Here is a 57,671-nt window from a genome sequence, read left to right on the forward strand (position 1 = left end):
AAGCCGAGATTGAATTTCAATCTCGGCTTTTTAATACATAAAACTTATCGTTTTATATATTAGTTATTTGCGTTACGTTGGCGCAATACTTCAAACAAACAAATACCCGTGGCTACCGATACGTTTAAGCTTGAAACAGTACCCGCCATTGGGATTTTAACGAGCATATCGCAATGCTCACGCGTTAAGCGTCGCATGCCCTCGCCTTCTGCGCCCATAACAATCGCCATTGGCCCCGTTAAGCTTGCATCAAATACGTGGTTATCAGTTTCGCCAGCAGTGCCTACAACCCATACGCCTGCATCTTTAATTTCGCGAAGCGTGCGTGCAAGGTTAGTCACTTGAATAAGCGGTACTGTTTCGGCTGCGCCACAAGCAACTTTACGTGCTGTGCCGTTAAGCTTGGCAGAGCGATCTTTAGGTACAATTATAGCGTGAACACCAGCAGCGTCTGCACTACGTAGGCATGCGCCTAAGTTATGCGGATCGGTAATACCATCAAGCACAAGTAAAAACGGTGTGTCTTCACGAGCGATTATTGCATCAAGATCTTTTTCGTTAAACGTTGGCGCTGCTTTTACGTTGGCAATAATACCTTGATGCTGCTCACCCTTTGATTTGCTATCAAGGGCTTTACGCTGCATAAACTGTACTGAAATACCAAACTTACGTGCTTCATCAATAATCGGAGTTGAGCGTTTGTCGTCACGACCTTTAAGGGCGTAAATTTCTACAAAGCGCTCTGGTTCGCTTTCTAAAATTGCTTCAACAGAGTGAAAGCCAAAAATTAATTCATTACTCACGTATTATCTGCTCCTGGGCTAGTACTTTTACGGGCATTTTTGCCAGCTCTTTTAGGCTTTTTAACTGCCTTCTTCTTCGGCTTTTTCTTTACGGCAGTGTCTGCTGCTTTTTTATCTGCGGGTTTAGTTGCAGACTTATTTGCAGGCTTGCCTTTATCTTTATTTGCTGGCTTTTTTTTACCTTTTGGTTTGTCATCGCTGTGCGACTTTTTACCCGGTACTTTGCCTGCTTTTAATTGCGAACGCACACTTGCTGGCGCATGCTCAGATTTACCTGAACCTTTTTTTGGCGCACGACGACGTGAGTATCTGTCTTGTGCAACATCGCCTTTAAGCGTTAAGTTGATACGGCGATCGTCTAAACTAACCGACGCAACTTTTACTGTTACTTTATCGCCAAGGCGATAAACTTTGTGAGAGTGCTCACCTATTAGGGTGTGTTTTGCAGCGTCATGTGCAAAAAATTCGTCGCCTAAATTAGTAACATGAATAAGCCCATCAATTTGTAAATCGTCTAAACGAATAAACAAACCAAAGTTAGTGACCGATGAAATAACACCGTCAAACTCGTCACCTACATGATCTTGCATAAACTCACATTTAAGCCAGTCGGCTACTTCGCGAGTTGCATCATCGGCGCGGCGCTCTGTGGTAGAACACTGCTCACCAAGTTGATCAACTTCGTCGTCGGTATAAGCGTATTCGCCAGACGTTTGCTGACCTTGTGCTTTTATAACTGCTTTAATAGCACGATGTACTACTAAATCTGGGTAACGACGTATTGGCGATGTAAAGTGCGCATAAGCCGATAACGCTAAACCAAAGTGACCAATGTTATCTGGCTGATATACAGCTTGTTTCATTGAACGCAGTAGCATAGTTTGAATAAGTTCGGCTTCTGGGCGGTCACCTAGTCGCGCTAATACTTGAGTTATTTCTTTTGGCGTTGGCTCGTCGCTTAATGTGCTTTCGATACCTAACTCGCCTAAAAACTTAGTAAAGTTACCTAGCTTTTCGCTGTCTGGTTCGTCATGCACACGATAAAGAGCGCTTGCTTCGTGCTTTTCAAGAATTTTAGCCGCCGATACGTTGGCTAAAATCATACATTCTTCAATTAGTTTGTGCGCATCGTTACGAATAACAGGCACTATTGATTCTATTTTACGCTGAGCGTTAAATACAAAACGTGTTTCTAGGGTTTCAAACTCAATGGCACCACGGTCTTGGCGTGCTGCTTTAAGTGCCATATACATTTGCTGTAAGTCAGTTAAATGTGGCACTACGGCTGAGTATTCTTCGCGTAGTTTTTCGTCGTTTTGTAAAATGGCATTTACTTTGGTGTAAGTTAAACGTGCATGCGAGTTCATTATCGCTTCGTAAAACTTATAGCCCGAAAGTTTACCCGAGCTCGATACGGTCATTTCGGCAACCATACATAAGCGATCTACTTTTGGATTAAGCGAACATAATCCGTTAGAAAGCACTTTTGGTAGCATCGGAATTACTTGCTCAGGAAAATACACTGAGTTACCACGCAAAATTGCTTCTTTGTTAAGCGGCGTGTTCATTCCTACGTAATGCGATACATCGGCAATGGCAACCCATAAGCGCCAGCCACCCGATTTTTTAGGTTCACAGTATACGGCGTCATCAAAGTCGCGAGCGTCTTCGCCATCAATAGTTACAAGTGGTAAGTCACGTAAATCTACGCGGCCTTGTTTGTCAGCGTCTTCAACAAACTCACCTAGGTGAGCAACTTGTGCTTCAACTTCTTCTGGCCATACATGTGGAATATCGTGATTGCGCAGTGCGACTTCGATTTCCATACCTGGGGCTAAATGCTCACCAAGTACATCAATAATTTTACCTACCGCGTTCATGTTACGGCTTGGATTTTGAGTAATTTTAACCTGCACCATTTGGTTATGGCGGGCACCGTTTTCGTTGCCTGGTAAAATCATTATATCTTGCGTTATGCGCGGGTCTTCAGCTACCACAACGGCAACACCATGCTCTACAAAGTAACGGCCAACAATTGGCGCGCGCTCGTTAGTAAGCACTTTTATAATACGTGCATCGCATTTTGAGCCAGAGCCACGTTTAGTGCCTTTAGCTAGTACAATGTCGCCATGTAACACCATATTCATTTGGTGCTTAGCAATAAACCAATCTTTACTCTCGCCTTCAACTTCTAAAAAGCCAAAACCGTCTCTGTGGCCTATTACTTTGCCTTTGGTTAAACCGGCTTCGTCAATTAGGGCATAGCATTTAAATTTATTAAAATACAGCTGTCCGTCACGCTCCATAGCGCGAAGGCGGCGTTTAAATGCTATTTGGCGTTCGTCATCGTTTACTGCTAGTTCTTCACATAATTGCGCGTAGTTAGCAGGTTTTGAACGCTCTTGAAGGTGAGTAAGTATAAACTCACGACTAGGGACTGGGTTTTCGTACTTTTCTTGTTCTCGACTGAGATTTGGATCTTGGTTTGACATTCACTATCTTGTTAGTTGGTTATGTAGGTATTTTAACCCATATAGTTATAATGAGACAGGTAAAAGCGATTAAACTTTTAAGAAAGCACTTTTACCTTGCTGTTTATCTTGCTGTATAGTTTAAAAATCTAGCGCAATGGGGCTTAACGACCCCTTAACTGCAAAGTGTTTAGCCATGTCGTAGTAATGCTAAAACCCTTTCGCGCTAAATACTTATTTATACTATTTTTTTTGTAGGTTTTTCCAGAGCAGTTTGCTTATATTATCAATAAAGCTTGGGTCTTCTTCTTTCATTGTAAGTAAAATTTGCTTATTCATTTGTGATTTGTTTTGAGCGTAAATCCAGCGGTTTTTATTAAACTGCTGGGCAAACTCAAGTGCACCCGCTTGTAGTTCATCGTTATTTGCAAACACAGCTTCAACCACTTTATTGTCTAGCAACTGCTGTGCACCAACACGCTCTCCTGACATAGCTAAACGATTAAAGAAGGTTTGCGAAATAGCTTTATTAATTATAGGAAACATCGACGGTACAAACGGCACCATTACGTCCACTTCAGGAAAACAAAAGAAGCCTTTATCTGACTTCATAAATCTAAAATCGCACGCACACGCAAGCACCGAACCATTGCCATAGGTATGCCCGTTTAACGCAGCAATAATAGGCATAGGAAAAGTAACTATGCGCTTAAACAAGTCACTTATTTGAATCATAAAGTCAGAAATTGCAGCAGGTAAAATACTTGGATTAGACATCCATTGAAGGTCGATGCCTAATGACCAGTTTTTGTCACTCGAGGACGTTAGAATAACTGACTTAATATTTTGATCTGCTTCAATGTGGTCAAGGTGTAAATTAAACTCAACCAAAAACGCTGGATTGTGGCGGTTTTCAGCGGTATTCATGGTGAGTATAGCGGTGTTATTTTTAGTTGTTAGTTCTATTAGATTTGCCATTAAACCCTCTTTTAACGCTTTTTAAGCTAATTTTAAGCTAATTTTAAGCTAATTTTAAGCGCTGTTCGTTACTTTTATAAGTAATACTTTGCTTATAATTTATAAACCCACTATTTAAAGCCATCCTTTTTGTTTAGCTATACGCGCAGCATCTATACGGTTAGTGGCGTTTAGCTTAACAATAGCGTCTGATAAATAATTACGTGTAGTACCTTCGCTTATAAATAACTGCTTGGCTATGTCGCTTGTTTTAAGGCCGTCGCTTGCAAGTTTAAGTGCTTTGCGTTCTTTATCGGTAAGCGGATCTGCGTCGTCTAATGCATTAATAGCAAGCTCTGGGTCTATCACTTTTTGCCCCTGCATTACTTTTTTAAGCGCATTTATTAGCTCTTCACTGGGTGCTTCTTTTAAAATAAAACCTTTAACGCCTGCCGTAAGCGCTCGCCTAATATAACCCGCACGAGAGAATGTGGTCATAATAACCATTTTTATAGCGGGGAACTTAGCGGCTATTTTTTCACTCAGCTCTATACCATTCATGGTTGGCATTTCTATATCGGTTAAAATTATATCGGGATGTAAATCACTATCAAGCGCTTCAATTGCATTAAGTGCATCTTGCCCGTTACTTGCTTGCCCAATAATCTCAATATTAAAATCGAGTCCTAACAATGCTGCTACTGCGTCGCGCACAAGCGCTTGATCTTCCACTAAATACACTCTGATCATTATAAATCCTTAGCTGAAATTGGTAGCATTACATTTAAAGTAAAAATATCGCCACAGGTAAATGTTGCACTACCATTGAGTTGCTCTGCTCGCTCTTTAATACCATTTAGGCCATTGCCCGAATTTAATGTGGAGCACGGTGCACGATCAATAACGGTAATGAGTAGCTGCTGCGCTGTTTGTTCTATATTTATTTCGCAATTTTTTGTGCTGCTATGACGTAGCAAATTGGTAACGGCTTCTTTAATTATAAGGCCTGCGATGCCCTCTACTTTAGCGGGTAGAGTATTTAAAACTACATTAAATGAAACGTTAAAGTCTTGTTCTATTAATCTTTGTTTTAACTGTGCTACTTGGCTAACAAGGTTAAGCTGTTTTAAATCACTAACGGCGCTTCTTACATCACTGAGTAACTGCCTTGCCAGATCGGCCACTTGTGCAATTTCGCTATTTGCTTGAGCGTAACGCTCACCTTGGTTTAATTTATTTGCAAGCTCAGCTTTTAAAGCAATAGATGACAGTGAATGGCCTAAAATATCATGCAAGTCGCGGGCTATCCGTTCACGCTCAGCAATTGCTGCTAATTGCTCTAATTGGTTAGCGTTTTCTTGCTCACGTTTTTTGTACAGGCTCTCTCTTTTAGCTGCAATACCGTAACTAAATAAGGCTGCACATAAAATCAAAGCAACGGCTAAAAAGTATTGCACCTTCCCTATATCACCAATATATGCGCTTAATAAAACCATAGATATAATCGCGAGTGCAGCATAAATTCTTTGATGGTAACTGTATGCATAGCCTGCTACGTACGCTGCAAAGCCAAATAAAGTAGGAGTACCTGTGGTGTAAAACGTGGCGCAAAAACAAATTAATAGCATGGCTACAAACAACTTGGTCACCCCTGCACTTTTACAGTTTATTGCTTTTACATATAGAAGAATAAAAGCAACATAAAAGGCTAAAGACATCGTTATTTGGTTAGCAGTAAAGCTCGCAAAATTAATTATTAGTGGGAGTAAATAAAAGCCTGTAAAAATTAAATGCCCATATTTCCAAAAACCTTTATCACTTTGTTGAGAAAAGGAGTTAAGCGAGCTCATACTAATACCTCTGGCATATTATTTTTACTTATAGCACTATTTTTATTAATAAATATAAATAACATAAAAATGCACGCCAGCATAAAGCAATCTGCGTACGTAATCGTAAAACTTAACGCCTCTAGCACTTCATTAATAGTTAAGCTGATTAAAATTAAAGAATTCATAATTATCCCCTGTTGAGTAAGGTAACTATGCCAGCGTATAAAAATAATAAGAGTGTGAAGTGTCATCAACTTTTATGACATTTGTCATGCGATAAAAAATTCATCTTAAGAATTTTTAAGCAATGTTAATATGTTCAAAAAGTACAACAAGGAAACTAAATGCAATCTCAGCAGCAAAGTTTAATTTATTTGCACATAGCGGTATTACTTTTTGGCGGAACCGCTCTATTTGCCAAGCTTATTGGTTTAAATGCTTTAGATATTACCGTTTACAGAACTGCAATTGCAGGAATGGCTATTTTAGCCATGCTGTATTTTCAAAAAAAACAAATTAAACTCAACAAGCCTAAAGACTACCTTATTGCGTTATTTTTAGGTGTTGCAGTGGGTATTCACTGGGTTACCTATTTTGCTGGTATGCAAATGGCCGGTATAACTATTGGAATGCTGGCATTTTTTAGCTATCCCGTAATGACGGTGTTTTTAGAACCCTTATTTAATAAAAGCAGGCCAAAAGCAAAAGATATAATAAGTGCGGCGGTGGTTGTTTTAGGTATTTACCTGTTAGTACCAAGTGCAAATTTAGGCGACGATGTAACCTTAGGTGTAATAACAGGTGTTATATCGGCATTGTTTTTTTCAATCAGAAACATTACCCATAAGCGCTACTTTAGCCAATATGGTGGCCCGCAAACTATGTTTTATCAAACCTTAGTGGCAAGCATTATGCTGTGCGCATTTATAGAAGTGCCGGTATATGAGGTTAGTCATCACGACCTAATTTTAATTGCCATAGCGGGTGTTATTTTTACAGCTACACCGCACTCGTTATTTGCAGCAAGTTTAAAGCATTTATCAGCGGCAACTGCGGGGTTAATTTCTTGCTTACAACCACTTTATGGCACCATACTGGCTATAGTAATTATTCATGAACGTCCTACTGTTATGACGTTAGTTGGTGGAGCACTTATTGTTAGTGCCGCTTGTTTTGAAACGTGGTCAATCACTAAAAAGGCTCGACAATGAAAGTATTTGCACACCGTGGTGCCAGTGGGGATTTTCCTGAAAACACCAAAAGCGCTATTTTAGAAGCGTTAAAAGTAGGTGTTGATGGTATTGAAATAGATATTCAAAGTTCCATCGATGATTACATGTTAATACACGACTCATGGCTCGATAGAACCACCAGCGGTAAAGGTAGGGTGAGTAACTTTACGGCACATGAACTCTCTAAACTTGATGCTGGAAATGGTGAAAAAATTCCCACTCTTCAGCAGCTGTTTGATTGGAATAATAATAAATCTTTATTAAATATTGAGCTTAAACATACGTTTGAACTAGAAAGGTTTGTGTCTCAACTAGAACAAAACATTGAAGCTAACAAAATATCGAAAGCGAATATTTTAGTATCATCGTTTGATCATCATCAACTACAGTGGCTTAAAAGCAAGCTACCATGGCTTAAAATAGGCGCCCTTACTTCTTCTATTCCAATTAACTATGCAAAGTTTGCAAGTGATTTAAATGCTTATAGCGTACATGCAGATAAAACCTTTATAAATAAGGCTTTTGCCGATGATGCAAAAAAAAGAGGCTTAAAGATTTATGCTTATACGGTCGATAGAGAACAAGATATAGCGCTAATGCTTGAGTATGGCATAGACGGAATTTTTACAAATTACCCAGCGCGAACCAAAGCTTACTTGTTATCGTTACAAAAAAGCTAACTTACACCTCCCTAACTAAAATAAGAATCGTAGGGCTTAAGCATAATGAGTAGTTTTATGAAAATTTATAACTATATAGAGCAAACATTCTTTTTTACGTTAACGCGTAAAATAGTCGGTAATTTGAGTTTTGTATTATTGTTCCAAGCAATTACGTTATTTTGGCTGCATCAGAGCTTAAGCGAACAACAGCAAAGTACAGGGCTATTTTGGCTACTTACGCTTGTTATTATATCTGGTTTTATTTTTACTCTTTTTTATATGCGTTTTTTAATTGTTCGCCCTGTTACTGCTATGCGCGATACTTTGATAAAAATAAACCAACAAGATGCAAATTTAGCAGCAAAACTTCCTCACTTTTCGTATGACGAATTTAAAGATTTAAGTACACAATATAATATATTTACTGCCCATTTAAGTGAGTTACTCAGCACAACATATAACAGTGCTCAAGCTAGTGCACACAGTAATATACAAGTCACTGAATCGATGAAAAATACTGAGCAATCAAGCGAGCAACAAATACAGTTAAGCCACAGTATTATTAATGCCAGTATGCAAATAACCCAAAGCTTACAAAACATAGTAAATAATACAGATAGCGTGCATAACGTTAATAATGAACACCTTAACTTTGTAAAACTATCTGCATCAGAGCTCGCTGCTTTAGTAAAGCAGGTTAAACTTATTACTAATATGCTAGGTAGCTTTTCAAATACAATTGCGGGACTGAAAGAGAACAGTGAAAACATTCGTAGTATTTTAAAAATGGTTGAAGAGTTTTCCGATCAAACTAATTTGTTAGCCCTTAACGCCGCAATAGAAGCAGCTAGAGCGGGTGAAGCTGGCAGAGGGTTTGCCGTAGTTGCAGACGAAGTACGCACACTTTCAATAAAGGTAAGTGGCGCAACTAGGCAAATAAGCGACTTTATTACTCAAATGAATGAGCTAGTAAATGAAACAAATAAAGAGTCAGAGCAATTAATGACTCACTCCAATAATGCACAAAGCTCAATTAGTGCAACCTCCGAGGGTTTTACAAAAATGCTTAGTGAGTTTGAGCACAACCAACAGCAACTACAACAAATAGCCAGTGCTGTACATATGCTTGAGGGCACTCAAACTAATACTCACCAATCGGTAGAGCAAATAGTAGCTTTAGGTGAGCAAGCTAAACAGCAAATAGATACGGCATTAGCCGATAGCGAGCAATCTCAACAGTTAAGCTTACAGACCCAACAACAGTTAAAGCGCTTCGTGCGCTAAGAAGCGTTTTCGGGCTCAGAGAAATATGGTAAATTACGCAGCTATTAATTTAAGTGTGTGAAGTGTGTGAGCAACCCTACCCCAGACTATGAAAAATTAGCCCTACAAATAAAAACCTGGGGGCAAGAGCTTGGTTTTAGCGAAGTAGGTATTACTGATATTGACCTATCTAAGCACGAAGCCCAATTGCAACGCTGGCTTGATGCTGGCTACCACGGCTCGATGGATTATATGGCTGCTCACGGCATGAAACGCGCTCGCCCTGCTGAATTAGTACCTGGTACACAGCGTGTTATATCCGTAAAAATGAATTATCTCCCTCCCGATGCTGGCTTTGCAAAAACCTTAAAAAATAAAGAAAAAGCATACATAAGTCGTTATGCACTGGGTCGTGATTACCATAAATTAATGCGTAATCGTTTAAAAAAACTTGGCCAAAAAATAGAGCAAGAAATTGGCGAATATGGCTTTAGACCCTTTGTAGATTCAGCCCCAGTTCTTGAGCGTCAACTTGCCGAAAAAGCCGGTTTAGGGTGGCGTGGTAAGCATTCTTTATTAATTAACCAAGAAGCAGGATCGTGGTTTTTTTTAGGCGAGCTATTTATTGATTTACCTCTACCAATAGATGCAGAGAATACGTTTGAAGGCTGCGGTAAATGTGTTGCTTGTATTACTCTTTGCCCAACAGGTGCAATTGTAGAGCCTTACGTTGTTGATGCACGTAAATGCATATCGTACTTAACGATAGAACACCAAGGCCCTATACCCGAACAATACCGAACTTTATTAGGCAACCGTATCTATGGTTGTGATGATTGCCAGTTGGTATGCCCTTGGAATCGTTATGGACAAATAACGGATGAAAATGACTTTCATCCCCGTACTCAATTAAAAAATAAAGATTTACTTGAGCTATTTGCTTGGGATGAGCCTACATTTTTAAAAAATACCGAAGGCAGCCCTATTCGCCGCATAGGTCACGAACGTTGGTTACGTAATATAGCGGTCGGTTTAGGTAATGCAGAGTTTAGCCCGGCTATTATTCATGCTTTACAAGATAAAAGCCAAATATCCAGCGAGCTTGTTTTAGAACATATTGAATGGGCGCTTGCTCAACAAAACGATAAACAACGATTACAAATTCGTAAAACGGCTAGGTTAATCAGAATCGTAGAAAAAGGCTTACCCAGAGATGCATAATGCAGTTGGAGTAAGCCTTAAAGTAACATTATTTAATTAAATATATTTAGCTCTTTAAAAGCAATGACAGGTCTTGCTCAATTTCAGCAAAAGCTGCTTTTACCTGTTTAACAGACTCCTCTCTGGCCACTGAGTTTTGGATAGTTTCATCTACTTTTTTATAAATAAACACCTCCTGATCTTCATCTAATCCCATTGATGGGATACGTTCTTCGAGCTCTTCTTGTAACTGTTTAAACACTTTTTCGTTGTTTTGACGGTTGTCATTCAATAAGCTAATTAAGCCATGAAACTTACTGTGAACTGTACTTGCTACGGCATTAAGTTTTGCTTGTTGTGATTCAAGCATTTTCTTAGTCATGATGGCGCGTAGCTGCTGCTCGGTAACACTGACAATAAAACATACGTGGTCGCGTATACGCCCGTGCTTATCTGGATCGTGATCAGGCATATTTAAAATAAGTAAGCTAATCAATTCATAGTTAACTAAAATTCGATGCGAAAATTCATGTAAACGCCCTTTGTTTTTAAGCATTTCAAATAGCTCCACCACAATAGGTGAACACACGCCACTTAATGCAAAGTGACTAATTTCATCGTTCTCTCTAAACTCAATATTACTTTGCAAATCAAAAGATTGTAGGCAATCTATAAGCGCTTTACCTAGCTCTTGAGGGTCATTAATAAAGCCTATGTTTTCAACGTAGTTAACTATCTGCCCCATTTCACTGCTGTTAGCCATGGCATTAAATGCAGTTGATGTAGCATCTTCAACTTGCTTTTCAAGGCTTTGTTTTTCAACAAGTACTTGGTTTAAATTTTTAAGCTTTGACTTAAGTTCATCATGGCCAAAGGGTTTTACAATATAGTCTTCTGCACCAACTGAGTAGCCTTCCATGCGCTCTTCAACTGTGCCACGAGCAGACACAAACATAACAATAATGTGTGCTGTATTTGGGTTTGCTTTAAGTGCCTTACATACTTCATAGCCGTTCATTTGCGGCATACTTACGTCGAGCAATATAACCTGAGGCATATAGCCTTCAACCATGTTTAAACACTCAGGACCACTTGTTGCTACTTGTAATTCAAAATCAAGATCCTCTAAAATCTCCTCAATAATTTCAAGGTTAAAGGGTTCGTCATCAACGGCAAGTATTTTAGTTAAGGCCATAATTTATCATCCATTCAAATTCTCAAAAAAGTTACTTGGTATGCTAACTAGCAATTAATTACTGTGTTGTATTAATTGATCTTCAGCCAAATGATCATCTAGATTTATTTCTAATGGCACCTGTATAGATATAGTTGCACCACCATTTTCGTTGTTACGTGCAGTGATCTCACCTTGATGTAAAGACACAAACTCTCTACACAATGCAAGGCCCAATCCGGTACCACCGGCACCGCTATTTGTTTTGCTGCTTTGTACAAACTTAGTAAAAATATGTTCTAGCTCATCTTCTGGTATACCGACCCCATTATCGGTAACCTCTATAGTAGCAAGCTTATTATCTGACTCTAAATTTACCCGTATTTTACTTTTGGGTTCGCTAAATTTAAGTGCATTACCTAATACGTTTCGAAGTAACTGATTTATTTGCTCTTCATCACATTGCGCAATTACAGGTAATGGCTGCGCGGTAAATACAACCTCAATTTCTTTTTCCATTGCCGTACCAGATACATCATCAATACTTGTTTTTATAATGTTCGCTAAATTATATGGACGAGGATTAAATGGAAACTTACCCACATCTAGCTTAGATAGATCGAGTAAATTATTTAGTAACGACAGTAAACGCTCACCACTACTCTCTATTCGCGATAAGTATTTAATGAGTTTCTCTTTTGCAAAATCTCCAGTTTCTAGCTTGCTTAAACCAAAACGTGAAAAGCTTAAAATAGAGTGCATAGGTGTTCGAAGTTCATGCGACATGTTTGCTAAAAACTCTGATTTACTTAAGTTTGCAGCCTCAGCGACGTTTTTAGCGTGCTCGAGTTGTGAGGTACGCGCTCTTACTTGCTCTTCAAGGATATCTTTTGCTTCAAGTAGTAAATCTTCTTTTTGCTTGAGGTGAGTTACATTTTTAAATATTACGGCAAGTGCTATTTCACCATGGTGATCTATCTCATTAAAAGATCCCACTAACGGTATATAGCCCCCTGCAGTTTTAGATAAACGTAAGTCGCAGCTAAATTGGCGATTACTGTTTAGTGTCGAAATTTTATTTTTAATACCTAACGTTGAATCATCATCTAAAAAGCTAAATACTGATTTACCTTCGAGTTCGTTAAACGGTAAGTTAAATAGTTTTAAACAAGCATCATTAGCTTCTATCACTCTACCGCACTTCTCAAACAACATAATTGCATCAGGCGTATGCTTATAAATAACCTGAAGTAGGCTGTCTTTTTCAATCAGGGCATCAACCGTATCTTGTAGCCTTTCGACAAGTTCTGCGTTATGGCGTTTTAATAACTCTGTTTGCCACAGTTTATGTATTGATTGTAATAATGAGCTGTCGTTCAATGGCTTAATAAGTACGTCTTCTACACCTTGACGAATAGCTTCAATCATTGAAACTTGATCTGGACGTGAGGTAAATAATAAGCAACGGCAATGTGGTTGCATTATTTTTAAGTTTGAAAAAATTTCTAAACCGGTTCCGTCATCTAAAACAAAATCACTTATTAGTATATCGATTTGCTTTTCTTTCGTAATTTCTAAAGCTTCTGCAGAGGTGGTTGCTGTATGGGTCTCGATATGAGCACCAATCAAGCTGTTTTTCATTTTTTCGAGGCGCTCAGGAACATGATCGACGAGTAAAATAGTAGGTAACTGCAAAATATGATTAGAGCCTAATTCTAGTAGGCTCTCTAAAAGAGAAGTAATTTCTTTATTAGAAAAAAACGGGTAGATCACGGTTGCGTCAGGCGCAACATGATTTAGCTCACTAAACGCAGTTAGTTGCTCACCACTTTGTGCTTTTGGAGCAAGCAGCATAAAACGCTCTTGCGCTACTTGGCTAACAAGCGGTTTTATAGAATCAACAGGCACACCATGGGCAACAACAACTAAGTCGTAGTCGCCTATATTGGTATACATGTCTAGCATGCTGAAATGAATTAATTCGACTTCACATCCTATTAATTCTAAAAGCACTTTCACACGCATTGCGATGACACTGCTACTATCAACAATTAATATTTTTCGAATCATCAAGCTACACTTCAAATTAATAAACTTAATATGTTAATAGCGTAGACTATTTTTATTTAATTGGCATAAACCCTTCGTCTTATTTTGTAAAAAAATATTACAACATTATGAAAAATAATTTATTCCAGATGTTTTCCAAAAATAGTAAGGCTATACGCCTTATCATCCATTATGGCAACGCTTGGCAACTCACCCCATATTGCAAAATCAAAATGCTTAAACAATTTAACACTCGGTAAGTTATGACTAAAAATAAAGCCGAGTAATACTTTAATATTTAATTGCTTAGCTTGTGTTTGAGCAAATATCATTAGCTTTTTACCAAGCCCTTTACCTTGCGCTTTACTGGTAATGTAAATGCTCATTTCTACTGTGCCGTCGTAAGCTGGGCGCCCATAAAACGATTTATAACTTACCCAAGCAAGTACTTGGTTATTTTCGCAGTAAACGTAAATAGGCCTTTTATCGTTGTGGCTATTAAACCAGTCACGCTTTTCGTCAACGCTCACTTCTTGCGTATCTGCAGTTACCATTCGCCCTGCAATAGTTTCGTTGTAAATGGCTACAATTTCATTAAGATCATTAATAGTTGCTAAACGGATTGTCATAGGTCATTAGAGGGTTGATCAATTTGTTCCATATTAGCGTATGATTATCCAATCAAACAATCGTAAAGTTTAGGTAATGTAATGCTTAAAATAATTATAATAGGTTTAACGGCTTTACTTATTAATGCTCCCCTTCAAGCTCAAACACCATCAATCATAAATAAAATCTCTACACAGGACTGCCAAGATTTTACCAATGTAGATATACGAAAGCTTCGCTCAAAAGAATCTATTAACTTGTGCCAATTTAAAAATAAACCTTTGTTAATAGTAAATACGGCAAGTAATTGTGGTTTTACATATCAATTTAAAGGCCTTGAAGCGCTATATCAACAATACAAAGAGCAAGGTTTAGTCGTATTAGGGTTCCCCTCTGATGACTTTTTTCAAGAAGAAGACAATGAAAAAGAAACAGCGAAAGTATGCTTTGTAAATTATGGTGTAACTTTTCCCATGTTTGCCACCAGCAAAGTTCGTGGTAGCGAAGCAAATCCAATTTTTAAATATTTGAATGAGCAAACTAGCTCTCCAAATTGGAACTTTTATAAATACTTAGTGTCTGCTGATCGTAAAACAGTTTTACGGTTTAACAGCAAAGTGGCACCTAATTCAGAGCAAATGATTACTGCAATTGAAACTGCGTTTTCTGATAAATAAGTTTATACTGGTACAATTAGTTGAAACTAACTAGAATGATATTTCAATTCGGTTAAAAAAACACCACACTATACTCGGGAGATTTTATGACAGTAGCAAGCGCACGACATATACTTGTAGACAGTGAAGCACAATGCTTAGACTTAAAAACAAAAATTGAGCAAGGCGAAGACTTTGCTGAACTAGCAAAAGCACATTCTAATTGTCCTTCAGGTCAGGATGGCGGTGCTCTTGGTGAGTTTGGCCCTGGTATGATGGTTCCAGAGTTTGATAAAGTTGTGTTTTCTGCGCCAATTAATCAAGTACAAGGCCCTGTGCAAACTCAATTTGGTTATCATTTACTTGAAGTTACTAGCCGTTCAGAATAAATTTAACTGTACTGTAAGTAACATTTGATAAAAGCCGCTTATGCGGCTTTTTTATGGAGTAATTATGCAATTAATTGGTTCTGTACCTTCACCTTACGTGCGCCGCATTAGAATTTGGGCACAACAAAACAGCTGCAAACTAGAGCTTGTAAGTCTCGATATATTTTCTGAGCAAGATCGCCCTACTATGGCCAGTAAAAATCCAGCTCGAAAAATCCCAATACTGGTAGATGGCGACTTAACTCTTAGTGACTCTAATTCTATATTGCGTTATTTACTTGAAAAAACAGGTCAGCCAAAACTAACGTGGCCTCAAGAGCACTTACTTACGACTATAAATGCTTGTAACGATTCGTTAGTAGAAATGGTGTTATGTAAACGTTCTGGATTTGACACCAAAAGCGATAAATTATTTTTTAATCTGCAAAACGAACGTATTGAACAAACATTAAGCTTTTTAAATACCCATTTAAGCGATGAAGAATTTAAAAGCTGTGAATACCTCAACATCAGTTTATACTGCCTGCTTGATTGGATTTGCTTTCGCGAATTAGCTGACTTTAGTCAGCATTCAGCGCTTGTTGCTTTTCATAAGCAATATGACGAGCGCCAAGCAGCAATAGACACCAATCCTCGTCACTAATTTAAAAGGGTAAACACATGAGCGATATCGAAATTGAATCACAACTAGTTAACTTCGTAGAAAAAGTACGTGTTAGCGAAGTAATTTGGGCACTTGGTGCAGAAGATAATGGCTTTGTAGTGTGCGATTCTAACCAATTTGACGAAACTGACGTACTACTGCTTTGGGAAAGTGAAGCAGCAGCTAAAGCACAGTGTAAAGAAGAGTGGAAAGATTACAGCCCAGTAGAAATCAACCTTGATGAATTTTTAGATGCATGGGTTGAAGACTTAAATGAAGATAACGCACTTGTTGGTATCAATTGGAATGACGACCAAGTATGTGCAGAAATTGAACCTACAGGTTTAGCTCGCGCATTGAGTGAATAATACTTTATACGCTTTACTCTAAAAGCGGATAAAACCCGACTAGCATCTACTGCTAGTTGGGTATAAAATAAAACACATCATTATTTTCAAGGTATTACGTTGAAAACCCATCTTGGTCGCCGGCCCTTTTCAGCCATGGAACTGCACACTCTTTATAATGGATATATATACGGTGATTTTAAAGTTGCACGAGAGCAACCAAAACACTGGCATTTTTGGCTCCCTTTAATTGCATATTATAGTGGTGCTTATAGCGATGAGGTTGGTTATTTAACGCTTGATGATCTGTCCCTTGAAAAAAACGTCTTATGCTTTAATTTTCATACCCACGGTAAAATAAAACCTCGCTTAGTTCCTGTACATCAAGCACTTATAAATGCTGGATTTAATGAATATATAACGTTCATCAAATCGCAAAACCAACACCGATTAATGTTCGACTTACCGGCTAAAACTGGCAGGTACAGTGAAAAAGTCCGCATTTGGTTTTCAGGCGAAGGTGAGCGAGCCGGTTATCTGCAAAAATGTGATATACCAAACGTAGATCAACTCGGTATGAAAACAGCAATAAGCAGTCTTCGTCTTAACTTTGAGCAACAAGTGCGTATATACGCCCTACAAGCTAACTCTAAAGACGCTTTTAATTACTTGATGGGTTTTAACGAGTATCCACACGATGTGTTTAGCGATACCTACTTATTAAATACCGTTGTCCAACAAATACGTATTATTAACTCACACCTGCATTGGCAGCGTTTTATAACACGCGAAAGCCACTGACAAACTTTGTTACTATTTCCCCTTAAAGTCACCGTTATAATCAATTACTCTATTTAAAAAAACTGTTAGGATATCTAACCCCCTAATTATATGAGCATAAAAAAGCCTATTTAGGGTAGTTTCTAACAACAACAATCTAGGGATCACTATGTTTCTTAAAAGCCTCTTAACAGTGAGCGTTGCTTTAGCAATGGGTGCTGCAAACGCTAACGAATTCGTTATTGAAAAACTCGCAAAACCAAGTTCACAACACGTGTCGTTAACACTCGACCCGAGCCAAGATACATTCACAGGGGTGACTGAGATTTCCCTAGAAGTACTAAAGCCAACAAAATACATTGAGTTAAATGGCGTAGCTTACGCTGTTAAAATGGCGCAACTGCTTGGTGATGAAAACTGTGATTTAAACAATGAAATGCTTAAAACAGGTAAAGTTAAATTTAGCTGTGATGAACAAATTCAACCAGGTAAATACACACTTAAAGTTGATTTTTCAGCGCCATATAACCGTCAAAGTGTTGGTTTATACAAAACATTAGACCAAGGCACTCCTTACTTATTTACTCAATTTGAAATGAGTGATGCACGCCGTGCATTTCCTGTTTTTGACGAGCCAAGTTACAAAATTCCATTTCAGTTAACGATTACTGCGCCTACATCACAAAAAGTATATTCAAATACGCCAGAGTTAAAAACAACAGTTAATGGCGATATGACCACACACTTTTTTGATAAAACACCGCCAATCCCTTCATACCTAGTAGCGATGGCTGTTGGCCCGTTTGAAGAATTAGAAATTAAAGGCATGCCAATTCCTGGTCGTGTAATTACCCCTCAAGGTAAAATTCACTTAGCCCAATACGCAAAAGAAAATATGCCAAAAGTACTGGGCGCACTTGAAGCGTATTTTGGTATCCCTTACGTTTACAAAAAATTAGACTCAGTAGCGGTACCAGAGTTTCCATTTGGCGCAATGGAAAACTCAGGCTTAGTGACCTACAGAGAAGATATTTTATTGGTTGATTTAGCTGCCGCAACACGCAGTAAAAAACAACGTAATGTATCAATTATTGCTCACGAACTTGCTCACCAATGGTACGGTAACTTAGTAACCATGAAATGGTGGAACGACTTATGGTTAAACGAAGCGTTTGCTAGCTGGATGGCTGCAAAAATTACTAAGCAGCTTAACCCTGAGTTTGAATCGCACTTAGACCTGCCGCAAAATAACGTAATGGCACTTGATGCACGCCTAAGCACCAAGCCTATTCGTAAGCCAATTAAAACCGAAGCCGACATTATGGACGGTTTAGGTCTAGCTTACAGTAAAGGCAGCTCAGTACTTGCTATGGTTGAAAACTGGATTGGCGAAGATGCATTCCAAAAAGGTATTCAAAGCTACTTAAAAGAGTTTTCATATAAAAATGCTGAAGCGGCCGACTTATGGGAAGCACTTGGTAAAGCATCAAATAAAGACGTAGCGAGTGTTTTAAAATCGTTTATTGAACAGTCTTCTTTCCCACTAGTTAAAGTAACTCAACAAGGTAGCAAAGTAACTATTTCACAAAGCCGCTTTGTAAATGCAGGCGTTGATGCGCCAGAGCAGTTATGGAATGTACCGGTTGCAATTAAATATGGTGCTGGCGATAAAGTAAAAACAGCAAATGTATTACTTAATAAACAAAGCCAAACTCTAGACTTAGACTTTGAACCAGAGTGGATTTATCCTGACCAAGGTGCACTAGGCTACTACCGCTGGGTAATGGATGACGCACAATTTAGCGCACTTGTTAAAAAGGCACCAAGCGTACTGAGTGATCGTGAACGCTTAGCGTTGTTATCGGCTACTGATGCACTACTTGACGCTGGTGTTATATCTGCTGCTAAGTTAATGCAAACACTTGAAGTGTTCGTAAGCGATAGCCACCCTCGCGTAGCAAATACCGCGCTAGGTTACTTAGTATCGCAACAACGTACTTTTAAAGACGATAGCAATAAAGACCTATGGCCTGAATTTATTCGTAATGCAGTAACGCCTGCAGCTAAAAAATATGGTTTAGAAGCTAAAGCGGGAGAAGACGGAGCTATTGCACAACTTCGTGCGGCCGTTGTATCACGCTTAGGTTTTGATGGTGAAGATCAAAACGTAATCAGTAAAGCGAAAGAACAAACACAAGTTTATTTAAATGCTCCACAAAAAGTAGACCCTTACTTAGCCGGTACGTACTTAACTCTTGCTGCTTTTCATGGTGACAAAGCGCTGCTTGATCAATTCATGACAACGTTTAAAACAACGAAAGATCCACAAGTACGCACTAACATGCTTGCTGCAATGGGCTTTTTTGGCAAACCTGAATTACAAAAAGCGGTATTAGCTTATAGCTTAACGGATGAAGTAACAGCCTCTGACATGCGTACTATTTTGTCAGGTCAAAGTTACACAGATGAGCGCCAAGCGTTATTTATTGACTGGGTTTACAGTAACTACGATAAAGTAACAGCAAGCTTACCGCCTTTCTTTATTCCTAACTTACCGTACTTTACAACGGCGAGTTGTAATGCAGAAAGCTTAGCTAAAACAAAGACCTTTTTTAACGAAAAAGTAGCCGATGTAGCCGGTTACGCTCGTACATTAAGTAAGCTTGAAGAAAGCACAAACGATTGTATTGCGCTTAAAACACGTGAACTTGAATCGGTTAATAGCTTCTTAAAAAGTAAGTAATCCTTAGGTTTATTAAGCTATAAAAACACAAAAGCCGCTGAATATAAATTCAGCGGCTTTTTACGTTTATGTTTTACTAGTTACCAATAATCATCGTTAGCTTGGCTATAAAGTCTTTGGCTGCTTGCTCAGAATTTATTTTAAACGCCACACCGTAGTGAATAGGCTGAGCACTTTTAAAAATACGTGTAGGAAAGCGTGTCATCTCGCTGCTATGAAAGTAGCCTTGCGCACGCGTTACGCCATCAATATCACTAAAGTCATCGCTAAACACCTCAAATGCTGGGCGAATTACTATTTTACCCTTGCCGCTTTCGCTGTGGGTATAAAATGCTTCTTTAGAGTTTACTAACATGTACTCAGCAATATTTTTAATCTTAAAATTACTTCTACACTGTAATTTAATGAGCTGTTCTGTCAGCTCGTCTGCACTATAAGCCACGTGTAATCCCTATTAGTTAATTTGCGTATTAGATTAACGCATACACACAATAAAATCTGAATTTATTTGTCTGCTTTACTGCGTTATATCACATACAAAAGCGAGTTTTTCATTGTTGTAACTCATTCTTGTTATATTTGTTTCGCAGTAGGTGCTTAAATTAAGCCATTGCGATACTTCATCACTTCCATCAAGTTTACGCTGATAAACGCGGTTTTTAATAGCATAAGCGATAGTTGCATCATCTTTCAAAATAAAATCTTGAACTTGAGCAGGTAACCTTAGTAGGTCTTCAACTTGTTTATCTTGTGGATTAAAACTCGCTAAAATATGTTGCTCGTTTTTAGTGTAACTAAATAAAAATGCAGCCGTAGAGTTGTTATAAATAAGCGTTCGGCCAATATTACTGGCAGCTATTTTCCCCTTAGCTTGTGCAACAGAAGTATATTGAAGAGTATGAGGTTCACCTAAAATAAACATTACTAAATCATTTTGAACGCCCCAAGCATGGTACCCAACAGGTTCAATCCAATCAAAAATACGACTTGGCGTATCTTCGCTTTTGAGTGGGTATTGCCACAGTTTTTGCTTACCATCTACCTCTACAACAATCGCTGATACTGCATCACCACTTGGCATAACCGTTGGTGAATATTCGCTTACGGGAGAGTTACTGATATTAATAACTTTTTTTGATGTTAAATCATAATAAGCAATATCGGTTTGGCTTTGCTCATCTGCAATCACCTCATGAGTAAAGTATAAACCTGTACTTGTTAAGTGCGGTTGGTTGTTATAACTGTTTTTATCACTCACTATACTAACTTGTACCCCGAAAGGTGTATTTAAATCAGCAAGTAATACTTGGCTTTTTGGCATGCTAGCCTGCGCCATAATTGGGCTAAGCGCTGCTATAGAAAATATCCCAAGTAATGGTTTAATAAGTTTCATGCTTTCTCTCGTTTTAATTTTAAGCACCTCATGATAACGTTATTTGCTGATGACGTCACTTGAGCTAAGTCAGTCAACTCTTAAGATACCCAAACGGCTTAAAATAATGTTAAGTTTAGTCTGGTTATAAAACCTGGTCCTAAAAAAGAGAATTAACATGTCAGCTAAAAATCCTATTATTGCGATTACGGGTTCGTCTGGTGCGGGTACAACCACCACAACCAATGCAATTAAACATATTTTCCGTAGCCTTAATATTGAAGCGGCTTTTATCGAAGGAGATAGCTTTCATCGTTACACTCGCCCTGAAATGGATAAAAAAGTACGTGAAGCACAACAAGAAAATAAACACATTAGTTACTTTGGCCGAGAAGCAAATGACTTTGGTGCTTTAGAAGCGTTGTTTGAAAACTATAGTGAAACAGGCCAAGGTAAGTTACGCCGATACTTACACACCTTTGATGAAGCCGTCCCATATAATCAATTACCGGGTACATTTACTCCTTGGCAAGACCTTGATAGTAATACTGATATATTGTTTTATGAAGGGTTACACGGCGGCGTAGTTGATCAAGATGTAGACGTTGCAAAGCATGTCGATTTATTAATAGGCATGGTTCCAATTATTAACCTTGAATGGATTCAAAAATTAATACGCGACACATCCGAACGAGGCCATTCTCGCGAAGCGGTTATGGGCTCTATTGTGCGCAGTATGGATGACTATATAAATCATATTACCCCGCAGTTTTCTCGTACCCATATTAATTTTCAGCGGGTGCCTACTGTTGATACCTCAAATCCATTTAGCGCCAAAGATATTCCATCTCTTGATGAAAGCTTTGTAGTTATTCGCTTTAGGGGTATTGATGATGTTGATTTTCCTTATTATTTACGGATGATCGAAGGCAGTTTTATGTCTCGTATAAATACACTTGTAGTACCAGGCGGTAAAATGGGCTTGGCTATGGAGCTTGTGCTTACCCCATTAATTAAAGATATTATTTTGAAAAAGCGTGCACTGGAAAACCTAGCACCACTCGATTTACCTATTTGATTACCGACTCTTTTTTGTTAAAGCTAACTCACGTACACTGCTGATTTTGCTCAAGGTGAGATCAGCATGTCACAACAATTAAAAATTATTGTCGGTTCTAAAAATCCTGTAAAAATAAATGCCGCTAAACATATTTTTACTATGTATTTTCCAGAATGTATCATTGACTGTGAAGGTGTGAATGCTCCCTCAGACGTGCCCGATCAGCCTATTGGCGAAGACGAAACACGTATTGGCGCGCAAAACCGTGTTAATTATTGCAAAAAGCACCACCAAGCTCACTATTACGTTGCAATGGAAGGCGGTGCAGAGCAATTTAGCTATGGTGCAGCAACCTTTGCTTACGTTGTTATTGATAATGCCTTAGATCAAGTTGTAGGGCGTAGCAGCAACCTTCCTCTACCCCAAGTACTTTATAATGCATTACTTAAAGGTGAAGAACTTGGCGATGTAATGGACAAAGCATTTAATACCACCAACGTTAAACAAAAAGGTGGCGCTATTGGTCTACTTACCAACAATCATGCCACGCGCGAAAGTACCTATACACAAGCACTCACTTTAGCTATGGCGCCTTTTTTACACCCTGAGCTATACGGCCAAACAAATTAATTTAGGAAATTTAATGAAGTACAACTATGTATTGTTTGATGCAGACGAAACCTTATTTAGGTTTGATATTTTAGCGGGCATGACTCGCATGTTTAAAGCTTACAACGTAGATTTTAGCCAAGACGATTATATTCATTATCAAAAAACCAATAAGCAGCTGTGGGTTGATTATCAAAATGGCACTATTAGCGCAGATTACTTACAAGTAACACGCTTTAATGAGTGGGCTTCAAAACTTAATGTGCCAGCAAAAGAGCTAAACGATGCTTTTTTAGATTCTATGGCGCAAATTTGCGAGCCATTACCTGGTGCTATTGAGCTTTTAAATAAACTTAAGCCAAATGCTAGATTAGGTATTATTACTAACGGATTTGCCCGCTTACAAACCGTACGCCTTGAGCATACTGGCTTAAAAGATATGTTTGAATGGTTAGTTATATCTGAACTTGTAGGTATAGCAAAACCGAATAAAGCGATTTTCGAGCACACATTTGAGCTAATGGGTAACCCAGATAAAAGCGAGATACTTATGGTGGGTGATACTGCTGCAAGTGACATACTTGGCGGCAACAATGCTGGTATTGATACTTGCTGGTTACAGCACCCTGGTGAGCAATTAGCCGACGGAATAAAGCCAACCTATACCGTAGCTAGTTTAAATCAGTTACAAGCTCTTTTGGAGTTATAATAAAGTATAGAGCTATTAAATTTCACGCAAAAAAATGACGCTAATTAGCGTCATTTTTTATAACTGTTTTTCGAGCTGCTCTTTTACTGCTTTTAGGCTGGAGCTAACTCAAGACCGGGTGCAGGCATCGTCACAGGCGTTTCAAATGTTGCCCACTCCCATGCTGACTCTGTAGCCATAATTTTACGAAGTAATTTATTATTTAAATCATGACCCGATTTAAATGCAGTTACTTTCCCTAAAAGGTTATGGCCTGTCATAAACATGTCACCAACACAGTCTAATATCTTGTGCTTAACAAACTCGTCGCTATAACGTAAACCGTTAGGATTTAACACTTTGAACTCATCAAGTACCACAGCACTATCCATGCTACCACCTAGCGCTAGGTTGTTTGCATGCATGTATTCAATATCTTTCATAAATCCAAAAGTACGCGCACGGCTAATTTCTTCAATAAAGCTTTGCGTTGTTATATCCAACCCAATACGTTGGCGACTTTCATTGATAGCTGGGTGGTTAAATGCAATCTCAAAGTCGATATGAAAACCATCATATGGTTCAACTTCAGCCCACTTATCACCTTCTTCAATGCGTACTTTTTCTTTAATACGGATAAAGCGTTTAGCAACGTTTTGCTCTTCGATTCCGCCTTTTTGTAACAGATATATGAATGGTAATGCACTACCATCCATAATCGGCACTTCTGAGCTATCTAATTCTACAATTAGATTATCAATTCCCATTGCAGCAACGGCTGCAATAAGATGCTCAGTAGTCGATAAGCGAACACCATCTTTGTTAATTAAACAGGTACACAACTGCGTATCACCAACGGCTTCAGGTGTTGTTTCAAAATCAACAACCGGATCAAGGTCGACACGACGAAATACAATCCCAGTATTTGCGCTCGCAGGTCGGAGAGTTATTGTGACCTTCTCACCTTTATGAAGTCCAATTCCTATGGCTTTGACTACTTCTGCAATCGTACGCTGTTTAATCATAGGTATGCTCACTTTTAAATCAGTTACAGTTATATGGCGGATTTTAACATAAATCCTTTTGCCTTTCAATATTTGTACATATTTCAAACAAAAGTATTATTAAATGTTAATCAGCCTGCTTACGTAAAAAAGCGGGGATATCAAAATAATCACCACCTTCTGATTTATCCGCTTTTTTACTATTTTGTGCTGAAGAGCTTGATGCACTGCTTGAACTAGTTGTAGGCGCTTTTTCTTTGCTTTGCGTTTGCGCTTTAGCAGTGTTTTCTTCAGTGTTTGTATCTTGGCTTGCAAAGCTTGGTACGTACATACTGCTCGTTTGGTTTGATGTGCTTGCAACATCAGAACCTGATGCTTTTTTAAAGCCGTTATCAACAATACCAAACTGTGGACGACGATCGCCGCCTAAGCCAGTTGCAACAACCGTTACACGTAGCTCATCAGTCATTTCTGGGTCGATTACCGCACCAACAACAACCGTTGCGTTTTCTGACGCAAGTGCTTTAACGTGATTACCTACAATTTCAAATTCTTCAATCGCAATGTCCATACCTGCGGTGATATTAACTAAGATACCTTTAGCACCTGTTAAATCAACGTCTTCTAGTAGTGGGCTTGAGATAGCCGCTTCTGCTGCTTCTTGTGCACGATCAGGGCCTGACGCAGACGCCGTTCCCATCATTGCAGTACCCATTGCAGACATTACAGTTCTAACATCGGCGAAATCCACGTTAATTAAACCAGAACGTGTAATTAGCTCTGCTATACCTTGTACCGCACCAAATAATACGTCATTAGCTTTAGCGAAGGCATCTAGAAGTGTAGTCCCTTTTCCCAAAACTTTAAGCAATTTATTGTTCGGAATTGTAATAAGTGAATCTACAATTTCTGACAATTCGTTAATGCCTTGTTCAGCGGCTGCTGCACGTTTTTTACCTTCAAAATCAAAAGGACGTGTTACAACTGCAACGGTTAAAATACCGAGTTCTTTAGCAATTTTAGCAACTACCGGTGCTGCACCAGTACCTGTACCGCCGCCCATACCGGCTGCAATAAATACCATATCGGCGCCTTCAAGGCTGGCACGAATTGTATCTGCATCTTCTTCAGCCGACTTACGGCCTACTTCAGGGTTTGCGCCCGCACCCAACCCAGAGGTTATTTGCGTGCCTAGCTGAACTGTAATATCGGCAGCAGAGTTACGTAATGCTTGCGCATCCGTATTAGCGGCTATAAAACGCACGCCTTCTATTTGTTGTTTAACCATGTGCTCAACAGCGTTACCGCCACCACCGCCCACGCCGATTACTTTTATTACAGCTTCTTCGCTGTGTTGTTCCATTATATCAAACATGTTTACTCTCCGACTTGAGTCTTAAAACTCGCCTTGGAACCATTTAGTAATGCGGTTCCACCAATTATTGTTATCCTCTGCTTTCGACTTTTGTGCATTCATCGATTGCATGGTACGCCCGTATTGTAACAAACCAACAGCGGTTGCGTACGAAGGATCATCTACATAGTCTGTCAAACCAACCATCCCGATTGGTTTGCCTATTCTTACTGGCATTTGGAAGATATCTTCTGCCACTTCCATCGCGCCAGTCATTTTAGCAGTTCCGCCTGTAATAACGAGACCTGCCGCAATTTGGTCTTCTAAGCCTGAACGACGAATTTCTTCCATCGCAAGCTCAAATAATTCTCTAAAACGAGGCTCTACCACCTCAGATAATGTATGGCGCGACATTAACCTTGCTGGTCGTCCGCCTACACTTGGTACTTCAATTGTGTCTTCGCTACTTGCCATTTGGCTACTAGCACATGCGTATTGTACTTTGAGTGACTCGGCATGTGATATAGGTGTGCGAAATATTTTTGCAATATCACCAGTAACTTGGTTACCCGCCACTGGAATAACCGCAGAGTGACGAAGTGCGCCATTAATATAAATGGTGATATCCATAGTGCCGCCACCAATATCAAGTACTGCAACACCTAGCTCTTTTTCGTCATCTGTTAGTACAGAATAACATGACGCTAATGCAGTAAAGATAAGTTGATCGACTTCAAGACCACAGCGCTCTACGCATTTCTCGATATTTTTTGCCATATCGTTTGAGCACGTAATAATGTGTGCACGCGCTTCCATACGAACACCACTCATACCAAGTGGGTTTTTAATGCCCTCTTGCATGTCGATACTGTATTCTTGCGGCAATGCATGCAGCATTTTACGTTCTGCCGAAATAGGCACAGAACGCGCAATATGAATTACATTTTCAATGTCTTCGTCAGTGACTTCGGTGTTATTAATTGCCACCACGCCACTTTCGTTTTGGCACTGTATATGTTTGCCAGAAATACCCAAATACACAGAGCTAATACGACAATCAGCCATTAACTCGGCTTCGTCTATTGCTCGGCGAATAGACTCAGACACTAAGTTTAAATCGTTAACGCCGCCTTTATCCATACCATGAGATACTTGGCTGCCCACACCAACAATGCTGAGCTTGTTATCTGCGGTGATTTCACCTACCGTGGCAACCACTTTCGAGGTGCCAACGTCTAACCCTATTACTAGGTTTCTTTCTGCTGACTTAGTCATGCCTTACTCTTATTTTGTAATTGTTCTTCTTGCACTGGCTTAAAGCTGACTGCAAGGCCGGTATCATACCGTAAATCTATTGTATCTACTTGTGCATCTGCACGTTGTTCCATTCGTGGATAAACGTCTATAAAACGTTGTACACGCTTGGCTTTATCTTTACGTCCTAAATTTAAACGTATTCCGTTATCTAACCATAGTTGCCACGAAAAGCGCTCCGACAATGCCAAACTTGTTAACGTTAAGCCGTTAACTTTTAGCATTTCATCAAATTGCTTAAAAGCAATCCACGCTTCTTCTTCGCTGCCTTCTGGGCCGTATAACTGCGGTAAGTCGTCATCTAACTTATCGCTGCGGGCTTGAAATGCTTGACCACTTTGGTTGAGCAATAAGTCGCTATTCCAATGTGCTACTACTTCATGTTCAACAACATATACTTGTATAGTATCAGGCCATTGTTTACGCACCGAAGCGGTAGCAACCCAGGGTAAGTCTTGAACTAGCTGCTGCACATGCTTAACATCAAGTTCAAAAAAACTACTTAAATCGGCTTTTTTAATCGCTTTTATAATTGCCGTTTCATCTGTGTATTTAGGCTGCCCTTGCACTGTAAGGTGCTTAATTTGAGCATCTTTGTTTTCAACTAACCAATCCGATACACCTGTCGTAATTTGCACTAAGCCAATTACAACTATCAGAAAAAAGCTCACACCAAAAATCAGAGACCAATTAAGTTTCAGTTTGATTTCCTGAGCTTTTTCTAAAAGGGGATGCATATTAAAGCGTTTGCTCTAAAATGCGAACAACTAATTGTTCAAAAGTTGCCCCATTCGCTTTTGCTGCCATTGGCACTAACGACTTTTCAGTCATGCCTGGTACTGTATTTACTTCAAGCAGGTAAAAGTTACCTTGCTCGTCTTGCATCGCATCAACACGGCCCCAACCACTTGCGCCCACTAAATCAAATGCATCTAGCGATATAGCTTGTAAGTACTTAGTATCTTGCTCTGATAAATCGGCAGGACAATGGTACTGGGTTGTATTTGATTGATACTTAGCTTGGTAATCGTAAAAACCATTTGGTGTCGTCATCTCGATGACTGGTTGTACTTCATCGCCAAGCACTGTAACTGTGAATTCACGTCCCGTGATCCACTGCTCTACAAGCACTTGATTATCAAACTTAAATGCATTAGCTAGTGCGTCTTCAAGTTCTTGTGCTGTACTTGCTTGCGCCATACCTATGCTTGAGCCTTCGTGCGATGGCTTAACCATTACCTTTTTAAACTCACCCATAATAGCTGCAGCATCAAAGCCTTTTTTAGCGTCAACTACGGTATAAGGTGCAGTGCTTAAACCCGCTGATTTAAATAAGTGCTTACAACGTACTTTATCCATAGCAAGTGCTGAACCCAGTACATTACTGCCCGTGTAAGGCAGGTTCATAAATTCAAGCGCACCTTGTACAGTTCCGTCTTCGCCACCACGACCATGCAAAGCAATAAAAACGCGCTCTACATTTAATTCTTTTAACTCCCACAAAGAACGACTTTGCGGGTCAAATGCAATTGCATCAATGCCACTATTTTGCAGTGCATTTAAAACAGCCTGACCCGATCGTAAAGACACTTCACGTTCTGCTGAGTTACCACCTAGCAGTACCGCTACTTTACCAAATTGTGTGTTTACCTGAGTCATACTTCACCTTGCTTAAGTTTTTCTATCGACATACCCGTCGCAGCTAATGTTTTAACTAACTGACCTATATTACCAGCGCCTTGGGTTAATACTAAATCATTATTTTGTAAATTTGCGGCCAAAACGCCTGCAAGCTCTGCATTTGTTGCTACATGCAGCGGCTCTTTGCCACGTTGACGAAGGCTACGGCATAAGCTTTTGCTGTCTGCGCCAACAATAGGATCTTCACCAGCGCTATACACATCAAGCAGTAGCAACTGATCTACATCAGCAAGTACTTTTACAAAATCTTCGTATAAGTCGCGTGTACGGGAAAATCTATGAGGTTGATATACCATTACTAAACGCTTATCAGGCCAACCTTCACGTACTGCTGCAATTGTTGCTGCAACTTCTGAAGGATGATGCCCGTAATCATCAACTAACATCACATTGCCACGCTCGTTTTCAAATTCACCATAGTGTTGAAAACGACGACCAATACCTTCAAACTTCTGCAGCGCTTCTAAAATTGCATGATTCGCAATATTTTGATCTTTTGCCACAGCAATCGCAGCGGTTGCATTAAGTGCGTTGTGTCTACCTGGCATATTCAACGTGGCAGTTAAACACTCACCTTGCTTGTTAGTTACTGTAAATGTGCATGTATTAGCTGATTGGCTAAAGTCGCTCATGCGGTAATCAGCATCCTTCGATTCGCCATACGTGATAACTGGGCGACCAAAACGCGGGATAAGTTCAGCAGCAACTTCAGAATCAATACATACAACAGCTAAACCATAAAACGGCAAGTTATGGATGAAATCTACGTACGTGTCTTTCATTTTTTCAAGACTGCCGCCATAAGTATCCATGTGATCTTCTTCAATATTTGTGATCACCGATACCATTGGCTGTAAGTGTAAAAACGACGCGTCGCTTTCATCAGCTTCTGCAATTAAAAAATCACTTTTGCCTACTTTTGCGTTACTACCTGCGCTATTTAACAAGCCACCAATAATAAAGGTTGGATCAAGCCCTGCTTGTCCATAAATACTCGCAATTAAGCTTGTTGTCGTTGTTTTACCATGCGTACCCGCAATTGCTATACCGTGGCGAAAACGCATTAATTCAGCCAACATTTCTGCGCGGCGAACAACAGGAACTCTTGCGGCTTTGGCTGCAATAATTTCAGGGTTTGTTTCATCAATCGCACTTGAAACAACGACTACATTGGCATCTTTCACGTTATTTTCATGATGGCCTATAAATACTTCTGCACCGGCTTTAATTAAACGATCTGTCATAGCGCTATGGGCGATGTCAGAACCTGTAATACGGTAGCCTTCAAAAGCGAGTACTTCAGCAATACCGCCCATACCTGCTCCACCAATACCAATAAAGTGAATGGTTTCTATTCGGCGCATTGCAGGGCGTGTGTGTTTTTCTTGTACTGACGTTTCTTTCACTTATTTTCTCTTATTTGTTACTTGCTCACAGTGCGTTGCTACGCTTGCTGTGGCATCTAAAATGGCTTGTTTTTTTGCATTTGTAGCCATTTCAGTAATTAATGAAGGTTGGGCTAAATACGGGCTTAATAGTTCAACAATTGATTGTTTATTAAACTGCCCTTGTGGCATTAATAATGCACCATTAGCCATCACTAAATATTGTGCGTTCGCTGTTTGATGGTCATCCACGGCATGTGGAAACGGAACAAAAACGGCCATTTTACCTGCCGCTGCAATTTCGCTAACAGTTAATGCACCAGCACGGCAAACAACAATGTCGGCCCAGCTATACGCTGCGTCCATATCATCAATAAATTCAGCTATTTTTGCATTACTGCCTGTAAAAGCATGCATTTTATAAGCGGCTTCTACGGTAGTTAAATGACCCTTACCTGTTTGATGCCATACACTTATTGGAGCTGTATTATTTAGTACTTTAAATGCTTCTGGTAATGTTTGATTAAGCACTTGTGCACCAAGCGAGCCGCCCACTACTAAAATATTAATAGGGCTTGATACATCGCGTTTGGCTATATTCATAACGCTTTGGCGAACTGGGTTACCTACTAGCTCGGCTTGACCCTGTGCAAAAGCACTTGGAAATGCAGCTAATACTCGTGTAGCCACCTTAGCTAGCAGTTTATTGCTCATACCCGCTACAGCGTTTTGCTCGTGAATAACCAGCGGGATACCTAAACTTTTTGCGGCAATTCCCGTTGGACCCGTAACATAACCGCCCATTGCAAGTACTACATCAGGCCGCTGCTCTTTCAATACCTTACGCGCCTGCAATACTGCATTAATTACCATAAATGGGGCTTTAATAAGACGCTTTAATCCGTTACCACGAACACCTTTAACGTTAATAAAATCAATATCTATATTGTGCTTAGGTACAACGCTCGCTTCCATTCGATCTGGTGTGCCGATCCAGCTAACTTGCCAGCCCTGCTGTTTTAAATAATCGGCTACTGCAATACCGGGAAAAATGTGTCCGCCAGTTCCACCAGCCACTACTACTAATTTTTTACTCATCGCTTACCTCCGCGTGAGGTGGCTTGTTTGGTTGCCATTTTGGTTTCAAAATCTACGCGTAATAAAATACCCGTGGCAATCGTCATAATTAATAAGCTTGAGCCGCCATAAGAAATAAACGGCAGGGTTAAACCCTTCGTCGGTAAAATACCCGCGCTCGCACCTACATTCACCATGGTTTGAAATGCAAACCAAATACCAATGGCAAATGAAAAGTAGCCTTCGTATTCCTTGCCGCACTTAAGGGCTTGTTGGCCTATTAATAAGGCTCTAAATACTAAAGTAGCTAATACCGTTAAAATACTTACAACGCCTATTAAGCCAAGTTCTTCACCTATAACGGCAAAAATAAAATCGTTATGTGCTTCAGGTAAATATTGTAGCTTTTGTACACTGTTACCTAAGCCTTGGCCAAACCAACCCCCCTGGCTATATGCCATTAGCGATTGCACCAACTGATAACCCTTGCCAAAAGGATCATCCCAAGGGTCTAAAAAGCCTACAACACGCGCCATACGATAAGGTTCAACAATAATAAGTAATACAACCAGACCCACGCCCGTTAAAATAAGTACAAAAAACTGCCATAACTTAGCACCAGCTAAAAACAATAAACCAACCGTTGTTACAAACATAACAACCACTGTGCCTAAATCTGGCTGCAACAGAATAAGCAGTGCATACACTGCAAATACAGCAATTGGCTTTGCAAAGCCTTTAATATTTTCTTGTACTTCTTCACGTTTTCTTACCAAATAACCCGCAATATAACTAAAAAAGTACAACTTAGCGGCCTCAGCCACCTGAAAACCAACAGGTCCAATAGGTATCCATCGTTTAGCGCCGTTTACTTCGCGCCCAATAATCAATACCGCTATTAATAGCACCATGCCTAGTATTAATAGATAAGGGTTTGATCGTTTCCACCACTCCATTGGCACACAAACGCTTATCCAAAAAAGCACAAAAGCCATTGCCAAAAACATGCTGTGGCGAATGGTAATATGGTACGGGTCATCAAATAACCGCTCTGCGGTAGGCATTGATGCGCTGGTCACCATGATAAAACCAACACCAATGAGCATTATTACGCAGTACAATAGCGGTACATCGTATAACTGCGCCGAAGGCTTAGGTGTTAATGCGTCTCTTATATCGGCAAAAGCAATCATAACGCCCCTGCCATTACACACTGAACAAAGTCATCACCGCGTTGCATATAGTTGTTATACATATCAATGCTGGCACATGCGGGTGCTAATAAAACAATATTGCCTGTACTACTAAGTACTTTGGCCAAAGTAACGGCTTCTTCCATATTGTTAGTTAAATAACTCTTATTGGTAATCGCAGCTAAGTCACTTGCGTCTTTACCAAAACAAATTAATGCTTTTACATGCTGTTCTATGTAAGGTTTAAGCGCATTTAAATCAGCGCCTTTGGCATCGCCACCAGCAATAACAATCAGATTTTCACCGTCACTAGCTAAACTATCTATTGCAGCAATGGTCGCTCCAACATTCGTTGCCTTTGAATCGTTAAAATACTTTACACCGTTAAGCTCAGCTACAAATTGGCAGCGATGAGCCAACCCATTAAATTGACCTAATGCATTTTTATATTGCTCTTTGCTTACTTCAAACGGACTTAAGAGCGCCATTACTGCAAGCGTATTTAAATAATTGTGCTTACCCACTACCGCAAGTGTATCAACAGGTAAAAAGGCATCGCCTTTAACCATAAAGTGAGTTTCGCCATTGTGCTGCGCTAAATGGTAATCACCTTGTTGAGCACCAAAGCTAATTAAAGGGGTTGTACCGCGCTCAACTGGATGTGTTTGACTATCGTCTGCATTGACAACAATAAGCTCTGCAAAATTATAAATACTTAGCTTTGAGTCTATATAAGCTTGGTAACTGTCGTAGCGGTCAAGATGATCTTCAGACACATTTAATACCGTTGCACTTACTGGTTTTAAACTCGTTGTGGTATCTAACTGAAAACTCGATAACTCAAGCACATACACATCAAAATCATCATTGAGTAAATCAAGTACCGCTGTGCCAATATTCCCACCCAAAGCAACTTTATAGCCGGCTTCTTTTAACACTTCATAAGCGAGCGTAATTACGGTTGATTTACCGTTAGAGCCCGTTACTGCAACAACAGGTTTTGAATTAATACGTGCAAATAACTCAACGTCGCCAATCACTTCAACACCTGCGTTAATTGCATCTGCAACAGCTGGTATTTTTAAGCTAAGCCCAGGGCTTATAATAATCATATCGCTTGAACAAAGCTCTACGTCATCCAAATTACCGAAGTGGGTATCTAGAGTTGGCGCGTGCTCTTTTAGCCAATCAATCCCCGGCGGGGTTACTCGGCTATCAACGACCTTTGGTGTGAGGCCATGAGATAATAGAAAACGCACAATGCCCAGACCGGTTACACCGAGTCCGAGCACTGTTATTTGTTTGTTTTTTATCTCGTTTAAATACTGCATTTATCGAATCTTTAAAGTAGCTAAGCCAGCAAGCACTAGCACAACAGAAATAATCCAAAAGCGCACAATAACGCGAGGCTCTGGCCAACCTTTTAATTCATAATGATGATGAATCGGCGCCATTCTAAAAATGCGTTGTCCGCGTAATTTATACGACCCCACTTGTAATATTACCGATAGCGCTTCCATTACAAATACACCGCCCATAATAATAAGCAGTAATTCTTGGCGTACTAAAACAGCAATAATACCTAATGCGCCACCAAGTGCTAATGAGCCAACATCGCCCATAAATACTTGTGCTGGGTAAGTGTTAAACCATAAAAAGCCAAGCCCTGCGCCCACAATGGCAGTACATACAACCACAAGCTCACTCGCCAGCGGTAAATGTGGAATATGTAAGTAAGCCGAAAAGTTAATATTACCTGTTAAGTAAGCAATAATTGCCAGCGCTGAAGCCACTAAAATAATTGGCACAATCGCCAAGCCATCTAAACCATCGGTCAGGTTTACCGCGTTTGATGTACCTACTATCGCAAAGTACGTAAGCACGATATAAAACAAACCTAATTGCGGTAATACGTCTTTAAAAAATGGAACAACAAGTGATGTTTCAGATGCTTGTGCACTGGTAAAATACAAAGCAGTAGCTACAACTAATGCAATGACCGACTGCCAAAAGTACTTCCACTTAGCAATTAAGCCTTTTGGATCTTTACGAATAACTTTACGATAATCATCAACAAAGCCAACAATACCTAATGAGCCAATTACAAATAGTGTTGCCCATACGTATTTATTTGATAAATCGGCCCAAAGTAGCGTGCTGGTAAAAATAGCCGCTAAAATAAGTAAGCCGCCCATAGTCGGCGTACCCGACTTAGACAAATGCGATTGCGGACCATCGTCTCGAACTGTTTGACCTATTTGCATACGTTGCAAACCACGAATTAACTTAGGCCCTAAATAAAGAGACATAATTAGCGCAGTTAAAATACCTAAAATGGCACGTAGCGTTAAATACGAAAAAACATGAAAACCACTAAAATACTGTGTTAAATACTCTGCCAGCCAAACTAACATTATGATACTCCATTGATGGCTTGTTGCTGGCCATTAACTAAATCGGTTACTAATAATTCCATGCGAGAACTGCGCGATCCTTTCACTACTATTGTTGTTTTAGTATTCACTTTATTAATACTTTCTTGAATTTTTTGCTGCATCTGTTCGCGGCTCGAAAAGTGGCGATTAGGTAGTTCAAACACATCACTTGCGTATTTACTTAATACACCTAATGTAAATAACTCATCAATCCCTTGCTCAAGTGCATACTCGCCAACTTCTTGATGGTACTTACGTGCATCTTCACCTAGCTCACCCATGTCTCCGAGTGCTAAAATGCGGTGACCTTGCATATCACTTAACAAGTCAATCGCAGCCTTTACAGACTTAACATTGGCATTATAGGTATCATCAACCACTGTGAGTAAATCAGACACTTCAATTAAATTAACGCGCCCTTTTACATCCCCCATTGTGGCAAGTGCATTGGCTATTTCTTCAAGGGTTACATTAAATTCACTGGTCAGTGCAGCAGCGATAAGTGCATTACTAATATTGTGCTTACCCGGAAGTGCCAAAGTAACAGGTACTTGCTTGTTTTTAGTGCAAAGCGTAAAGCTTGCACGCGCATTGGCATCAAGCGTAATGTTCTCTGCCCAAATATCTAGTTTTTCAGTTGTAGAAAAACGTTTAACATTACGCCCTTCAAGCTTATCTAACCAATATTGGCTAAATTCACTATCGCAGTTAACAATCGCAACGCCATCATCTTTAAGGCCATCAAAAATCTCACCTTTAGCTTTTGCGACGCCCATTAAACTACCAAAACCTTCTAAGTGGGCTGCTGCAACATTACATACAACGGCTACATCTGGTTTTGTCATTGCAGTAGTGTAAGCAATTTCACCTAAGTGATTTGCACCTAGTTCAATAACCGCAAAACGATGTTGAGGCTCTAAGCGCAATAACGTAAGTGGGACGCCAATATCGTTATTAAAATTACCTTTAGTAGCTAATACATCACCGTGAACCGACAAAATTGCCGCACACATTTCTTTTACGGTGGTTTTGCCTACACTACCTGTAATTGCAATTGTTTTAGGCGCCACTTGGGCCATAACAGCGGTGCCAATTGCACCTAGTGCAATACGTGTATCGCTTACTATAAATTGTGGAATATCTACATCAACTTTGTGCTGAACAATAACGCCAATAGCGCCTTTTTGTTTAGCCTCAGCTATAAATTTATGACCATCAAAATTTGGCCCTTTCAGTGCTAAAAACACTTCACCATCGCACACTGTACGAGTATCAGTATTTATATGAAGCACGTGTTGATTATCACCTTGATAATCGGTTGTTAGCACATTAGCTAACCAATCAAAATCCATTGGGATCATTGTGTTATCCCTCTTACCGCTTTTTTTAGTTGTTCTTGTACATAGCGGCGATCGCAAAAGTCGATTCGCTTATCGCCTATAATTTGATAATCTTCGTGGCCTTTACCTGCAATCAAAATAACCTCATCAGCTGTAGCGTTTTCTATAGCAAAACGAATTGCAGTTGCTCTATCAGCCTCTAAATGTGCATTTTGAGGATGGGTTAAACCGCCAGCTACATCTGCAATAATGTCATCAGGGTTTTCTGAGCGAGGGTTATCACTGGTAATAATAACTTTATTAGCGTTTTGCTCTGCAGCTTGCGCCATCAATGCGCGCTTACCTTTGTCTCTGTCGCCACCGCAACCAAATACACAACTTACACCACCTGGCACATGCAGCTGCAATGCTTGTAATGCAAGTGCAAGTGCATCGGGTGTATGTGCGTAATCAACAACACACGTCGGCATGCCTACTTGGCTAAATGCTTGCATTCGCCCAGCTACTGGCTGTAATTGCGCACAACCTGCAACTAATTGCTCAAGCGGATAACCTAGCCCTAGTAATGTAGCGAGCGCTGCCGTTAAGTTATATAAATTAAATTCGCCAAACAGAGGCGATTTAATCGACATATCACCCCAACTAGTCGATAACTGCGCCGAAATACCTTCACTTGAGTATTCAACATCAGAAAAATGAACGTACTGAGCATTCTTAGGGGCCAAGTTTTTGCGGCCGTAACAAATTAAGTTATTGAAATCATACTTTTCAAGCCATTGCTCAGCTTGAGAATCATCTTGATTAAGCACTACAACTTGCGGCTCAAAATCACGGAAAAGCATTAGTTTCGCATCACCGTAACTTGCCATATCACCATGGTAATCTAAGTGATCGCGCGAAAGATTAGTAAACACAGCTGCTTTAAACGCGCATTTAGCAACACGCTGCTGCACTAATCCATGAGATGACACTTCCATGGCTACCAGCTTTTTATGCCGCGAATTTAAATCGCTCAAAATATGCTGTAAATCAACCGTTGAAGGTGTGGTATTAATCAGTGGAATTAAGTTATCAGGATGACCATAACCTAAAGTGCCAATAATAGCCGAATCAGTACTGCAAAATTGCGCTAAGTGGGCAATCATTGCTGTGGTTGTCGATTTACCGTTTGTACCTGTCACACCAATTAAATCAAGAGCCTGACTTGGCTGGCTATAAAAGCGACTTGCTAATTCTGGAAGCTTTTTATCAAGCTCCGAAACTAAATATAGTGGCTCAAAACTTGTTTCAAATTCACATAATCTGTCAGCAATAATAGCTGTTGCGCCATTTTCAATTGCTTTATTAATAAATTGACCGCCATCAAGTGCATGGCCTTTAATAGCAACAAATACATCACCTGGCGTTACTTCACGGCTATCAAGGCGTAAATGTTTTACCAGTTGCGAGGGCGCATCTATTTCGATGTATTTTAAAATATCCTTTAAATCACGCATCGTTATCTTTACCTTGTACGTACGCAACCTCTTCCTTGTCAGGCGCTACGTTTAATATTCTTAATGCGTTAGAGATGATTTCTGCAAATGCAGGGCCAGCGGTGGCACCTCCATAGTACACATCACCACCTGGTTCATTAATCATAACTACCACGGCTAAACGAGGATTACTTGCCGGCGCTACACCTGCAAAATAACCTACATATTCATCACCATAACCACCTGCTACGGCTTTTTTAGATGTACCTGTTTTACCAGCTGCACGATACCCATCAACTTTTATGTTGCGAGCAGTACCGTCTTTTTCAAATACACTTTCCATCATGTGCACTACGGCTTCTACGTCTTTTTGTTTAAAAATACGTTCGCCTTCAGGTATATTGTCTTGCTTTAAAATAGTCAGTGGTCGATTAACTCCACCAGCGCCTAACATGGTATAAAAGCGCGCCATTTGCGCAGTACTTACCGAAATCGCATAACCAAATGATAAAGTGGCAATTTCAAAGTCAGACCAACGACGATTTGGATAAAACAAACCGCTACTTTCACCGACCATTCCAGTACCTGTATCACTACCAAAGCCTACTTTTTGGTATAAACCAACAAGGTAATCTTTAGGCACTAACTGAGTAACCTTCGCAACTCCCATGTTTGAGGAGTACTTTAGTATTTCGCGCAGTGTTAGTTCGCCGTGATTACGAGTATCTCTCACTAAACTACCACCTAAACGCATCCAACCTGGGTAGGTATCAATCGTGTCATCTGCCTGAATGGCGCCGTAGTCTAGCCCAGCCAAAATGGCTAGAGGCTTAACAGTTGAGCCTGGTTCAAACAAATCTGTAATTGCGCGGTTACGACGTTTATGAGGTGCAGCATCGCTTAAGTTGTTTGGATTAAATGAAGGGCTATTTACCATTGCCAGTACTTCACCGGTTTTAACATCAACTACCATAGCTGAGCCCGATGTGGCTTTATAAGTCAGTACAGCTGATTTTACGGCCTTGTACGCAATAGCTTGAATTCGTTGATCAATACTTAGTTCTATACTTTCTGGCTCTACACGTTCTCGTTCGTCAAGTACTTCTACCTCACGCCCTTGTGCGTCTTTACGAATGGTACGGCGGCCTTCCTCGCCCGTTAAAGCGTTTTCGTATAGCTTTTCAATGCCTTCAATGCCTTTGCCATCGATATTGGTAAAACCAATAACATGCGCGGTAACTTCACCTGCAGGGTAGTAGCGTTTAGATTCATCTAGTAAATGGATACCAGGGAGGCGTAAATCACCAATATAATTTGCTACAGCAGGAGTAACTTGGCGCTTTAAATACACAAAGCGACGCGAAGGATCGTTTAAAAGTCGAGAATTAATCTTTTTAGGATCAATACGCAGCACATCTGCAAGCTCGCGCCAGCGTAAATCGTTTTTATAATAAAGTGCAGTACGCTTATCAAGCTCAACAGTGTTTTCAGTTAAAGATAAGTGATCTTCGCCGCTTTTGCGGGCTTGTTTGATTACTTTAGATACAAGCGATTTATGTAATGCTTTAGGATCAGCATATACACTTACCACAGGCACACTTACCGCTAATTCTTTACCATTGCGGTCAAAAATCATTCCGCGTTGCACATGCAGTTTTTCAACACGTACCGTACGTTTATCACTTTCTGAACGTGCTTTATCAGGTTCTATCACTTGTAAATAAGCAGCGCGAGATACGAGTGTTACAAACACCATAAACACAACTGTACACACCAGCATAAAGCGCCATGTGATTAAATTAGTGACTGGTTTTTTGCCTCTATTTCTCATTGTACTATTATTACCTGCTCATCTTGACTCGTAGGTCGTTTCATTTTTAATTGTGATATAGCAACTTCTTCAATGCGTGCATGTTGCGAATAAAATTCTTCTTCAACAAGTAAGTAGCGCCACTCTAAATCGAGTTCATCACGTTCTTGTAATAATTGATCTTGCTTTATAAGTTGCCCACGAGCTAAATGTGTTGTTTGCACAACAGCTAAACTAGAAGCGAATATCACAACCAACAAGGCCGAGGTTAGCTTGTTAGCACCTAGGCCTTTTAATATTTCAAAGAATAAATTGGGTTGACGATAGCTCGCTTTTTTACTCATCCCAACCTCTGTGCAATCCTAAGTACAGAACTACGAGAACGTGGATTACGTTCTACTTCAACAGTACTTGGCTTAATAGCCTTACCCACTGCTTTTAACGTCAGGTTTTTATTTATTTGTGCATCAGTTAAAGGCAGACCTCTGGGTAACACTTCTCCCCTACTCTGTTTTCTAATAAACTGTTTTACAATACGATCCTCTAGTGAGTGAAACGAAATCACCACTAAACGTCCGCCTGGCTTTAGCACTTTAACTGCAGACTGTAGCGCTGTTTGAATCTCTTCAAGCTCGCTATTAATATAAATACGAATCGCCTGAAAAGTACGTGTTGCAGGGTGCTTAAACTTATCTTTTACCGGTACTGCTTCATCAACAAGGTCAGCAAGTTGCTTGGTTGTTGTGATTGGCGTGTGCTCACGAACTTCGAGTACTTTGTGTGCAATGCGTTTACCAAACTTTTCTTCGCCCAGTTTTTTAATTACGTGGGTAATATCATCTAATTCAGCTTCTGCTAACCACTGCGCAGCACTGCGACCTGTTGTTGGGTCCATGCGCATATCAAGTGGCCCATCTTTCATGAAACTAAAACCACGCGCAGCGTCATCCAGTTGTGGCGACGAGACACCAATGTCTAATAAAATGCCATCCACTTTACCAATGAGATCGTTCTGCTCTGCTACTTCGTATAAATTCGAAAAACGAGTATGTGCAATCGCAAAACGTGGATCATCAGCGAATTTTTCGGCTGATTGTATCGCTTGTGGATCTTGGTCAATTGCTTGCAAGCGACCTTCATCACCAAGGCGTGCTAAAATTTGTCCAGAGTGGCCGCCACGTCCAAACGTACCATCCATGTATATACCGTCTGGCTTAATTGCGAGGGCATCGATGGTTTCGTCCATTAATACGGATACGTGTTCAAATTGCGCTGTCATTAGCTATTATTTGCCTTTTTTTGTGCTGTTAGAGTGTAAAATTATCTAAATCTTGGTTAGGTTCAAAATCGCCAAGCCTTTCAAGCTCAGTATCTTGCTGCATTTGCTCGTGCCAACGCGCCTCATCCCAAATTTCAAATTTATTCATCAAACCAACTAGCATGATTTTTTTGCCAAGTGATGCATGAGCCCTCAGTGACGGCGCAAGCAAAATTCGACCATTTTTATCAAGTTGATATTCAGTAGCATTCCCGAGCAACATACGCTGCATTCGACGGGCTCGTGGGTTCATATTGGAGATTTTAGCTAAACGGCTTTCTATTTCTAGCCACTCAGCCAGCGGATACAACCATAAACACGGCTCATTTAATGCGACGGTACAAATAACCGTTCCCTGATCTTCAGACAATAGAGATTCTCGGTACTTAGTCGGTACCGCAAAACGCCCCTTATCATCCAAACTCAGTGAACTCGCGCCACGAAACATAAAAAACCTACTTTAAAATTGTTTTATTCAACTTTTGTTTATTTTTATCCAGTGTGATCCACTAAAAACCACTTTTTACCACAGTGCTCCAGTTTAGGGCTTGACAAGCCATTTTGTCAAGTAAGCTGACCAGCTTTAGTAAGTCCCAAAGCTAGAAAAAATAAGGGCTCAAGCGAAGCGTTTGAATTACGTGGGAAAAAGTGGGATTGTGATGAAAAAAATATCTATTCTGTTTTTTATAACTTTCTGTTTACACGCTTTACTTACTGAATAACCAATGAATATTTACAACTTTTTAAGCATTTTCACTCCCTTTGTAAAATTTACCTAACCGTGTAGTAATAGTTACTGTTTATTTTAAAATACTAATTATCAAAAATTAAAAAATACAAACAAAACTTATCAAATTCAGTCAGTTAAAATAAATAACAAGTTTGGTTTAATCATTGCATTATCTAAATCACTATTTAAATTTTTAACTTATTAAGGATTGATTATGGCTACTGCAACGAATACGAAACCAAATACAACTTCAGATGTTAAGCCTGACGTTAAACTAACAAATACTGAGTCTCCTCTTACAGAGAAAGCAACATCAGCGGCGCACGATGCCGTAGATGCACTTTCTAGCAAAGCTGCAACAGCTGAAAGCAGTGTGCGTAAAGGAGCTTCTAGCTCAGCAGATGCATTAAGCGAAAAACAACTTATTGCACGCGAAAAGTTAAGTGAATGTACAGCTAAAACCCGTGCATTTGCTTCTGAAAATCCATTAGCAACCGCGGGTATTGCTTTTGCTGCGGGTATGCTGATTACATCACTATTTCGTCGTAAGTAATCAGTGATGAATAACCCACAAACAAGCGCAGCCAAGGATGGTGAAGCGCAAAACCAAACAACTGAGCAGCAGAGCCAAAAGGACGATTGGCAAGATCATATTGCAAAGCTTTTAGAGTACTCTAAGCAGCTCAAGGATGATTACCAAACTCAAGGAAAGATCACCCATCAGCTTGCTAAAGCTGAATGGCGGTTATCGCTTAGATCGCTTGCATTGATCACTATATTCTTAGGCTGTTTTGCCAGTGGTTTGGTTTTGTTGTGGGCAGGAGTATTAGGCGCTGTTGGATACGGTGTATATGATCTTTTTGGGTCAGTATGGCTAAGTATTGCAACAGCTACTTTGCTGCAAGTTGCTTGTTTAGCATGGCTTTGGAAAAATACGGTTTACCTAAGCAATAAAATTGGCTTTAGTAAAACACTTAAAAGCTTGAAACAACTGTTTAACTTATAAGGAAATTACTATGTTAGTTAACCACTTAATTAAAGCACCTAATGAAAACGTTGATGCTCTGAGTAAGCAAATGGATACGCGCAGTGAGTTGAAACGCCAACATCATGCAGCGTTTCAATATAGACTAAAGCGTTTTGCCGCAACTAAAGTGGGACTAACAAGTGCCTTTTTAGCCGGTGCAGCTGTACAAGCAGGGAAAGGCGAAACCAGCTTGGTAAGAAAATACGGCTGGCTTGTTAGGCTGTTTGCTTAAACGTTAAACATTTCTACCATGATCAGATAGGTAATCAACACTTGGGCCATTTGGCACAACTTGTGTTGGATTGATCATTGTATGGCTAAAATAGTAATGACGTTTAATATAATAAAAATCAACTGTCTGTGCTACTCCCTTAACCTGATATAGCTCTCTAATGTATCCGCTCAGTGCAGGATAGCTTTCAATTGTGCGTAAATTACATTTAAAATGGCCAACGTACACACTATCAAACCGAATGAGAGTGGTGAATAATCGCCAATCTGCTTCTGTGAGGTTATCCCCTGTTAAATACCGCTGTTTGCTCAGTATCCCCTCTACTGTATCAAGTGCTTTAAATACATCATTAAATGCCTCTTCATACGCATCTTGAGTTGTTGCGAACCCCGTACGATAAACACCATTATTTATACTTGGATAAATCAACGCGTTTAATTCGTCAATTTTTGGTTGCAGTGCCTCAGGGTAGTAGTCATCGTTATTACCTGTTAATTCATTAAACGCACTATTGAACATACGTATAATATCGGCAGACTCATTACTGACAATTTTATTCAGCTTTTTATCCCACAATACGGGAACGGTTACTCGCCCGGAGTACTTTGGGTTATTTTTTGTATAAACTTGATGTAAGTAGTTACTATTAAATAAAGCATCGCCAGTACTGTGGTTTTGCGTATCAAAAGCCCAACCACTATCAAGCATGTCAGGGCTAACAACCGACACCGTAATTAAATCTTGTAACCCTTTTAGCGCTCTAAATATAAGCGTTCGATGCGCCCAAGGACACGCAAGTGACACATATAAATGATACCTGTTCGCTTGAGCTTTAAAACCGGCCTCGCCCGTTATTCCAGCGCTACCATCTGCAGTGATCCAGTGACGTAACTGCGCCGTTTCGCGTTCAAACTTACCGTTACTTGAATCGGTGTCGTACCATTTATCTTGCCATTGGCCGTTAACTAATAATCCCATAAAACTCTCCTAAAAATACCGTTAAATTTTGCCAAACTCGCCGTTTTGATAATCACGCACTGCTTGCTGTACTTCAGCTTGCGTCGTCATTACAAACGGCCCCATATGAGCAATCGGCTGATTAAGTGGATCGCCGGCTAAAACCAAAACACCAGCGCCGTGCTCAGAGCTAATATTAATGTCACTACCTGGTTCTAAAATAAGTAACTTGCCCGCTGGTATTGTTTGATTGTCGCTCGTTATTAGTGAGCCGCTATGAATATAAAGCATTACTTTTTGTTGGCTAAGAGGCTCTAAATAAATGCTTTTACCAGCAGGTAATATAATATCAGCAAGCGCCGCATTAGCAGCTAAACTTTGCAGAGCGCTTGTAAGCGTTTCACTTTCAAACTGCCACGATCCCGCAAGTGCTTTTAACGTCACACCTTGCGTATTTGTAAAACTCGGAGCTGGGTTTTTAGTCGTATCTTGATAACGTGAATCACGCATTTTTTCTGCGCTTGGCATATTGATCCAAATTTGAAAGCCATGCAGTCCATCTACAGCATCCGCGAGTGGCATTTCACTGTGCATAACGCCGCGCCCTGTACTCATCCATTGCACATCACCTGCTTTAATTGCTTCTCTGTTACCCATTTGGTCACGATGTTCAAAGCCACCTTTTAGAATATAAGTAAACGTTTCAATACCTCGGTGCGGATGCTCAGGAAAGCCTCCCATATAATCTTTTTTGTCGTCTGACTTAAGTTCATCAATCATTAAAAAGGGATCTAAATATTTACCATCAAACCCAGGTATACGGCTAATACTCACACCATCGCCATCTTGAGTTGCATAAGCTGTAAGTATTTTTGATATTTTCATTTATTAATTCACTCTAAAGAATAAGTTTATGAGGTTATTAAATCATCCATTAAACAAAACAACTATGTCTTTAAATCGACCTTAACATTCCAAAAAATAGAACTATAATGATTCATTGGTTACATTTTCAACCTTATAATTACTATGGTTATTTGGAGTGAATTTGGCTACAATTGTTATTGCAAAATACAAAACTAAGGAATGGTTATTTTTACTTATTCTCTCAAACATCAGCTTTATCGTTTACTTATATTGCTAAGTATTCCGGGCACCGCTGTAATTATTTTTACACTGCTGCTTGAACGCGATCACTCTATTGAGCAAAGTGAAAAAAAAGTAGAAAATATTGCTAAGCAATTAATTTTACAGCAAAAGCACTTAGTCGATGATATTGACCGTTTAGCGCGTTATTTGGCTAAAGAGGAAAGTAAGAAAGAAAATTTAGCAACGACCTGCCCTAATTATTTTAATCAATTTAGATCTATTTACGCACATGTTGCCAATATCGGGATTATAGATCCAAATGGCATTGTTATATGCACAACAAGCGGGTTAGCCAAAACAATTAATATTGCCGATCGGGCGTATTTCCAAAACGCCTTAAAAAGTAACCAATTGTCGGTAGGTTATTTTCAGCACGACCGAAGTCTGCAAAAAAACACCCTTAATTTTGCGTTACCTATTATTAATAAAAAAAATGTAATTCAGGGCGTTGTAGTTATCGTTGTTGCGCTTGACTGGTGGAACAATGCTTTTAATGACATTGAACTTCCGCCAGGTTCTATTGCTGCAATTGCTGATTCTAACGGAAAAATTTTAGCGCGTTATCCACCTACAACGGCCGCGCTTGGCGATAATATTGCACAGACTTTATTAGCAACTGATTCTTCGATTGATAATGAGGCATCAACAAAAATAAAATCCATTGAAGGTGAAGCCCGAATGCTTCACCACTCTGTTATTTACAGCGATCCGAGTAATAACAGCTTAAATATACATATCGCACTTCCTGTTACGCATGCTTTAAAGCAAATAAATAATAATTTTTTTATAGCGATTGGTGTGTTTATTTTATCGCTGCTGATACTGTCTTTAATTGCACGTAAACTACTTAAAACCAGCATTATTGACCCAATTAATAATCTAACAAATGCAACAAACGTATTGGCTAAGGGCGAGATGCCCGCACAAAAAATACAACCCAATAATCCAGAGCTAAATACTCTCTATCAGCGTTTTAAATCAATGGCGCAAACTCGGTTAACAGCTGAAGCTAATTTAAAAAACAAGCATGATGAGCTTACTAGCTTGCTTAATACTCTGCCCGATAGTTACGTTAGAATTAACATCCATGGCGATATTCTCAACATAACAGGACAGTTTAAGCCTCAAGTAAATCCTAACAGCACTGTAGTACCTCATTTATCATCAATACTTTCACACAGCAATGTTCAGCTTTTGTTATCGCAGTTATCTAAACTTGATGTTTCGAGTAATTTAGAATTCACACTCGAAAAATCAGATCCTAAACGCAGCTTTGAAGCACGTATTAGCGCAATGCAAAGTAAAAATGAATACGTTGTTGTGCTACGAGATATAACACAACGAAAAGTAAATGAAGAAGCACTCCACCTTGCCTCACTAGTGTATAACAACAGTAGTGAAGGCATGGCAATCACCGATCCAACGGGCATTATATTTGATGTAAATCCTGCGTTTTGTAAAACGACTTTATATAGTAAAGAAGAAGTTATTGGCCGGTCCTCTTCAATTCTTTCATCAGGAAAACATGATAAGAATTTTTACAATAAAATGTGGTCTGAATTACAGCAAACAGGCCGCTGGCAAGGCGAGGTTATTAACCGTAAAAAGAACGGGCAGCTTTACTCTGAGTGGCTCACAATCGATACTATTTATGATACAAACAACGCACCTATTCGTCGTATCGCGATATTCACAGACCTCACAGAAAAAAAACAAGCTGATGAAACCATTTGGCGACAAGCTCATTTTGATCACCTAACTGACTTACCAAATCGTTTAGAGTTAAAGGAGCGATTAAATCAACGATTTTCAAATGTTGTTACTCCAGATAATCAATTGGTTGTCATGCTTTTAGATATTGATCACTTTAAAGATATTAATGACACATTAGGCCATCACTATGGCGATAACTTATTAAAACTCGTATCTCAGCGTATAGTCCAGTCGGCAAAAAACGCTGAGTTTGTGGCACGAATTGGGGGAGATGAGTTTGTTATTGTATTTAGTCACATTAAAAGTACGCGCCATATTAATCAAATTGCGAGTAATATTTTACTTAGTCTATCGTCAGCTTTGCATCTTGAAAACGAAGAGTTATTTATTAGTGCAAGCATAGGCATTGCTTGCGCTCCTAATGATGGTGAAAATACTGAACAGCTTTTAAAGGCAGCCGATCAGGCTATGTATAAAGCAAAAAGTAATGGTCGTAACTGTTTTGAGTTTTTCTCTGCTGACATGCGCGAATATGCACACGCGCGCATGGTGCTATTAAAAGACTTACGAAGTGCCATAGAACTTGAACAGTTTGAGTTATTTTATCAGCCCATAGTTGCTTTAAATGATTTACATATTCATAAAGCTGAAGCGCTTATTCGTTGGCAACATCCCGAAAAAGGCCTAATTAGCCCTATCGCATTTATCCCACTTGCTGAAGAAACCAGGCAAATAAATGCAATTGGTCAATTTGTATTTGCCCAAGCTTTGCAAACACTTAACGATATAAAAACACTAACCGATGATACTTTTCAAATAAGTGTAAACGTATCGCCAGTGCAATTATCCACGCCAGAGAGTGGCATAGATGAATGGTACGATATGCTAAAAGCAGCAAAGCTGCCTGCTTCGTCAATTGTCGCAGAAATAACTGAAGGCTTAATGGTTAACCCTGAAGCACTTACGCAAAGACGCCTAAAAGAAATAGTAAAATCAGGTATGCAGCTTGCTCTTGATGACTTTGGTACCGGGTATTCGTCGCTCGCTTACTTACAAGAAATGGACACCGACTATTTAAAAATAGATAAACGTTTTGTTGATAATATTCAAGTAGGCAGCCAAGAACTTGCATTGTGTGAAGCCATCATTGTTATGGCGCATCAGTTGGGCTTAAAAGTAATCGCCGAAGGAATTGAAACTAAATTACAAATGCAGCTACTGCTTGAAGCAGGATGTGATTACGGTCAAGGTTATTTATTTTCAAGACCTTTAAATAAAAGCAGTTTTATGGCACTTCTAGCTGATAAAAAAGTAGCTTTGTTAAAATAAATAGACAAAAAATCACTGTTACGCAATAAATAATGCGTCTGCGCGGTCAAGTTAAGCAATCAGATATAAAGTAGTAACAGGATTTAAAAATGGCAAAAGCAACATTAGAGCAATGGCGAATGTTTAAAGCGGTTGTGGATCATGGCGGGTTTGCAGGCGCAAGCGCAGCTGTACATAAAAGTCAGTCAACCGTACACCATGCTGTGCAAAAACTTGAAGCCGCCTTGCAAATTAAGTTGCTTGAAGTAAAAGGCCGTAAAGCATTTTTAACCGATAGCGGTAAGCTGATTTTACGCAGAGCCGAGTTTTTAATTGAGGAAGCGACTAAAATAGAATCGGTAGCAAGTACACTAAGCGAAGGCGTGGAAAGCACATTAAAAATAGCTGTTGATGAGGTTTTTCCACACGCTATTTTATATCAAGCACTTGCTAAAACGAGTGAGCTTTACCCTCTTTTAAAAATTGATTTAGTAGAAAGCGTGCTAACAGGTGCAAACGAATTATTACATAACTCAGTGGTTGATTTAGCTATTTCGTCAATTCCTATCTATGGAATTAGTTGCAGTACGTTATGCGATATAGAGTTTATAGCGGTTGCGCATAAAGACCATGTATTACACCAACATACTGAACAACTCAACTTTCGTGATTTAAAGCTACATAGACAAATAGTAGTTCGCGATTCAGCAACCCACACCAGTCACAATGAAGGCTGGCTAGGTGCAGATATGCGCTGGACAGTAAGCCACTTACGTAACTCTATTGATATGGTTAGTCAAAATTTAGGTTACGCTTGGCTGCCAAAAACACAAATTGCACACTTAATTGAAGATCAAACCCTCATTGCACTTAATTTAGACCAAGGTACAACCCGCACTCTTAATTTATATTTAATGTGCAACGACAACGATAGGCTTGGTCCTGCAGCACAAGAGTTTAAAGAGCAAATTACTGCACTTACTAATTTAGCTAATTAATAGCTATTCATTTTTTACATCGAGGTGATCTGCTACATAGGCGCCTCGCTGCCCACGCTCTTTAGCCGGCCCTACAGTGCTATCTTTACCTGTTTGCTGCTCAGTAGCTGCATTAATTACAGCACCTAATGTGATTATATAAGCGCTGATATACAACCACATCAGCATGATCACTACACCACCTAGTGAGCCATACGTTTCATTGTAACTAGAAAAACGCGACACATAAAATGAAAAACCTATAGATGCTAAAATCCAAAGCACGGTAGCAATAGACGACCCCATTGTGATCCAACGCCATTTAGCAGGTTTACGATGTGGGGCATAACGATATAAAAGTACCAATGCAAAATTAAAGGTAAAAGCCAATAATGGCCAAGAAATGAGTTTAATTAATAAATCTATACTTTCTTTTAGTCCCACTAAATTAAGTACAATAGGTAAAATACCAATAATTAATAGCGCAAAAATTGCGACTACAATCGCTCCTACCGAAAATAAAAAGCGCACTAGTTGAGCCTGAAAAAATGAGCGTTTTTCATACTCACGATAACTAATATTACATGCAGTAATAAGTGCTTGGCTGCCCTTTGAGCTACTCCAAATAGTAAGTATGAGCGTACCAATTGCACTTAAGCTCAAGCTTGCACTTGATGTTTTAGCTAGGCTAGAAACCTGAGACAAAATCAGTTCGCTGGTGCTTGGTGGAAGCAAAGTAACTATTTTACTTAAGTGCTCACTAATATCTGTTGGGGATGAAAAGTACGCATACACCGATACCATCGCCGCAATGGCTGGAAAAATAGCAAGTAACGCATAAAATGCCACACCGGCTGCCACTATAGATAAGTTATCTTCACTCATTTGCTTAAAAATACGTTTAACAATATCCCACCAACCTATAAAAGGGATATGTGCAGGCTGCTCTGCTTGCTGTCCTCGTTTAGCTTCTTTCATTCTAAACCTCAATATTTGTATTACGTTACTACAGCAAAATATTTGCCAAGTTATAAGCGTTTGGTACCAAACTTGCTAATATTTATCTATATATGACTCTAACACGGAAGATAAGCCATGCTCGGTACCCTAAAAAGCAGTGTAGCGCTAAATAATACAACACCAATAACTGAAGTGATCAAAGTTGATACACTTTCGTGGAACTTCTTTTATGAGCAAGGCGTGCAATTACTTCACGTAACAGCGCAAATATTACCCACTATTTTACTCGGTATAATGCTTTTAGTACTCAGTTACTTAATTTCAGGACCACTTTCTAGATTACTAATCAAACCCATTGACTATATGACTGACAGCAAGCTTGTTCACCTAGTTATAAGGCGCAGCATAAGCACCCTAATAATTTTATTTGGGGTATATTTATTTTTACGTTTAGCAGGGCTTACTCAGTTTGCTGTTGCTATTATGAGTGGGACTGGGTTAATAGGTTTAATACTCGGCTTTGCTTTTAGAGACATAGCAGAGAACTTTATTGCCAGTTTATTACTGAGCGTACAAAGACCTTTTAAAATTGACGATGTAATTGAAGTGGATGGCCGATTAGGTATTGTTAAAAAAGTAACAGCAAGAGCAACCACACTTGTTGATTACGATGGCAATCATATTCAAATACCCAATGCGACTGTATATAAAAATACCATTAAAAACCTAACTGCCAATCCAAAAATGCGCGGCAAAGTAGAAATTGGTATTGGCTACGATAACGATATACGCAGCGCACAAACCCTCGCCCTCGATATTGCCAATCAACAAAATGCGGTACTTAGCGACCCACCCGCGCAGGTTTTAATAAAAAACTTAGGCTCATCTACTATTAACTTCGTTTTGTATTTTTGGGTTAATAGCGAGCAGCACAGCCCATTAAAAGTAGCCTCCCAGCTTATGCGCGAATTAGTCAATGAGTTCACAAAACAAAACATCAGCATGCCTGATGACGCACGAGAGAGAATTATACTCACCGACCCTAATGAAAATGCTTCTAGCTTAGAGGAAAAACAACCATCGCAAATACAAAGCGAAAAAAGTGAAACTGTTGAGCAAACTAAAACGCTTGATGATGTAAGTAGTGATACCGACGAAATACGTGAACAAGCAGAGCAATCTCGCGATCCAGAACAAGGGAAAAATATTATTTAATAATACTTAAATTTTATTAACTAAAATTTAAACACAAAAAAGCCCGCAGTGTTAACTGCGGGCTTTTTATTGAATGAGTGAGTCAGCCGTATAAGCCGGGTTTTGTCCTTTCCGAAGAAAGTGATAATCATTCGTCTAGGCCATAAATCGCTCTATGGCTCAAGCAACCTACCCGGTTCCAACGTGGGCCACGCCATAAGGAACCCTATTTGGTCTTGCTCCGAGTGGAGTTTACCTTGCAACCGACTATTACTAGCGGCCCGGTGCGCTCTTACCGCACCCTTTCACCCTTACCAATCGAGATTGGCGGTCTCCTCTCTGCTGCACTTGTCGTGGGCTCACGCCCCCCAGCCGTTAGCTGGCACTCTGCCCTATGGAGCCCGGACTTTCCTCCCCCTGATCATTTTCGTCACAGGCAGCGATCATCTTGGCTGACTCGGCGCGCAGTATACATGAGGCTAATACCAAGCGCAGTAAAATTTACTCTTTTTCTTCAATAATTGTTTTGTATAAAGCGTTTTTCTTCATACCAAAGTATTCAGCAACCACACCACAGGCCTTTTTCATTGGCATTTCACTCTCAAGAAGTGCCAGCATTTTGCGCGCTTCAGGCGGAACATCGTCTATTTGCTTTGGTTTGCCCGGAAGCATAAGCACTATTTCGCCGCGCTGCTTGGTAGGATCATCAGTTAAAAACTGTTTAAGCTCACTTACACTACCATTAAAAAATGTTTCAAAGGTTTTGGTTAGCTCTTTAGCAAACACAACTTGCTGCTCATCACCAAGGGCTAGTGCTAAATCATCAAGGCTTGCCATAATACGGTGCGTACTTTCGTACATTATGCTGGTAATGCCTGAGTTAACAGCTTCGGTAAAAAAGTCTTGGCGAGCTTTGCTTTTAGCTGGCGTAAAACCAATAAACTGAAAACGGTCGGTTGGTAAACCTGAACAACACACGGCTGTAATTGCAGCACATGCACCTGGAACAGGTGTAACATGGGCGCCTTGTTCGCGGCATAGATTTACAACAGCGTAGCCTGGGTCACTAATTAGCGGTGTACCAGCATCAGATACTAAAGCAATATTTAAACCTTGATTAAGTTGATCAATAATTTGTTGTGCTTTTTGCTTTTCGTTGTGGTCGTGTAATGCAAACGTTTTTGCCTTAATACCAAAGTGGCTAAGTAGCTTGCCGGTATGGCGAGTGTCTTCAGCAGCTATTAAGTCAACTTGCGATAATGTCGCAATGGCACGGTGACTTAAGTCGTCATAATTGCCAATTGGGGTGGCAACAATGTAAAGAGTGCCAATTTTCTGTGAATTCTCCTCATTTAACATTGAGGTCTCCTGCGTCAGTCAGTAATATAAGCAAATCGCGTTAACGTATTGGGAAATCATTGTGCGACTTAAACTAGTTAGTCTATTAATTATATTGTCAGGGTTATCGGCGTGTAGCACAACCGAAAAACCAACTAAAAACAGCGATAACGTAAGTAACCGCACTAATGCACTGCAAAATCAGGCAACCAGTGCGCAATCTATCTATCAATTGGCGCAAAACCGCCAAGGTGCCGATAAAATACAGTTATTGTATAGCGCCCGTGATGCAGCAATTAGTGAGCAAAACTGGCCTTTATTAGAGATAATTGGGAATGAGCTTGAATTAACCGCAAGTGTTGATCAAATCCAGAACCGTCTTTATATTGCATTTGCACAAAAACAACAGAATAAAAATGATCAAGCTTTGGTTATTTTACAGTCGCTAGACGGACAACTGACTCAACCTGAGCATTTTGCTTGGCATCAGTTTTTAACGGCCAGCATTTACGCATCGCAAAATTTTCCTAAAAAAGCTGCACCCTACTTTTTTAGAGCCTCTGAAACAGCAACAAAAAATAATATAGAAATCCCTCAACTTAATCAAAATTTGTGGGATAACTTAAAACAACTCTCTTCTTATGCACTTGAACGTTTTAACCGTGGTTCGGTCATTCAGCAAGGGTGGGCTAACCTAGCGTTATATCATCAAGTATATGCAAGTAGTGGCGTAGAGTTAGATCAAGCGATCAACAATTGGCGCAGACGCTATATTGGGCATCCGGCTTTTACTGTATTACCTGAACAAGATGAAATGCTTACTGAACTTGCTCCTATCAATATAGAGCGCTTAGTTGTGCTGTTTCCACAATCGGGCCCTAACGAACGTTTAGGTGATGCCCTTAAAGCTGGCGTATTAGCTGCACTTGATACGCAAAATATCAACGACACTATTTTTATTGATGAAAACCTAAGTACAGAAGAAATTGCAGCGCAACTTGAAGAAATAAAGCCTGACTTTGTAATTGGTCCTCTACTTAAAGCAAATATTGATAAACTTGCCAATGCACAAACTCTTATTGATACTCCGGTACTGCATTTAAACACCTTTGATGGTGAGCGAATTTCGCTTCAGCATTATTACTTTGCACTAAACCCTGAGCACGAAGTACAACAAGCCTTAGAACACTTTTTAACTAAGGGCTATCAAAAACCTATGTTACTTGCACCAAATAACGCAAATGGCCAACGCTTGGTTGATTACTTTAACTTACAGTGGCAACGCTATAGCGAAACCAAGCCGCAAATAGGTTTTTATAACGATAAAAAAGATATGCCTAATACAATTACCAGCTTGTTAGAAGTTGATAAATCAAAAGAGCGCATAAAAACGATTAAAGCACTATTTAAACAGGAAGTAGAAAACGAAACCCGTTCGCGTAGTGATATAGACGTTATTTATATTTTGGGTGATGCAATAGAAACACGCTTAATTAAACCCTACCTCGATGTAAACGTAAGTACATTTGCAGATCGTATTCCACTTTATGCCAGCTCTAAAAGTCATAGTAAACAAATTGACAGTACTGACAAAGGCGACTTAGACGGCCTATACTTCACTGAATTGCCGTGGATGCTCGATTCGCAAATTAAACAACATAACTTACGCCAGCAGTATGATTCGTTATGGCCAGAGCAAGTAGATATTAGCCAACGCTTATTTGCAATGGCGTACGATGCTGTATCAATATTACATGACATCAGGCAGTTAAGCGTAATGCCAGGCAATCAATATAGTGGTTTAAGCGGTAAGTTATCTGTTAATACCAGCGGCCATATAGAACGCACGCTCGACTGGGCTCAATATACAAACCGTCGCATTAAGCCTGTGCAATTAGAAACACAACGCCCTGTACCATTGTTTATGCAATCAGCAGGTGACATACAAACTATCAATTAAATTTAATTAAGGGGGCGGCATGTCGTGGTTTAAAGAGCTGTGGCACAATAGTCGCGAAAAAGGCCAGTATTATGAGCTTGAAGCGCAAAAATACTTAGTTACTCAAGGGCTAACACCCATTGAACGTAATTATTACTGCCCCTTTGGTGAGCTTGATGTCATTATGAAAGAAGGCGATACCCTTATATTCGTTGAGGTTAAGTTTCGCAAAAATAATGCTCGTGGCGGTGCCAACTATGCGCTTAGTCCACAAAAACAAGCTCGATTAAAACGTAGTATTTATCATTACTTAGCAGCTAAAAATTTAACTAACCAAGCTCTAAGAATTGATTATGTAGCCATTACAGGAGAAGCATCTCCTAATATTAATTGGCTTAAAAATGTATTTTAAACGCAAATACAAAGATAAATTATTGGTAGGCTATGCAAGACACAATTAAAGAAATTTTTACAGAAAGCATTCAAGTTCAAATCGCTGCTGGTGAAGTGCTACCTAGTGCGCTTGAGTCAGCTGCATTTACTATTGCACAAAGTCTGATCAACGGAAATAAACTCATTTGCTGCGGTACTGCAAATTGCCACATGCTCGCTCAGCATATGGCGGGTGTGTTGGTTAATCATTATGAAACCGAACGTCCCTGCTTACCTGCAATTGCTCTATCGCAAGAAAACGTTAATCTTGGGCAAAGTACTCAAGTAGACGATCACGATACATTTGCTCGCCAAGTCCGCGCTTTTGCCCAGCAAGGTGATTTATTGCTCGTACTGGCTATAAACGGTAACGAAAAACATGTTATTTCTGCCGTTGAAGCTGCACTAACTAAAGATATGAAGGTCATAGTTATGGTTGGTGATGATGGTGGCGAGTTGGTAGGCCTACTTGGACCTAACGATGTTGAAATTAGATCGCCATCTAAACGCCCTAGCCGCATTATCGAATCCCATTTAGTTAACTTACATTGTTTAAGCGAACTTGTTGATTTAACGCTTTTCCCTCAGGATGAAAATTATGTTTAAACGCTCTCTTATTGTTTTAGGTACTGTTGTATTACTGCAAGGCTGCGCAGCCGCTGTTGTTGCAGGTACAGCCAGTGCAGTAACTGCAGCGAACGACCGTCGTACTATTGGCTCTCAAATTGACGATAACAATATTGAAATAAAAGCCAGTATTGCACTTAGCGAAGTAGAACGTCTTGAAAAGTTTGCCAATATAAGCGCTGTAAGCGTTAACGGTATTGTTTTACTTGTTGGCCAAGTATCTAACGAAGAAATGAGAAACGAAGCGCAGCGCACCATTGAGGGCGTTTCAGGTATTCGTAAAATACATAACCAAATTCGTATTGGCTCAAATACTGGCATTACTACACAGACTCACGACTCTTGGCTAACTTCTAAAGTAAAAGCCCAGCTACTAACAGCAAAAGACATTAGCAGTAATAACATTAAAGTAGTGACAGAAAATGCTGAGGTTTTTTTAATGGGCTTAGTATCTGACTCTGAGTCAACTCAAGCTGTAAATATTGCCCGCAATGTTTCTGGCGTAGAGCGTGTAATTAAAGTATTTGAATATATGTAAAGCAAAATACAGACATAAAAAAACCGCTTATTCAGCGGTTTTTTTTGGCATTTACTTATTATTTAATAACGCGTAAATGAGAGCCTTTTTTCTTCTCAGGCTTTTCTGGTGGTGTTTCGTCAATAAACTCAGCTGATGAATCAACACTTTCAAGCTCTGGCACAAAATCGTCTTCGTCCTCTAAAAACTCATCTGCGGTAAAGACTGTTCCTTCGCCATTTTCACGCGCGTATATTGCAAGCACAGCACCTAGAGGTACATACACTTGCATTGGCTGACCACCAAAGCGCGCACTGAAGCTAAGTTGGGTTAAGTCTAACGAAAACTGTGTGACCGCTGATGGACTTATGTTTAAAACAATTTGTCCGTCTTGAACAAATTGTGTTGGCACTTGTACATTTGCAAATCCAGCGTCTACCACTAAATGCGGTGTACACTCGTTATCGACTATCCAATCAAAAAAAGCACGTAATAAATAAGGACGATTAGGCGTCATTATAAACGGATCTCACGCTCAGCTTCAGTTAAAGAGGCTTGGAATGACTCACGTTCAAATAAACGGATCATGTACTCTTTAAGCTCTTTAGAACCGGCACCATTAAGCTCAATACCAAACTCTGGTAAACGCCATAACAGTGGAGCTAAATAACAGTCTACTAAGCTAAACTCTTCACTCATAAAGTAAGGTGCTTCGCTAAAAATAGGTGCTACAGCAAGCAATGCTTCTGTTAGCTCTTTACGAGCTTGAGCAGCATCTGACGTGTTGTTACTGATTTTGTCAGCTAGGCTGTACCAATCAGTATCAATACGATGCATCATTAAGCGGCTACGACCACGCATTACCGGGTAAACAGGCATTAGTGGAGGATGAGGAAAACGTTCATCAAGGTATTCCATGATGATGTTTGCCTGGTATAAACCAAGCTCACGGTCAATCAGTGTTGGCACTGTACCGTAAGGGTTAATTTCGTGAAGTGCTTCTGGCAAGTTATCTTTTTCAGCCAAATGAATATCTACACTTACACCTTTTTCCGCAAGTACAATACGTACTTGGTGGCTATACATACAGTTAGCACCAGAAAAAAGGGTCATTACAGGGCGCTTATTGGCAGCTACGGCCATGCCTATACCTCCATTAAATAACTAAAACAGCAAAAGGGGCTTAAGCCCCTATTGCAAAATTACCTTTAAAAATGTTCAACCTAATGAACATCTCTCCAGTATTCTTTCTTAAGCATAAATGCCAAGATAAACAGGATAATTAAAAATCCTATTACCTTAATACCTAGCGCTTCCGATTCAAGACGTGAAGGTTCACCCACGTACTCAAGGAAGTTTGTTAAATCACGAGCCGCTTGGTCGTATTCATCTATGCTTAATTCGCCCGTACCATCTGTTTCAGTAGCAATAACTTTAGTCACAGTGTGACCATGCTCTTGTACTTCTTTAGTGATAGGTGTTGGTAAACCTTGTAGTTCTTGAAGAACGTGAGGCATACCTACCGATGGGAAAACAATGTTGTTAACCCCAAACGGGCGAGATTCATCTTTATAAAACGATTTTAAGTACGTGTAAATATAATCTGGTGATTTTACACGAGCAATT

The 57,671-nt window shown here is 39.7% G+C and carries 56 protein-coding genes and 1 other RNA gene (1 of these 57 cut by a window edge); 23 read left to right on the plus strand and 34 right to left on the minus strand.

Annotation, left to right across the window (positions count from 1 at the left end; all coding sequences use genetic code 11):
• Positions 1-59 precede the first annotated feature (59 nt).
• The 5 genes from rlmB to I6F43_RS04710 all read right to left on the minus strand — a co-directional run bounded on the left by rlmB (position 60) and on the right by I6F43_RS04710 (position 6,081).
• Positions 60-803, minus strand: a complete 744-nt coding sequence (rlmB, locus tag I6F43_RS04690; RefSeq protein ID WP_007378377.1) for a 23S rRNA (guanosine(2251)-2'-O)-methyltransferase RlmB — start codon at positions 801-803, stop codon at positions 60-62.
• Positions 800-3,295, minus strand: a complete 2,496-nt coding sequence (gene rnr, locus I6F43_RS04695; RefSeq protein WP_101164445.1) for a ribonuclease R — start codon at positions 3,293-3,295, stop codon at positions 800-802. Before rnr ends, rlmB begins: the two co-directional genes overlap by 4 nt.
• Positions 3,296-3,517: 222 nt before the next feature.
• Positions 3,518-4,252, minus strand: a complete 735-nt coding sequence (locus tag I6F43_RS04700; RefSeq protein WP_197101265.1) for an enoyl-CoA hydratase/isomerase family protein — start codon at positions 4,250-4,252, stop codon at positions 3,518-3,520.
• Positions 4,253-4,366: 114 nt separating this feature from the next.
• On the minus strand, positions 4,367-4,981 hold the full coding sequence (locus tag I6F43_RS04705) for a response regulator transcription factor (protein WP_197101267.1): 615 nt from the start codon (positions 4,979-4,981) through the stop codon (positions 4,367-4,369).
• On the minus strand, positions 4,981-6,081 hold the full coding sequence (locus tag I6F43_RS04710; RefSeq protein ID WP_197101269.1) for a sensor histidine kinase: 1,101 nt from the start codon (positions 6,079-6,081) through the stop codon (positions 4,981-4,983). Before I6F43_RS04710 ends, I6F43_RS04705 begins: the two co-directional genes overlap by 1 nt.
• Before the next feature lie 326 nt (positions 6,082-6,407).
• On the opposite strand from I6F43_RS04710, the gene I6F43_RS04715 reads away from it, so the two are divergent.
• The 4 genes from I6F43_RS04715 to queG all read left to right on the plus strand — a co-directional run bounded on the left by I6F43_RS04715 (position 6,408) and on the right by queG (position 10,441).
• On the plus strand, positions 6,408-7,274 hold the full coding sequence (locus I6F43_RS04715; protein ID WP_010554316.1) for a DMT family transporter: 867 nt from the start codon (positions 6,408-6,410) through the stop codon (positions 7,272-7,274).
• Positions 7,271-7,975: a glycerophosphodiester phosphodiesterase gene (locus I6F43_RS04720; RefSeq protein ID WP_197101271.1), complete on the plus strand. Its 705-nt coding sequence runs from the start codon at positions 7,271-7,273 to the stop codon at positions 7,973-7,975. Before I6F43_RS04715 ends, I6F43_RS04720 begins: the two co-directional genes overlap by 4 nt.
• A gap of 45 nt (positions 7,976-8,020) precedes the next feature.
• Complete coding sequence (locus I6F43_RS04725) at positions 8,021-9,241, plus strand: methyl-accepting chemotaxis protein (protein WP_197101273.1); 1,221 nt, start codon at positions 8,021-8,023, stop codon at positions 9,239-9,241.
• A gap of 66 nt (positions 9,242-9,307) precedes the next feature.
• Entirely contained in the window at positions 9,308-10,441 is a 1,134-nt protein-coding gene (gene queG, locus I6F43_RS04730; RefSeq protein WP_121955309.1) for a tRNA epoxyqueuosine(34) reductase QueG, read from the plus strand.
• A gap of 46 nt (positions 10,442-10,487) precedes the next feature.
• Here the strand turns inward: queG and I6F43_RS04735 are convergent, their stop codons facing one another.
• The 3 genes from I6F43_RS04735 to I6F43_RS04745 all read right to left on the minus strand — a co-directional run bounded on the left by I6F43_RS04735 (position 10,488) and on the right by I6F43_RS04745 (position 14,272).
• Positions 10,488-11,615, minus strand: coding sequence for a response regulator (locus I6F43_RS04735; RefSeq protein ID WP_197101275.1), 1,128 nt, complete (start codon positions 11,613-11,615; stop codon positions 10,488-10,490).
• A gap of 54 nt (positions 11,616-11,669) precedes the next feature.
• Positions 11,670-13,664 (minus strand): hybrid sensor histidine kinase/response regulator, encoded by a 1,995-nt coding sequence (locus I6F43_RS04740; RefSeq protein ID WP_197101277.1) that lies wholly within the window; start codon positions 13,662-13,664, stop codon positions 11,670-11,672.
• Positions 13,665-13,783: 119 nt separating this feature from the next.
• Positions 13,784-14,272 carry a GNAT family N-acetyltransferase gene (locus I6F43_RS04745; protein ID WP_007579917.1) on the minus strand — a complete coding sequence of 163 codons (489 nt, stop codon included), beginning with the start codon at positions 14,270-14,272 and terminating at the stop codon, positions 13,784-13,786.
• 81 nt (positions 14,273-14,353) lie between these two features.
• Here I6F43_RS04745 and I6F43_RS04750 point away from each other — a divergent pair, with 81 nt between their 5' ends.
• From I6F43_RS04750 to I6F43_RS04775, 6 genes are all read left to right on the plus strand, one after another.
• Positions 14,354-14,929, plus strand: a complete 576-nt coding sequence (locus I6F43_RS04750) for a glutathione peroxidase (RefSeq protein WP_007579915.1) — start codon at positions 14,354-14,356, stop codon at positions 14,927-14,929.
• Positions 14,930-15,015: 86 nt separating this feature from the next.
• Complete coding sequence (locus I6F43_RS04755) at positions 15,016-15,297, plus strand: peptidylprolyl isomerase (RefSeq protein ID WP_002958009.1); 282 nt, start codon at positions 15,016-15,018, stop codon at positions 15,295-15,297.
• Between the two features lie 64 nt (positions 15,298-15,361).
• Positions 15,362-15,940: a glutathione S-transferase family protein gene (locus I6F43_RS04760; protein ID WP_007579913.1), complete on the plus strand. Its 579-nt coding sequence runs from the start codon at positions 15,362-15,364 to the stop codon at positions 15,938-15,940.
• A gap of 17 nt (positions 15,941-15,957) precedes the next feature.
• The gene (locus I6F43_RS04765) at positions 15,958-16,308 is read left to right on the plus strand and encodes a DUF2750 domain-containing protein (RefSeq protein ID WP_007579911.1); all 351 of its coding nucleotides are present in this window, start codon (positions 15,958-15,960) and stop codon (positions 16,306-16,308) included.
• Positions 16,309-16,407: 99 nt separating this feature from the next.
• A complete protein-coding gene (locus I6F43_RS04770) occupies positions 16,408-17,088 on the plus strand; it encodes a hypothetical protein (protein WP_197101279.1) in 681 nt (226 codons plus the stop codon).
• A 148-nt stretch (positions 17,089-17,236) separates the two neighbouring features.
• Complete coding sequence (locus I6F43_RS04775) at positions 17,237-19,810, plus strand: M1 family metallopeptidase (RefSeq protein WP_197101281.1); 2,574 nt, start codon at positions 17,237-17,239, stop codon at positions 19,808-19,810.
• Between the two features lie 76 nt (positions 19,811-19,886).
• Here the strand turns inward: I6F43_RS04775 and I6F43_RS04780 are convergent, their stop codons facing one another.
• Entirely contained in the window at positions 19,887-20,252 is a 366-nt protein-coding gene (locus I6F43_RS04780; protein ID WP_007579906.1) for a hypothetical protein, read from the minus strand.
• Positions 20,253-20,327: 75 nt separating this feature from the next.
• Complete coding sequence (locus I6F43_RS04785) at positions 20,328-21,203, minus strand: hypothetical protein (RefSeq protein ID WP_197101283.1); 876 nt, start codon at positions 21,201-21,203, stop codon at positions 20,328-20,330.
• A 157-nt stretch (positions 21,204-21,360) separates the two neighbouring features.
• Between I6F43_RS04785 and I6F43_RS04790 the strand changes: the two genes are divergently transcribed.
• From I6F43_RS04790 to yjjG, 3 genes are all read left to right on the plus strand, one after another.
• The gene (locus tag I6F43_RS04790; RefSeq protein ID WP_007579904.1) at positions 21,361-22,260 is read left to right on the plus strand and encodes a phosphoribulokinase; all 900 of its coding nucleotides are present in this window, start codon (positions 21,361-21,363) and stop codon (positions 22,258-22,260) included.
• Between the two features lie 66 nt (positions 22,261-22,326).
• The gene (gene yjjX, locus I6F43_RS04795) at positions 22,327-22,872 is read left to right on the plus strand and encodes an inosine/xanthosine triphosphatase (protein WP_197101285.1); all 546 of its coding nucleotides are present in this window, start codon (positions 22,327-22,329) and stop codon (positions 22,870-22,872) included.
• A gap of 13 nt (positions 22,873-22,885) precedes the next feature.
• The gene (gene yjjG, locus I6F43_RS04800) at positions 22,886-23,560 is read left to right on the plus strand and encodes a pyrimidine 5'-nucleotidase (RefSeq protein WP_010554302.1); all 675 of its coding nucleotides are present in this window, start codon (positions 22,886-22,888) and stop codon (positions 23,558-23,560) included.
• Positions 23,561-23,652: 92 nt separating this feature from the next.
• Here the strand turns inward: yjjG and lpxC are convergent, their stop codons facing one another.
• The 16 genes from lpxC to mraZ form a co-directional block, all read right to left on the minus strand.
• Entirely contained in the window at positions 23,653-24,564 is a 912-nt protein-coding gene (lpxC, locus tag I6F43_RS04805) for a UDP-3-O-acyl-N-acetylglucosamine deacetylase (RefSeq protein WP_007582940.1), read from the minus strand.
• A gap of 106 nt (positions 24,565-24,670) precedes the next feature.
• Complete coding sequence (ftsZ, locus tag I6F43_RS04810; RefSeq protein WP_007582938.1) at positions 24,671-25,918, minus strand: cell division protein FtsZ; 1,248 nt, start codon at positions 25,916-25,918, stop codon at positions 24,671-24,673.
• 21 nt (positions 25,919-25,939) lie between these two features.
• Positions 25,940-27,172: a cell division protein FtsA gene (ftsA, locus tag I6F43_RS04815; protein ID WP_007582937.1), complete on the minus strand. Its 1,233-nt coding sequence runs from the start codon at positions 27,170-27,172 to the stop codon at positions 25,940-25,942.
• Positions 27,169-27,948: a cell division protein FtsQ/DivIB gene (locus I6F43_RS04820; RefSeq protein WP_197101287.1), complete on the minus strand. Its 780-nt coding sequence runs from the start codon at positions 27,946-27,948 to the stop codon at positions 27,169-27,171. Before I6F43_RS04820 ends, ftsA begins: the two co-directional genes overlap by 4 nt.
• Position 27,949: 1 nt before the next feature.
• Positions 27,950-28,870 carry a D-alanine--D-alanine ligase gene (locus tag I6F43_RS04825; RefSeq protein ID WP_024592944.1) on the minus strand — a complete coding sequence of 307 codons (921 nt, stop codon included), beginning with the start codon at positions 28,868-28,870 and terminating at the stop codon, positions 27,950-27,952.
• Positions 28,867-30,318 (minus strand): UDP-N-acetylmuramate--L-alanine ligase, encoded by a 1,452-nt coding sequence (gene murC, locus I6F43_RS04830; RefSeq protein WP_002957994.1) that lies wholly within the window; start codon positions 30,316-30,318, stop codon positions 28,867-28,869. Before murC ends, I6F43_RS04825 begins: the two co-directional genes overlap by 4 nt.
• Entirely contained in the window at positions 30,319-31,395 is a 1,077-nt protein-coding gene (gene murG, locus I6F43_RS04835; RefSeq protein WP_010554297.1) for an undecaprenyldiphospho-muramoylpentapeptide beta-N-acetylglucosaminyltransferase, read from the minus strand. It abuts the gene before it with no gap.
• Complete coding sequence (gene ftsW, locus I6F43_RS04840) at positions 31,392-32,567, minus strand: cell division protein FtsW (protein WP_007582927.1); 1,176 nt, start codon at positions 32,565-32,567, stop codon at positions 31,392-31,394. The genes murG and ftsW overlap by 4 nt, the downstream gene beginning before the upstream one ends.
• A complete protein-coding gene (gene murD / locus I6F43_RS04845; protein ID WP_197101289.1) occupies positions 32,564-33,898 on the minus strand; it encodes a UDP-N-acetylmuramoyl-L-alanine--D-glutamate ligase in 1,335 nt (444 codons plus the stop codon). Before murD ends, ftsW begins: the two co-directional genes overlap by 4 nt.
• Positions 33,899-34,981, minus strand: coding sequence for a phospho-N-acetylmuramoyl-pentapeptide-transferase (mraY, locus tag I6F43_RS04850; protein ID WP_007582922.1), 1,083 nt, complete (start codon positions 34,979-34,981; stop codon positions 33,899-33,901).
• Positions 34,981-36,363, minus strand: a complete 1,383-nt coding sequence (locus I6F43_RS04855; protein WP_197101291.1) for a UDP-N-acetylmuramoyl-tripeptide--D-alanyl-D-alanine ligase — start codon at positions 36,361-36,363, stop codon at positions 34,981-34,983. The genes mraY and I6F43_RS04855 overlap by 1 nt, the downstream gene beginning before the upstream one ends.
• Positions 36,360-37,838, minus strand: a complete 1,479-nt coding sequence (gene murE, locus I6F43_RS04860; protein WP_197101293.1) for a UDP-N-acetylmuramoyl-L-alanyl-D-glutamate--2,6-diaminopimelate ligase — start codon at positions 37,836-37,838, stop codon at positions 36,360-36,362. Before murE ends, I6F43_RS04855 begins: the two co-directional genes overlap by 4 nt.
• On the minus strand, positions 37,831-39,648 hold the full coding sequence (locus I6F43_RS04865; RefSeq protein ID WP_010554293.1) for a peptidoglycan glycosyltransferase FtsI: 1,818 nt from the start codon (positions 39,646-39,648) through the stop codon (positions 37,831-37,833). The genes murE and I6F43_RS04865 overlap by 8 nt, the downstream gene beginning before the upstream one ends.
• The gene (gene ftsL, locus I6F43_RS04870) at positions 39,645-39,971 is read right to left on the minus strand and encodes a cell division protein FtsL (RefSeq protein ID WP_007582915.1); all 327 of its coding nucleotides are present in this window, start codon (positions 39,969-39,971) and stop codon (positions 39,645-39,647) included. The genes I6F43_RS04865 and ftsL overlap by 4 nt, the downstream gene beginning before the upstream one ends.
• The gene (gene rsmH, locus I6F43_RS04875) at positions 39,968-40,906 is read right to left on the minus strand and encodes a 16S rRNA (cytosine(1402)-N(4))-methyltransferase RsmH (RefSeq protein WP_008167099.1); all 939 of its coding nucleotides are present in this window, start codon (positions 40,904-40,906) and stop codon (positions 39,968-39,970) included. The genes ftsL and rsmH overlap by 4 nt, the downstream gene beginning before the upstream one ends.
• A 28-nt stretch (positions 40,907-40,934) precedes the next feature.
• Complete coding sequence (gene mraZ / locus I6F43_RS04880) at positions 40,935-41,393, minus strand: division/cell wall cluster transcriptional repressor MraZ (RefSeq protein ID WP_007582904.1); 459 nt, start codon at positions 41,391-41,393, stop codon at positions 40,935-40,937.
• A gap of 496 nt (positions 41,394-41,889) precedes the next feature.
• On the opposite strand from mraZ, the gene I6F43_RS04885 reads away from it, so the two are divergent.
• Genes I6F43_RS04885 through I6F43_RS04895 form a run of 3 tightly spaced genes read left to right on the plus strand, consistent with a single transcriptional unit; the run spans position 41,890 to position 42,934 of the window.
• Positions 41,890-42,228 (plus strand): hypothetical protein, encoded by a 339-nt coding sequence (locus I6F43_RS04885; RefSeq protein ID WP_007582901.1) that lies wholly within the window; start codon positions 41,890-41,892, stop codon positions 42,226-42,228.
• A 6-nt stretch (positions 42,229-42,234) separates the two neighbouring features.
• A complete protein-coding gene (locus I6F43_RS04890; RefSeq protein ID WP_010554291.1) occupies positions 42,235-42,681 on the plus strand; it encodes a hypothetical protein in 447 nt (148 codons plus the stop codon).
• Positions 42,682-42,691: 10 nt separating this feature from the next.
• Positions 42,692-42,934 carry a hypothetical protein gene (locus tag I6F43_RS04895; protein ID WP_197101295.1) on the plus strand — a complete coding sequence of 81 codons (243 nt, stop codon included), beginning with the start codon at positions 42,692-42,694 and terminating at the stop codon, positions 42,932-42,934.
• A 3-nt stretch (positions 42,935-42,937) separates the two neighbouring features.
• On the opposite strand, the gene I6F43_RS04900 is transcribed toward I6F43_RS04895, so the two are convergent.
• A complete protein-coding gene (locus I6F43_RS04900) occupies positions 42,938-43,912 on the minus strand; it encodes a glutathione S-transferase family protein (RefSeq protein WP_197101298.1) in 975 nt (324 codons plus the stop codon).
• A gap of 21 nt (positions 43,913-43,933) precedes the next feature.
• Positions 43,934-44,776 carry a pirin family protein gene (locus I6F43_RS04905; RefSeq protein WP_197101300.1) on the minus strand — a complete coding sequence of 281 codons (843 nt, stop codon included), beginning with the start codon at positions 44,774-44,776 and terminating at the stop codon, positions 43,934-43,936.
• A 201-nt stretch (positions 44,777-44,977) separates the two neighbouring features.
• On the opposite strand from I6F43_RS04905, the gene I6F43_RS04910 reads away from it, so the two are divergent.
• Together I6F43_RS04910 and I6F43_RS04915 are read left to right on the plus strand one after the other, a co-directional pair.
• Complete coding sequence (locus I6F43_RS04910) at positions 44,978-48,082, plus strand: bifunctional diguanylate cyclase/phosphodiesterase (protein WP_010554287.1); 3,105 nt, start codon at positions 44,978-44,980, stop codon at positions 48,080-48,082.
• Between the two features lie 89 nt (positions 48,083-48,171).
• Positions 48,172-49,059, plus strand: coding sequence for a LysR family transcriptional regulator (locus I6F43_RS04915; protein ID WP_010554286.1), 888 nt, complete (start codon positions 48,172-48,174; stop codon positions 49,057-49,059).
• Between the two features lie 3 nt (positions 49,060-49,062).
• Here the strand turns inward: I6F43_RS04915 and I6F43_RS04920 are convergent, their stop codons facing one another.
• Positions 49,063-50,016, minus strand: coding sequence for a YihY/virulence factor BrkB family protein (locus I6F43_RS04920; RefSeq protein ID WP_007582878.1), 954 nt, complete (start codon positions 50,014-50,016; stop codon positions 49,063-49,065).
• Between the two features lie 117 nt (positions 50,017-50,133).
• On the opposite strand from I6F43_RS04920, the gene I6F43_RS04925 reads away from it, so the two are divergent.
• Positions 50,134-51,213, plus strand: coding sequence for a mechanosensitive ion channel family protein (locus I6F43_RS04925; RefSeq protein WP_197101302.1), 1,080 nt, complete (start codon positions 50,134-50,136; stop codon positions 51,211-51,213).
• Positions 51,214-51,288: 75 nt separating this feature from the next.
• Here the strand turns inward: I6F43_RS04925 and rnpB are convergent.
• Positions 51,289-51,651, minus strand: an RNA gene (gene rnpB, locus I6F43_RS04930) — RNase P RNA component class A.
• Between the two features lie 42 nt (positions 51,652-51,693).
• Positions 51,694-52,551, minus strand: coding sequence for a 16S rRNA (cytidine(1402)-2'-O)-methyltransferase (gene rsmI, locus I6F43_RS04935; protein ID WP_010554279.1), 858 nt, complete (start codon positions 52,549-52,551; stop codon positions 51,694-51,696).
• Positions 52,552-52,612: 61 nt separating this feature from the next.
• Here rsmI and I6F43_RS04940 point away from each other — a divergent pair, with 61 nt between their 5' ends.
• The 4 genes from I6F43_RS04940 to dolP are packed head-to-tail and all read left to right on the plus strand — an operon-like array spanning position 52,613 to position 56,066.
• Positions 52,613-54,490: a penicillin-binding protein activator gene (locus I6F43_RS04940; RefSeq protein WP_007582872.1), complete on the plus strand. Its 1,878-nt coding sequence runs from the start codon at positions 52,613-52,615 to the stop codon at positions 54,488-54,490.
• A gap of 19 nt (positions 54,491-54,509) precedes the next feature.
• Positions 54,510-54,881 (plus strand): YraN family protein, encoded by a 372-nt coding sequence (locus I6F43_RS04945; RefSeq protein WP_165721141.1) that lies wholly within the window; start codon positions 54,510-54,512, stop codon positions 54,879-54,881.
• Between the two features lie 32 nt (positions 54,882-54,913).
• A complete protein-coding gene (locus I6F43_RS04950; RefSeq protein ID WP_002957968.1) occupies positions 54,914-55,507 on the plus strand; it encodes an SIS domain-containing protein in 594 nt (197 codons plus the stop codon).
• Positions 55,500-56,066 carry a division/outer membrane stress-associated lipid-binding lipoprotein gene (gene dolP / locus I6F43_RS04955; RefSeq protein ID WP_024590201.1) on the plus strand — a complete coding sequence of 189 codons (567 nt, stop codon included), beginning with the start codon at positions 55,500-55,502 and terminating at the stop codon, positions 56,064-56,066. Before I6F43_RS04950 ends, dolP begins: the two co-directional genes overlap by 8 nt.
• A 58-nt stretch (positions 56,067-56,124) precedes the next feature.
• Here dolP and I6F43_RS04960 read toward each other — a convergent pair whose 3' ends face one another.
• From I6F43_RS04960 to I6F43_RS04970, 3 genes are all read right to left on the minus strand, one after another.
• On the minus strand, positions 56,125-56,562 hold the full coding sequence (locus tag I6F43_RS04960) for a ClpXP protease specificity-enhancing factor (RefSeq protein ID WP_007580339.1): 438 nt from the start codon (positions 56,560-56,562) through the stop codon (positions 56,125-56,127).
• On the minus strand, positions 56,562-57,188 hold the full coding sequence (gene sspA / locus I6F43_RS04965; RefSeq protein WP_002957965.1) for a stringent starvation protein SspA: 627 nt from the start codon (positions 57,186-57,188) through the stop codon (positions 56,562-56,564). Before sspA ends, I6F43_RS04960 begins: the two co-directional genes overlap by 1 nt.
• Before the next feature lie 80 nt (positions 57,189-57,268).
• On the minus strand, positions 57,269-57,671 hold the 3' portion of the coding sequence (locus I6F43_RS04970) for a cytochrome c1 (RefSeq protein ID WP_007580337.1). Its footprint extends 347 nt past the window's final position; the window shows 403 of its 750 coding nt (coding positions 348-750); the start codon falls outside the window, past its right edge; the stop codon is at positions 57,269-57,271.

The sequence above is a fragment of the Pseudoalteromonas sp. NZS71_1 genome (assembly GCF_015864305.1).
GTDB classification, from domain to species: domain Bacteria; phylum Pseudomonadota; class Gammaproteobacteria; order Enterobacterales; family Alteromonadaceae; genus Pseudoalteromonas; species Pseudoalteromonas arctica.

Bases quoted from the DNA above. Each gene is read 5' to 3' on its own strand.
- rnr (WP_101164445.1), bottom strand. From the start codon at position 3,295: ATGTCAAACCAAGATCCAAATCTCAGTCGAGAACAAGAAAAGTACGAA.
- I6F43_RS04700 (WP_197101265.1), bottom strand. From the start codon at position 4,252: ATGGCAAATCTAATAGAACTAACAACTAAAAATAACACCGCTATACTC.
- I6F43_RS04705 (WP_197101267.1), bottom strand. From the start codon at position 4,981: ATGATCAGAGTGTATTTAGTGGAAGATCAAGCGCTTGTGCGCGACGCA.
- I6F43_RS04710 (WP_197101269.1), bottom strand. From the start codon at position 6,081: ATGAGCTCGCTTAACTCCTTTTCTCAACAAAGTGATAAAGGTTTTTGG.
- I6F43_RS04715 (WP_010554316.1), top strand. From the start codon at position 6,408: ATGCAATCTCAGCAGCAAAGTTTAATTTATTTGCACATAGCGGTATTA.
- I6F43_RS04720 (WP_197101271.1), top strand. From the start codon at position 7,271: ATGAAAGTATTTGCACACCGTGGTGCCAGTGGGGATTTTCCTGAAAAC.
- I6F43_RS04725 (WP_197101273.1), top strand. From the start codon at position 8,021: ATGAGTAGTTTTATGAAAATTTATAACTATATAGAGCAAACATTCTTT.
- I6F43_RS04735 (WP_197101275.1), bottom strand. From the start codon at position 11,615: ATGGCCTTAACTAAAATACTTGCCGTTGATGACGAACCCTTTAACCTT.
- I6F43_RS04740 (WP_197101277.1), bottom strand. From the start codon at position 13,664: ATGATTCGAAAAATATTAATTGTTGATAGTAGCAGTGTCATCGCAATG.
- I6F43_RS04745 (WP_007579917.1), bottom strand. From the start codon at position 14,272: ATGACAATCCGTTTAGCAACTATTAATGATCTTAATGAAATTGTAGCC.
- I6F43_RS04750 (WP_007579915.1), top strand. From the start codon at position 14,354: ATGCTTAAAATAATTATAATAGGTTTAACGGCTTTACTTATTAATGCT.
- I6F43_RS04755 (WP_002958009.1), top strand. From the start codon at position 15,016: ATGACAGTAGCAAGCGCACGACATATACTTGTAGACAGTGAAGCACAA.
- I6F43_RS04760 (WP_007579913.1), top strand. From the start codon at position 15,362: ATGCAATTAATTGGTTCTGTACCTTCACCTTACGTGCGCCGCATTAGA.
- I6F43_RS04765 (WP_007579911.1), top strand. From the start codon at position 15,958: ATGAGCGATATCGAAATTGAATCACAACTAGTTAACTTCGTAGAAAAA.
- I6F43_RS04775 (WP_197101281.1), top strand. From the start codon at position 17,237: ATGTTTCTTAAAAGCCTCTTAACAGTGAGCGTTGCTTTAGCAATGGGT.
- I6F43_RS04785 (WP_197101283.1), bottom strand. From the start codon at position 21,203: ATGAAACTTATTAAACCATTACTTGGGATATTTTCTATAGCAGCGCTT.
- I6F43_RS04790 (WP_007579904.1), top strand. From the start codon at position 21,361: ATGTCAGCTAAAAATCCTATTATTGCGATTACGGGTTCGTCTGGTGCG.
- yjjX (WP_197101285.1), top strand. From the start codon at position 22,327: ATGTCACAACAATTAAAAATTATTGTCGGTTCTAAAAATCCTGTAAAA.
- yjjG (WP_010554302.1), top strand. From the start codon at position 22,886: ATGAAGTACAACTATGTATTGTTTGATGCAGACGAAACCTTATTTAGG.
- lpxC (WP_007582940.1), bottom strand. From the start codon at position 24,564: ATGATTAAACAGCGTACGATTGCAGAAGTAGTCAAAGCCATAGGAATT.
- ftsZ (WP_007582938.1), bottom strand. From the start codon at position 25,918: ATGTTTGATATAATGGAACAACACAGCGAAGAAGCTGTAATAAAAGTA.
- ftsA (WP_007582937.1), bottom strand. From the start codon at position 27,172: ATGACTAAGTCAGCAGAAAGAAACCTAGTAATAGGGTTAGACGTTGGC.
- I6F43_RS04820 (WP_197101287.1), bottom strand. From the start codon at position 27,948: ATGCATCCCCTTTTAGAAAAAGCTCAGGAAATCAAACTGAAACTTAAT.
- I6F43_RS04825 (WP_024592944.1), bottom strand. From the start codon at position 28,870: ATGACTCAGGTAAACACACAATTTGGTAAAGTAGCGGTACTGCTAGGT.
- murG (WP_010554297.1), bottom strand. From the start codon at position 31,395: ATGAGTAAAAAATTAGTAGTAGTGGCTGGTGGAACTGGCGGACACATT.
- ftsW (WP_007582927.1), bottom strand. From the start codon at position 32,567: ATGATTGCTTTTGCCGATATAAGAGACGCATTAACACCTAAGCCTTCG.
- murD (WP_197101289.1), bottom strand. From the start codon at position 33,898: ATGCAGTATTTAAACGAGATAAAAAACAAACAAATAACAGTGCTCGGA.
- mraY (WP_007582922.1), bottom strand. From the start codon at position 34,981: ATGTTAGTTTGGCTGGCAGAGTATTTAACACAGTATTTTAGTGGTTTT.
- I6F43_RS04855 (WP_197101291.1), bottom strand. From the start codon at position 36,363: ATGATCCCAATGGATTTTGATTGGTTAGCTAATGTGCTAACAACCGAT.
- murE (WP_197101293.1), bottom strand. From the start codon at position 37,838: ATGCGTGATTTAAAGGATATTTTAAAATACATCGAAATAGATGCGCCC.
- I6F43_RS04865 (WP_010554293.1), bottom strand. From the start codon at position 39,648: ATGAGAAATAGAGGCAAAAAACCAGTCACTAATTTAATCACATGGCGC.
- ftsL (WP_007582915.1), bottom strand. From the start codon at position 39,971: ATGAGTAAAAAAGCGAGCTATCGTCAACCCAATTTATTCTTTGAAATA.
- rsmH (WP_008167099.1), bottom strand. From the start codon at position 40,906: ATGACAGCGCAATTTGAACACGTATCCGTATTAATGGACGAAACCATC.
- mraZ (WP_007582904.1), bottom strand. From the start codon at position 41,393: ATGTTTCGTGGCGCGAGTTCACTGAGTTTGGATGATAAGGGGCGTTTT.
- I6F43_RS04885 (WP_007582901.1), top strand. From the start codon at position 41,890: ATGGCTACTGCAACGAATACGAAACCAAATACAACTTCAGATGTTAAG.
- I6F43_RS04890 (WP_010554291.1), top strand. From the start codon at position 42,235: ATGAATAACCCACAAACAAGCGCAGCCAAGGATGGTGAAGCGCAAAAC.
- I6F43_RS04895 (WP_197101295.1), top strand. From the start codon at position 42,692: ATGTTAGTTAACCACTTAATTAAAGCACCTAATGAAAACGTTGATGCT.
- I6F43_RS04900 (WP_197101298.1), bottom strand. From the start codon at position 43,912: ATGGGATTATTAGTTAACGGCCAATGGCAAGATAAATGGTACGACACC.
- I6F43_RS04905 (WP_197101300.1), bottom strand. From the start codon at position 44,776: ATGAAAATATCAAAAATACTTACAGCTTATGCAACTCAAGATGGCGAT.
- I6F43_RS04910 (WP_010554287.1), top strand. From the start codon at position 44,978: ATGGTTATTTTTACTTATTCTCTCAAACATCAGCTTTATCGTTTACTT.
- I6F43_RS04915 (WP_010554286.1), top strand. From the start codon at position 48,172: ATGGCAAAAGCAACATTAGAGCAATGGCGAATGTTTAAAGCGGTTGTG.
- I6F43_RS04920 (WP_007582878.1), bottom strand. From the start codon at position 50,016: ATGAAAGAAGCTAAACGAGGACAGCAAGCAGAGCAGCCTGCACATATC.
- I6F43_RS04925 (WP_197101302.1), top strand. From the start codon at position 50,134: ATGCTCGGTACCCTAAAAAGCAGTGTAGCGCTAAATAATACAACACCA.
- rsmI (WP_010554279.1), bottom strand. From the start codon at position 52,551: ATGTTAAATGAGGAGAATTCACAGAAAATTGGCACTCTTTACATTGTT.
- I6F43_RS04945 (WP_165721141.1), top strand. From the start codon at position 54,510: ATGTCGTGGTTTAAAGAGCTGTGGCACAATAGTCGCGAAAAAGGCCAG.
- I6F43_RS04950 (WP_002957968.1), top strand. From the start codon at position 54,914: ATGCAAGACACAATTAAAGAAATTTTTACAGAAAGCATTCAAGTTCAA.
- dolP (WP_024590201.1), top strand. From the start codon at position 55,500: ATGTTTAAACGCTCTCTTATTGTTTTAGGTACTGTTGTATTACTGCAA.
- I6F43_RS04960 (WP_007580339.1), bottom strand. From the start codon at position 56,562: ATGACGCCTAATCGTCCTTATTTATTACGTGCTTTTTTTGATTGGATA.
- sspA (WP_002957965.1), bottom strand. From the start codon at position 57,188: ATGGCCGTAGCTGCCAATAAGCGCCCTGTAATGACCCTTTTTTCTGGT.